The sequence below is a fragment of the Patulibacter sp. genome (assembly GCF_030655195.1).
Lineage (GTDB): Bacteria > Actinomycetota > Thermoleophilia > Solirubrobacterales > Solirubrobacteraceae > Patulibacter.
The window spans coordinates 1-45,017 of sequence record NZ_JAURWA010000182.1 but is presented as its reverse complement, the minus strand read 5'-3'; the positions used below and the strand labels follow the sequence as shown (position 1 = coordinate 45,017).

The window sequence follows — 45,017 nt, the reverse complement described above, 5'->3', positions numbered from 1 at the left end:
GTCCCGCGGCGCGCCGGGCGCGCCGGTGGTCGCGGGTCCGCGCTTGGGGCGGCGCTCCCAGCGGTCGGGGCGGCCGGACCCGCGCTTGGGCAGCTCGGAGTCGCTCATCGGGCGACCCGTCCGCGGTGGTGCTCGGCGTGGGCGACGCGGCTCATCGGCAGGTCGCCCCGTGGAGGTCGTCGGCGGCGGCGCGCGTCATCGGCCGGCCTTTCCTCGGAGGTAGTCGGCGTAGGTCATGGTGCCCTTCCCGGGCGGTTGGACCTCGAGCAGCTCGAGGGTGCCGTCCTCCGCGACCCGCGTGCGGCGGACCCCGAGGTACGTGTCGTCGTCCTGCAGCAGGCGGGCGCCGATGTGGGGCGCCAGCGCCCGGACGTGGTCGTGCCGGGTCCGAGCGGGGGCGGCGGGGTCCAGGTCGCGGTCGGCGGCGACGATCTTCTCGGCGTACGTGATGCCCTCGTCGGGCTGCGGGGTCGCGCTGAGCGTCCCCGCGGCGACCTCGTCGAGCGCCCGCAGCAGCAGCGTCGAGCCGAGCTCGACGAGCCGCGGGGCGACGTCGCCGTACGTGTCGTCGGGGCCGATCGGGATCCGCTCCTGCAGCTGGACCGGGCCGGCGTCGAGCTCCTCTACGAGCTCCATGATCGACACCCCGGTCTCGCGGTCCCCGGCCATGATCGCCCGCTCGACCGGGGCGGCGCCGCGCCAGCGCGGGAGCAGCGACGGGTGCACGTTGAGGATCGGGTAGGCCGACAGGAGCGGCTCGCGGACGATCGCGCCGTAGGCGCAGACGATCAGCGCGTCGGGCTCGTCCGCCGCGATCCGGGCGACGACCTCGTCGTCGATGCGGTCGGGCTGCAGCAGCGGCAGGTCGAGCTCGCGCGCGGCGTCGGCGACCGGCGGTGCGGTGAGCCTGCGCCCGCGGCCCGCCGGGCGGTCGGGGCGCGTGAGGACGAGCGACGGGGCACGCCCGGCGGCGACGAGGCGACGCAGCACGTCGGCGGCGAACCAGCTCGTGCCGAGGAAGGCGGTGCGGACGGGGGCGGCGCCGGTGTCGGCCGGGGCGGGCGGGTCGGCGCTCATGCGCCGGCGGTCGCGGCCGCGCGCAGCTCGCGCAGCGCCCGCTTGCGCTGGTCGCGCGAGGTGCGGTCGAGGATCAGGACGCCGTCGAGGTGGTCCATCTCGTGCTGGATGATCCGGGCCTCGAACCCCGAGGCCTCCACGGTGATGTCCTCGCCCTCCTCGTCCTGGGCGGCGACGCGCAGGAACACGGAGCGCTCGACGTCGACGAGGATCCCGGGCAGCGACAGGCAGCCCTCCTGGCCGACCTCGGACTCCGCGCCGCGCCACTCGATGCGGGGGTTGACCAGCCGGCGGACGGGGCCGTCGCCGCCGTCGACCGCGTAGACCAGCACGCGGTGGAGGGTGCCGACCTGGTTGGCGGCGAGCCCGACGCCGTGGGCGGCGTGCATGAGCTGCCCCATCGTGTCGAGCTCGCGGCGCAGCTGCTCGTCGAAGATCTCGACGTCGCGCGCCTTGCCCTTGAGCACGGGATCGCCCCACTGGCGGATCGCCTCCATCGCGGCGCGGCGACGGGCGGCGGCCTCGTGCTCCTCGGGGGTCAGGGACCGCCCCGGTCCCTCCTGGATCTCCACGTCGGCCATCGACCGTCCAGGGTATCGCGGGTCCCGCGGCGGACGGCGGACGGCGCGGTCCGTCCGCGGACGGTGCGAACATACGTTCGTGGTCGGCGTCCGGGCCATCCTCCACGCAGACCTGGACGCCTTCTACGCGTCGGTCGAGCAGCGCGACGACGTCGCGCTGCGCGGCCGGCCCGTGGTCGTCGGCGGCGGCGTGGTCCTCGCCGCCAGCTACGAGGCGCGCGCCCACGGGGTGCGGGGCGGCATGGGCGGCGGGCAGGCGGCACGGCTCTGCCCCGCCGCCGTCGTCGTCGCCCCGCGGTGGGACGCCTACGTCGAGGCGAGCGCCCGGGTGAGGGCGATCATGGAGGAGGCCGCGCCCGAGGTCGAGCCGGTCTCGATCGACGAGGCGTACCTCGACGTGACGGGGCTGGACCGCATCGGCCGCACGCCCGCGGGGGTCGGGGCGTGGCTGCGCCGCGTCGTCCGCCGCGAGGTCGGCCTGCCGCTGACCGTCGGCGGGGCCAGCACCCGGATGCTCGCCAAGATCGCCTGCGGCGCCGCCAAGCCCGACGGCCTGCGGGTGCTGGCCCCGGAGGACGAGCTCGCGTTCCTGCGCGCCCGGTCCGTCGGCGCGGTCCCCGGGATCGGCCCGGCGACGATGGAGCGCCTGCAGGCCTTCGGCATCGCGACGGTCGGAGATCTGGCGGGGTTGCCGGAGGAGACCCTGATCGCGTGGTTCGGGGCGCACGCCGGCGGCTGGTTCCACCGGATCGCCCACAACCGCGACGGCACGCCCGTGCGGCGCGGGCGGGCGCGGCGCTCGTTCGGCGCCCAGGCCGCGCTCGGCCGCGGGCCGCACGCCCCCGCGATCGTCGACGCCCGGCTGCTCGGCCTCGCGGACCGCGTCACCCGCCGGATGCGCGAGAAGGGCCGGGCCGGACGGACGATCACCCTGCGGGTCCGGTTCGGCGACTACGATGCGATCACCCGGTCCCGCACCCTGCCGCTGCGGACCGCGGAGTCGGCCGTCGTGCTGGCCACGGCGCGCGACCTGCTCGCCGGCCTGCGCCGCGAGGTCGCCGCGCGGGGCCTGACGCTCGTCGGGGTCGCCGTCTCGGGCCTGGAGGCCGACGACGCACCGCTGCAGCTGGCCCTGCCGCTCGACGAGGACGACGACGGCACGTGGCCCGCCGACCCGGAGGACGATCCGCGGGCGGTCGACGCGGCGCTGGACGCGGTCCGCGCGCGCTTCGGCACGGACGCGCTGACCCGGGGCGCGCTCCTCCGGGCGGGTGCGGCGCCGCCGGCGTGGCTCGGGCCGGCCGACCTGGTCGAGGCGGCGGACGGCGCGGGCTGAGCAGGACGACTCCGCTGCGGCGGGCCAGGGCGGAGGGCAGACGGGGCGGGCTGCGCAGGACGACTCCGCGGGCCAGGGCGGAGGGCGAAGCGGAGGGGCGGGCCCTCGCGATCCTGCCGCCTGTCCTTCAGTTCCTCGTCAGCAGGCCCGCGTAGCCTTGCGCCTGCACGTCGGCGTCCTCGATCCCGAGCAGCTCCCGCAGCTCCGCCACCTTCGCGGCGCACTCCTCCTCGTCGCCCGCGGGACCGACGACGGCCTCGAGCTCCACGAACGTCCCGAGGCCGTCGACGTCGTCGAGGTGGATCCGGACGCCCTGCCGGAGCAGGAGGCCGCGGGTCTTCAGGACCTCGACCGTGACCCCGAGGCGCTCGTCGAGCGTCGCCCGGACGGTGGCCGGGTCGTCGACCGGCAGCAGGTCGTAGGCGCTGCCGCGGGCGGTCGCCTCGTCGGTGCGCTCGTAGTGGACGAGCTCGGCCGTCAGGTCGTGCTCGCCGGCGTACCCGGGCCACGGCTCGCGGCGCTCCTCGCGCAGCTTCAGCCGCCCGTGCGGGGCGGCGAAGTACGTGTCGCGCTGGTGCAGGACCGCGGTGGGCACCGCGCCGGCGGCGAGCGCCCGGCGCTCGGTCTCCTCGACGTCGCCGCACCGCGCCTTCAGCTCGACGTTGCGGCCGGTCGTCGGGGCGGGGCGGTCGTCGGAGGGCATCGGTCCAGGGTGCCACGGCGCCGTGTGCCCCGCCCCACCCCTCGGGCGACCTCAGCGCGGGTCGACCTCGATCGCCAGCACCACGCCGCGGTGGGCGTTGTCGTCGACCACCGCGGCGACGGCGTCGCGGACCGCCGCGACCGTCGCGGCGCGCGAGACCGCCTTGACCAGCAGCTGGCGCCGGAAGCGCGCCTGCCTGCGGAAGAGCGGGACGGGGCCCATCGTGTCGGCCGGCATCCGCAGGACGAGGTCGTCGGCGGCGGCCTGGACGCGCCGCTCGTCCTCGTGCTCGCAGACCACGCGCACGATCGTCGAGAACGGCGGGTAGCCGTGGAGCCGACGGCGCTCGATCTCCTCGACCACGAACCCGTGGGCGTCGTGGCGGGCGGCGAAGCGCAGCGACGGGTCGTCCGGCGACCGCGTCTGGACCAGGACGCGCGCCGGGGCGTCCGAGCCGCCGCCGCGGCCGGCCCGACCGGCGAGCTGGGCGACGAGCTGGAACGTGCGCTCCTGGCTGCGGAAGTCCGGGAACCGCAGGGTCGCGTCGGCGTCGACGACGACGCCGAGCTCGACGCCGGGGAAGTCGTGGCCCTTGGCGATCATCTGGGTGCCGACGAGGATCCCGTGATCCGCGGCGCCGAACGCCTCGAGCACCGACGAGCGGTCGCGGACGTCGGCGTCCAGGCGGTAGACGTGGCCGGGCAGGTCCTCCGCCAGCTGCTCCGTGCCGAGGCCGTGCTGGCCGACCGAGACCGAGCTGCACGAGACGCACCGCTCCGGGGGCCGTTCCTGGTGGCCGCAGTGGTGGCAGCGCAGGACGCCCGAGGTGCGCCCGGTGCGCTCGGACCGCCCGCCGTGAAGGACGAGCGAGACGTCGCAGTTGGGGCACTCCCACGTGTGGCCGCAGTCCGCGCACTCCATCCAGGTCGCCCAGCCCCGCCGGTTGAGCAGGACGATCGCCTTGCGGGCGTCGGCGATCGCGCGGTGGACGTCGGGATGGAGCGCACCGCGGGTGGCCCGGACGTCGATCAGCCGGACGTGGGGCATCTCGCCGCCGTCGGCGCGCCGCGGCAGGCCGATCCGTCGCAGGGACGCCCACGACTCCGGACGCGGGGTCGCGGAGCCGGCCAGCAGGACGGCCCCGGAGTCCCCGGCGCGCCAGGCGGCGACGCGCCGGGCGTCGTAGCGCGGGTCGCCGTCGTGCTTGTACGCCGGGTCGTGCTCCTCGTCGACGATGACGAGACCCAGGTCGGAGACGGGGGCGAAGACCGTCGACATCGGCCCGACGCAGACCCGCGCCTCGCCCGACCGCAGGCGCCACCACTCGTCGCGCCGCTCGCCCTTGGACAGCCCGGAGTGCAGGACGGCGACGGTCTCCCCCAGCCGCCGGCGGAACCGCTGCACCGTCTGCGGGGTCAGCGCGATCTCGGGGACCAGCACGAGCACGGTCCGCCCGGCGGCGACCACCCGCTCCGCGGCCTGCAGGTAGACCTCGGTCTTGCCGGAGCCGGTGACGCCGTGCAGCAGGAGCCGGCGCTCGCGGACCGGCAGGTCGGGGTCGGCGAGCACCCCGGCGATGCGTTCGACGGCGAGCGCCTGGTCGGGGTTCAGGAGCGGCGCCGTGCGCCCGTCGCCGTGGAGCGCCCCGATCGACGCGTGATCGGGCCGGCGGCCGTGCGCGCGGGCCTCGATCGTCACCAGGCCGCGGGCCTCGAGCCGCCGGAGCGCCGGGAGGTCGTCGCCCGTCCAGCCCGGCAGGCGGTCGAGCAGGGCGCGCTGGTTGGCGTTGAGGCGGACGCCGGCCCAGGGGTCGGTCGGCGGTGCCGGAGGGCCGTCGGTGGCCGAGCCCTCCCCGGAGGACGGGACGTCGCCCGGGGTCGACCCGCCGCCGGTGCCCTGCGGGCCCGCGGCCGACGGGTGGACCGGCTCCGCCCAGAACCGCGTGCGCTCCCCCACGCCCTCCGGCGGCAGGAGCAGCTCGAGGCAGCGGGCGCGCGTCGAGACGATGTCGTCCGCCATCCACAGCGCCAGGCGGACGAGCTGCGGCGGGAGCGAGACGTCCGAGACCGCCGTCGGGGCCTTCAGGCGGTGCGCGGAGTCCTCCGCCAGCCCGGTCACCACGCCCCGCAGCCGCTGCCGGCCGAACGGGACGTCCACCACCGCGCCGATGTCGCACCCCTCGGGGCGGGCGTAGTCGAACGGGCCACGGACGCCGCGGGCCGAGACCAGCGGCTCGACCTGGATGACGCGCGGACCGAACACCTCGGGGGATGGTCGCAGGAGGTCGGCGCGGGACGGCGGGCGGCGGGTGTTCCGGCACGGACGGGGGCCGGGGCGGCCCCGGACGCCACCCGCCCGCGGCGGGCCGGCGGCCGACGGCGGACGTTCGGGCGATCCCCGGGGCGTCCACCGTTCACCCGACTCCGTCGACCGCCCTGTCCGCCGGTATCGTCGCGGGCATGGACCTGAACGACGACGAGACCCAGATCTTCTCCACGAGCCCCTCGTGGCGCAGCCAGTTCGGCAAGCACGTGGCGGTCGTCGTCGGCGCGATCCTGGTCGGCGTGGTCGTCGGGTTGATCGCCGAGATCGGGATCGGCATCGCCGCGGGCGTCGTCATCGCCCTGGTCGCCGTCGGCCTGCTCTGGGCGGAGCGCTCCAGGACGACGTACATGGTCACGAGCCAGCGGATCCAGGTCCGGGAGGGCTTCCTCTCGAAGGAGGTCCAGCAGACCCGCCTGGACCGGATCCAGAACGTCACGCTCGACCAGTCCGTCGCCGACCGCCTGCTCCGCATCGGCACGGTCGACTACGACACCGCCGGCGACGACGGCTCGCGCTTCCGCATGACCGGCGTGGCCAACCCCGACGCCCTCGTCCGGCTCGTGGACCGGACCCAGCGCAGCGCCTTCGACTCCGAGCGCGACCGCACCGCCCGCGCCGAGGCCGAGGCCGACGCCCGGGTCCGCGGCCGCACGTCGCCGCGCGAGGGCGGCTCGGGGGACCAGGGCCAGGGCATCTGACCGAGCGGGGGCGTTCGCGCCTCCCCTCAGTCCTCGTCGAGCCGCGCGGACCCCGCCTCCCAGAGCGCCTGGGCGACGGCGATCGGCACCCGCGCGGTGCGAAGCCCGCGGATCTCGGCCGCGGTGAGCTGCAGCAGCGCGACGGCCGGGGCCTCGGACCCGCCGGGGCGGTCGGCTCCCGGGGGACCGCCGGCGGACGACTCCGCCCCGTCGGGGAGCCACGCGACCACCGCGACCGCGTCGTCCGGCAGGTCCTCGTCGCGCAGGACGAGCGGGCCCTCGCGGCGGAGGTGCAGGACGACGAGCCCGGACGCCCGGACGCTCGACCGCAGGGCGGCCGCCTCGTCCGGCGCGACCTCTCCGCCACGCCCGGCGGACCGCCGGAGCAGCTCGTCGAGCTCGCCGCCGTCGGCGGTCAGGACCTGGGACGTCGGATCCTCCCGCCGCTCCGGGTCGTCTCCGCCGACCGGGGCGGCCCTCGTCCTCGCCCCGCCTCGCGCGTCCGCGGCGTCGCCCGCGACCGCACCGCCCAGCGCGTCGAGGATCCGCCGGAGCCACCCGGTCGCGCGCTGGTCCGTCATGGGTCGTCGGTCATCGATCGTCGCGAACGTCCCGGACGTCGAGGACCACCGTCCCGGCCACCCTCGGACGCCGGCGGCCCGCGGCGCTCAGCCGGCGTGCTCCCGGGCCCAGCGGACGATCGACCCGCTCCCGGACACGGTCTCGCCGCCGGGCAGCACGAGGACGGGGAGCTTCTCCTGCCCGCTGACCCGCTCCAGGTCGCCCCGGGTGCCCGCGGCCCCGATGCCGAAGGGCCGACCCTTGCCGTAGACGATCTTGTCGTGCGCGATGCCGGCGCCCTCCAGCGCGGCGTGGGCCTTCGCGCACGGGTGCAGGCGGGGCATCTTCGCGTCGATGTGACAGACGTAGAGGGTCGGCGTGGTGACGTCGGAGGTGACGAGGGTGTCGGCCATGGGTGCGCTCCTGCTCGGGTCGCCCGATCCTCCCACGGGGGGCGACGCCCGACCAGGGCGCTCGTCGCGGCGACGCGTTCCGGGTAGCTGCACCGGGACCGCGCGACCGCGCGACCGTCCTCGAAGAGCAGGAGTCCCCCATGCCCAGCACCCCCGTCGTCGCGTTCCTCGGCACCGGCACCATGGGCGCCCCGATGGTGTCGAACCTGTTGCGGGCCGGCCTGACCGTCCGCGTCTGGAACCGGACCGCCGAGAAGGCCCGCCCGCTGGCCGACGAGGGCGCCGAGCTCGCCGCCGACCCGGCCGACGCCGTCCGCGGCGCCGACGTCGTCGTGACGATGCTCGACGCCGCCGACGCCGTCCGGCAGACGATCGCCGCCGCCGCACCGGGCCTGTCGACCGAGCAGGTCTGGATCCAGGCCAGCACCGTCGGCGTGGCCGGGACGCAGGGCCTGATCGAGCTGGCCGGTGACCTGGGCCCGCGCTTCGTCGACGCCCCCGTCCTCGGCACCCTGGGTCCGGCGCAGGACGGCACGCTCGTGATCCTCGCCAGCGGCGCCGACGACGCGATCGACGTCGCCCAGCCGGTGTTCGACGCCGTCGGCTCGCGGACGATGCGGGTGGGCGCCGCCGGGGCGGGGACGCGGCTGAAGCTCGTCGCCAACTCGTGGGTCCTCGCCGTCACCGCCGCCACGGCCGAGGCGTTCGCGCTCGCCCAAGGGCTCGACCTGGACCCGCGGCTCTTCGTCGAGGCCGTCTCCGGCGGTCCGCTCGACCTGCCGTACCTCCACGTGAAGGGGCAGTCGATGCTCGACGACGCCTACCCGACCGCGTTCTCGGTCAAGAACGCGCTGAAGGACGCCCGCCTCGTCGGCGACGCCGCAGGAGAGGCCGGCGTGCGCAACGGCATCGCCGCCGTCGCCGCGGAGCACCTCGACCGCGCCGCGCAGGCGGGACACGGGGAGGACGACATGGCCGCGCTCTTCAAGGGCGTCACGCACGACTGAGGCGCGCGGCGCGGGGCCCTCGTACCGGGCGGAGGTGGCGTCGGGCCCCTGGCGGGGGCGTCGGGCGGGGGGCGACGGGCTCCGGCGGCGCGCCCGTCGGCGCCGTCGCCTCACGCCATGAGGGCGGCCGCCGCGCCGGCCGCGACCGCGAACGGCGCGTCGACGGCCCGCATCCCCGCCGCGACCGTCGCCCCCTCGTGGAGCAGCATCAGCCCGGCGCCCAGGGTGCTCGGGTCCGCGGCGCCCGAGGCGGCGGCCAGACCCGTGAACAGGTCGAGCATCCAGCGCTTCTGCTCGACCATCACCGTGAAGGCGGGGTGGGCGGGGTCGTCGATCTCGGCGTGGGCGTTGACCATCGCGCAGCCGTGCGACCCCCGCTCGCTCGACCACTGCCCGGCCGCGGCGAAGACCGCGGCGACCCGCTCCCGCGGGTCGTCCCCCGCTCCGTCCAGGCGACCCTGCAGGACCTCGCGCCACTGCCGGTCGCGCTCGGCGAGGTACTCGGCGACGAGACGCTCCTTCGAGCCGAAGCGGTCGTAGAGCGTCTTCTTCGTCACGCCCGCACGCTCGGCCACGGCGTCGACCCCGACGGCGTGGATGCCCCGGGCGTAGAAGAGCTCGGACGCCGCCCGGAGCACCGCGCGCGCCTTCGGGGTCCACGTGATCGTCTCGGCCATGGGTCGAGCATAGAGCACCGAGTACACCGATCGGTATAGTCGCCGGGATGGCAAGTAGACCGATCGGTATACCTTGGCCGCGGATCGTTGCGGCGCGCCCCTCCCGGAGCACCTGGATCACCGTCGGTCTCGGCGTGCTGTTCGTCGTCTCCTGGTCCTCGGGGTTCATCGGGGCGAAGCTCGGTGCCGGTCAGGCGCCCACCGCGACGGTGCTCATGTGGCGGTTCGTCCCGCTCGCCGTCGTCCTGGTCCCGCTCGCCCTGCGGCGGGCCGGGCGCGGTCTGCGCGGACACCCGCGGGCCGAGGTCCGGCGCCACGTCCTGGTCGGCCTGCTCTCGCAGTCGGGGTACCTGCTCACGGTCTACGGCGCGATCGGCCTGGGCGTCAGCACCGGCACGACGGCCCTCGTCGACGGCGTGCAGCCCCTGGTCGCGGCGGCCCTGGTGGGCCCCCTCCTGGGTCTCGTCGTCGGTCGTCGCGGGTGGGCGGGCCTGGCGCTCGGCCTCACGGGCGTGGTCCTCGTCACGTGGTCCGACGCGACGTCCCCGGCGAGCACCGCGCCGTTCTGGGCCTACCTCGTGCCGTTCACCGGCATGCTGGGCCTCGTCGCCTCGACGTTCCTCGAACGCCGGTCCCGGATCCGGACCCCGCCGATGACCGCGCTGGCGATCCACTGCTCGACCTCCGCCGTCGTCTTCACCGGCCTGGCGCTGGCGACCGGGACGGCGGTGCCGCCGTCGTCGGGCGACTTCTGGCTCGCGACGGCGTGGCTGGTGCTGCTGCCGACCTTCGGGGGCTACGGGCTCTACTGGCTGCTCGTCGAGCGGGTCGGCGTGACGTCGGTCAACGGCCTGCTGTTCCTGATCGCCCCCGTGACCGCGGTCTGGGGTGCGGCGATGTTCGGCGAGCCGCTGACCGTGGTGACGGTGGCCGGCCTCGGCCTGGCCCTCGCGGCGGCGCTGGTGGTGGGCCGGGAGGCGCCTCGCGGCGCCGGGTCCGGCGTTCAGCCGTAGAGCCGCCGCCCGTACGCCGGTCCGTAGTAGGCCTCGAGCTCCTCCATCCGCTCCTCGGGCCGCTCGAGGGCCTTGGCGATCGCGGCCCGCGACGGCACGGTCGCCTCGGGGCCCCAGGTCTCCGGGTCCCACAGCTTCGCCCGCAGGAACGCCTTCGCGCAGTGGTGGAAGACCTCGTCGACCTCGACGACGAGCGCCAGCGCCGGCCGGTGGGGCCCGACGACGAGGTCGTCGAACCACGGGGCGTCCCGGACGACGTGGGCCCGTCCGTTCACCCGCAGCGTGTCGCCCCGCCCGGGGATCAGGAAGTTCAGGCCGACGTGCGGGTTCTCCAGCACGTTGCGCAGCCCGTCCGCGCGACGGTTCCCGGGCCGCTCGGGCAGCGCGATCGTCGTGTCGTCGAGGACGTGGACGAGCCTCCCGGCGGGGTCGCCCTTCGGCGAGACGTCGCAGCGCCCCTCGGCGTCCGCGGTCCCCACCAGGCAGAAGGGCGAGGCGGCCAGCCACCGCCGGTCGAGCTCGTGCAGCGTGGACCGCGCCTTGTCGCGGACCCGCGGCAGCGGCTCACCGACGATCGAGCGGAGCTCGTCGAGCGTCTCGATGCGCCTGCCGTCCATGCCCCCATGGTCGCAGCTGCCCGGAACGACGACGGGCGCCGCAAGCGGCGCCCGTCGGTCCTGCGAGGTGCGGTGGGCTAGAGGCCGGCGGCGGCCTTCAGCTCGTCGACCTTGTCGAGCTTCTCCCACGTGAAGTCCGGGTCCTCGCGACCGAAGTGGCCGTAGGCGGCCGTCTTCTGGAAGATCGGGCGGAACAGGTTCAGGTGGCGGCGGTAGGCCAGCGGGCGGAGGTCGAAGACCTCGCGCACGGCCTTCTCGATCTTCGAGCGCTCGATCTTCTCCGTGCCGAACGTCTCGACGAGGATCGAGATCGGCTGCGCGACGCCGATGGCGTACGAGACCTGGATCTCGGCGCGGTCGGCCAGACCGGCCGCGACGACGTTCTTGGCGACCCAGCGCGTCGCGTACGCGGCGGAGCGGTCGACCTTGGAGGAGTCCTTGCCCGAGAACGCTCCGCCGCCGTGGCGGGCGGAGCCGCCGTAGGTGTCGACGATGATCTTGCGGCCGGTCAGGCCGGTGTCGCCGACCGGGCCGCCGATGACGAAGCGGCCGGTCGGGTTGACCAGGAACTCGTCGATCAGCGTGTTCTCGTCGTACAGGTCGCCCGGCAGGACGTGCTTGACGACGTGCTCCCAGAGGTCGGACTTGATCTGCTTCTGGTCGAGCACGTCCTCGGTGTGCTGCGTCGAGATCAGGAGCTTGTCGATCGAGACCGGCTTGCCGTCGCGGTAGCGGACGGAGACCTGGGTCTTGGCGTCGGGGCGCAGGTAGTCCAGCTCGCCGGACTTGCGCACGGCGGCCAGGCGCTCGGCCAGGCGGTGCGCGTTCTGGATCGCGACCGGCATGTACTCCGGCGTCTCGTTCGTCGCGTAGCCGAAGATGATGCCCTGGTCGCCGGCACCCTCGAGGTCGAACTCGTCGCCGGAGCCGCCCTTGTGCTCCGTCGCGTCGTCGACGCCCTGCGCGATGTCCGCGGACTGCGGGTCGATCGCGTTCAGGACGGCGCACGAGTCGTACGAGAAGCCCAGGTCGCCGTGCGTGTAGCCGATCTTCTTGATCGTGTCGCGGGCGACCTGCTGCACGTCGATGTACGCGTCCGTGCGGATCTCGCCCGAGACGACCACGAGGCCGGTGTTGACCAGCACCTCGCAGGCCACACGCGCCTTCTCGACGTTGGAATCGCTCGCGAGGACCGCGTCCAGGACACCGTCCGAGATCTGGTCGGCGACCTTGTCGGGGTGACCCTCGGAGACGGACTCCGAGGTGAACAGGTACTCGTTATCGGCGTACTGGCTCATGGGATCCTGAGGTCGACGTCAAAGGTTGCTTCCCGGCCCTCCGTGCGGGACCGCATCCGTGCCGAGGTGACCCGGCGCAGACCGTCCAGCAGGGCACGGTCCGCGGCACGCGCGCTCCCGGCCGGAGGGGCCGCGACGCGCACGAGCTGCGAGAAGTCGAGAAAGCCTATCGACATGGGCCGATTTCGGCTTTCGCCGCCTCCGCGGTCCCAGTCGACGCGATCGGTCAGTCGCGGACCGGGCCCGAGGACCGCCTCGGCGGCGGCCCGCGAGGTGTAGACCACGATCCGGTCGCCGTCGACGAGGTAGCCCGCGCCCCCGCCGCCCGGCAGCCGCAGCGACCAGGAGCGGCGGCCCGCCACCCGGCGGACCGTGAACCGCCGGTCGCCGAGGGCCCGCGCCAGACGGGGACGCAGGCGTGCCAGGGCGGCCGCGGCGCGGCGGCCGTCGGTCACCGGCACGACGACGGTGACCGCCAGGCCGCGCGCCGCCGTCCCCGTCGCGACGCCCCCGGTGGGCGCGGGCCCCGGGGTGAGGACGACCTCGGACGGCACGCGCAACGCACCGACGACGTCCCGGCGCACCGCCCCGCCGATGGCGACGTCGATCCGGTCGACGACGGCCGAGAGCAGCGCCGCGAGGTCCTTCGGCGTCTCGCCGCGCGTCGCCGCGATGACGTCCAGGACGCGGGAGGCGGTCGCGAGCGGGTCCGTCGTCAGGAGGGTGCCCACCGCCGACGCCGGCGCGGCGACCGGGGTGTCCGCCGCGAACGCGCGCCCGGCGCCGGACGTCGTGTCCAGGCGCGCGACCACCCGGGCGCCGTCGCCCGTCGGGACGATCCCGAGCGCGACGCCCCCCAGGTCGGGGCGGTCCAGCGCCGCGGCGAGCGCGGCGGCCCCGTCCCCCCGCGTGGCGAGCACCCGGCGGACGCCGTCGGGGGTCATCCACGCGGTGATCAGCCGATCGTCGGGGAGCCCGGAGACCATGCGTCGCTGCAGGGGATCGGCGGCCAGCGAGCCGCGGGCGCGCGGGGCGCCGAGCAGGCGGCGCGCCCGCCGCACGAGGGCGGCGGGGCCGACGGCGACGAAGCGGCCCAGCCGCTGGGAGGTGCGCCCGCCGCACCGCCGCACGGGGCCGGCGTCGGTCCGGGTCCCGCCGCGGCCGAGCAGCACGAGCGGCGCGGCCGGCCCGCCCGCCCGGGTGCGCAGCAGCGCGACGGTCACGTCGCGCGTCCGCACCGTGATCGGCGGGCACCCCTCGGGCACCAGCTGGGCCCGCAGCCGGCCGAGCAGCGCGGTGCCGCCGGGCAGGTCGTCCAGTCGGCGGAGCGCGTCGTCGACGGGGGCACGGGTCTGGTCGGCGACGACCTGGACGGTGATCAGCGCGTCGTCGGGGACCAGGCGCAGCGACGCGCCGGAGGGCCGGAACGGCGGGGCGTCGTCGGCGCGCAGCAGCAGCACGCCGAGGACGGTGAGCAGGACCGCGAGGGTCGCGGCGACGACGAGGCGTCGCAGCGACGGCCGTCGGGGCGTCCGCGGCACGGGTCGGACCGGCCGTCGCGCTCAGCCGGCGGCTGTCGCGACGCCCGCCATCTCAGTCGTCGTCGAGCGACGCGTCGCCCGCGTCGATCCACGGCAGGTGGTCGATCGCGGGGTCGATCGGGAACTCCTCGACCTCCGCCAGCTCCTCGTCCGGCACGACGTCCTCGTCGTCCAGGACCTCCTCCTCGATGATCCGGCGCTGGCGGCCCGGCGTCATCGAGACCTCGCTGCGGCGGGCACGGCGCTCGTTGAAGTCGATGATCACGGGCACGCCGTCGAAGCCGAAGCGCGCGCGCAGCCGGTTCTCGACGAAGTAGGCGTAGGACCGCACGACGCGGGCGCGGTCGTTGACCGAGATCGCGAAGCGCGGCGGCTCCTCCCCCACCTGCGTGATGTAGAGCATCTTCAGGCGGTTGCCGCGGACGGCCGGCGGCTGCTTGGCCTCGACGACCTCGGCGAGGAAGCGGTTGAGCTGCGAGGTCGGGATCCGGCCCTTGCGGCGGTCGCCCAGGGCGATCGCCTCCTCGATGACCCGGTTGATGTTGCGGCCGGTCTTCGCGCTGGCGGTGAGGACACGCGGGCGCAGGCGGAGCTTCTGCTGGACGTGCCCGCGCTCGTGCGCCAGATCGTCGTCGGTCATGTTGTGCTCGTCCCACTTGTTGAGCACGATGAGCGTCGAGCAGCCGGCGCGCATGGCCAGGTCGGCGATGCGGAAGTCCTGGGCGGTGACGCCGTCGGCGGCGTCGCAGACGACGATCGCCACGTCGGCGCGGTCGACCGCCCGCTGCGAGCGGAGCGTCGTGTAGTACTCGACGGACTCCGAGACCTTCGACTGGCGGCGCATGCCGGCGGTGTCGACGATGATCAGGTCGCGGCCGTCGATCTGGATCGGCAGGTCGATGGCGTCGCGCGTGGTGCCGGCGACGTTGGAGACGATCGTCCGCTCGTCGCCGACGAGGCGGTTGAACATCGTCGACTTGCCGACGTTCGGGCGGCCGATGATCGCGAGGCGGAGGACGTCGTCCGCGCCGGGATCGCCGTCGCCGTCGGGCAGCGCCTCGACGACCTTGTCGAGCAGGTCGCCGGTGCCCAGGCCCTGCGCGGCGGAGACGGGCATCGGCTCGCCGAGGCCGAGGCCGTAGAACTCCGACGCCGCCGGGATGTCCTTGCCGACGTCGATCTTGTTGGCCGCGACGATCTTCGGGCCCTTCCAGCGCCGGAGGATGTCGGCGAGCTCGGCGTCGCCGGGGCGCAGTCCGGACTTCGCGTCGACGACCATCACGACGACGTCGGCGGTGAGCAGCGACGCGCGGACCTGATCGAGGATGGCCGCGGCCATCGGGTCGGGGTCCAGGGCGTCGACGCCGCCGGTGTCGACGAGCTCGAAGGTCCGGCCGTTCCACTCGGCCTCGACGTGCTTGCGGTCGCGGGTGATCCCGGAGCGCTCGTGCACGACGGCCTCGCGCCGACCGGTAAGCCGGTTGACGAGCGAGGACTTGCCGACGTTGGGGAAGCCGACGATGGCGACCTGTCTCATGATGCGGGGTCCTTCGGGGTGGTCGCGGGCCCGCGGACGTCGTCCACGAGCTCGGCGATCCGGGTGACGACCTCGTCGAACGAGAGGCCGGTGGTGTCGACGAGGACCGCGTCGTCGGCCTGCCGCAGGGGCGAGGCCTCCCGGGTGCGGTCGCGCTCGTCGCGCTCGCGCAGGTCCGCGAGCTCCTCCTGCAGGGTGCGGCCGGTCTGCGCCGCGCGGCGGCCGGCCCGCTCCTCGTCGGAGGCGGTGAGGAAGACCTTCAGCTCGGCGTCGGGCCGCACGACGGTGCCGATGTCGCGGCCCTCGGCGACCCAGTCGCCGCGCCGGGTCAACGCGCGCTGGCGCTCCACGAGGTTCTCGCGGACGGCGGGGTCCGTGGCGACCTCGGAGGCGCGCTGGCTGACGGCCGGGGTGCGGATGACGTCCGTCGCGTCCATGTCGTCGAGGAACACGCGCGTGCCCTCGAAGTCGATCGCGAGCTCCTCCACCGGCCGCGTGCGGTCGGCGGACTCGTCCTGCACGCGGGCCAGCGCCACGCAGCGGTACATGGCGCCGGTGTCGAGGTACGTGAAGCCGAGATGGGCGGCGACGGCACGCGCCACGGTGGACTTGCCGGCCCCCACGGGGCCGTCGATCGCGACGAGCATCGGCCCGAGGATAGAGCGGTCGGAGACCGCACCGCGCGGCCCCTCCGCGGCACGGGGGCCCGGGCCGGGTGGGGTTCGAACCCCTCCGTGCGCGGGGTCACGTCGCCGACGGGGGCGCGGGCCGGGCCGCCCGTCGCGCTACAACAGTGGGCCGTGCGCGCCCTCCGTCCACTCCGCGACCGGGACTTCCGGCTCCTCTGGTCCGGCCTCGCCGTGTCGCTGGTCGGCGACGGCGTCTGGCTCGTCGCGCTGGCCTGGCAGGTCATCGAGCTGGGCGGCGGACCGCTGCAGCTGTCGCTCGTGACCACCCTCTTCGGGGTCGGTCTGGTCACGTGCATCCTGTTCGCCGGGGTCGTCGCCGACCGCGTGCCGCGCCGGCGGATCATGGTCACCGCGGACGTCGCCCGCGGCGTCAGCACCCTGGCCCTCGGCGCCCTCGCGCTGACGGGGACCCTCGAGCTCTGGCACCTCGCCGTCGGCGCCGTGGTGATCGGCTCGGCCGAGGCGTTCTTCGTCCCGGCGTTCACGGCGCTCGTCCCGCAGCTCGTGCCGCCCGACCAGCTGCTCGCGTCCAACGGGCTCGAGGGCGTCATCCGCCCGCTGGCGCTGCAGTCCGCCGGCCCGGCGCTCGGCGGGCTGCTCGTCGCCGTCGCCAGTCCCGGTGCGGCGATGCTGCTGAACGCGGCGACCTACGCGATCTCGGTGGCGTGCCTGATGGCGATGCGCTCCGTCCCGCTCCCGGGCGACGCGGTCAAGGCGGCGAGCGGGATCCGCCCCGTCCTGGCCGAGATGGCGGAGGGTGCGCGCTACGTCCGCTCGCAGCGCTGGCTCTGGGGCACGCTCGTCTTCGCGATGGTCACGATCCTCTTCCTGCTCGGGCCGATCGAGGTGCTGCTGCCGTTCCTCGTGCGCGACGAGACCGGCGGCGGATCGGCGGAGTACGGCCTGCTCCTGGCCGCCTACGGGATCGCGTCGGCGACGGGGGCGCTGATCGTCTCGTCGCGCCCGTTCCCGCGCCGGTACCTCACCGCGATCCTGCTGCTGTGGGGTCTCGGCACCGCGCCGCTGGCGATCCTCGGGTTCCTCGACCACCTGTGGGCGATGGCCGTCGTCCTCGTCGTCGTCGGCCTGCTCGACTCGGGCGGCCAGGTGATCTGGGGCACGCTCCTGCAACGGCGCGTCCCGCCGCGCCTGCAGGGCCGCATCGCCAGCCTGGACTGGTTCGTGTCGCTCGCGCTCATGCCGATCTCGATGGCGCTGGCCGGGCCGGCCGGCGAGCTCTTCGGCGTGACCGCCGTGTTCGTCGCCACCGGCGTCGTCGCGGCGGTGGCGGGCGTGGGGTTCCTCTTCGGCCTGGGACTCCGGCGCGACGAGCTGGAGCACCCGCTGATCGACGAGCCCGCCGCGGCCTGAGCCGTTCCGACGGCGGCGCCCGGTCGCCCGGATCGGCGGCCGGGACGGCGGGTCCGGCGGGTGCGGTCGCCGAGCCGGGGGGGGCGCGGCCCGGTCGGCGTCAGGCGCAGTGCGCCGCGATCGCCGCGGCGGTCTCGGCCGGGCGGTCCTCGACGACGAAGTGCGACGCGTCCAGGGCGTGGCCGCGGACGTCGTCGCACCACGGGCGCCAGGCGTCGACGACGTCCCCGTAGAGGATCGGCAGCGCGCCCCGGGCGCCCCAGAGCGCGAGCGTCGGGCAGGCGATGCGCCGGCCCGCGGCGCGGTCGTCGGCGTCGTGGGCGCGGTCGACCGTCGCACCCGCCCGGTAGTCCTCGCAGATCGCGGTGCGGAAGCCGGGGTCGTCGAGCTGGGCGCGGTAGGCGGCGACGACGTCGGGCGGGTACCGGACGGGATCGGTCGGATCGATGCCGATCCGGGTGACGTGGGCGTCCCAGAACGCGTCGGGCGCTCCGCCGATCAGGTCCTCCGGGAGCGGCGCGGGCTGGGCGAGGAAGCCCCAGTGCCAGTAGGCGATCGCCAGCCGGTCGTCGGCGCGCTCCCAGACCTCCAGGGTCGGGACGACGTCCAGGACGCAGAGGCGGGTGACCCGGTCGGGCAGGTCGAGCGCCATCCGGTAGGCCACCCGCGCGCCGCGGTCGTGCCCGGCGACGGCGAAGCGCTCGTGGCCCAGCGAGGTCATGGCGTCGGCCAGCGCCTCGCCCCACGCGCGCTTGCCGTACGGGGCGTGGTCGTCCTGCACCGCCGGGCGGTACGACGCGCCGTAGCCGGGCAGGTCGCAGGCGACGACGGTGAACCGCTCCGCCAGCCGCGGCGCGACCGCGTGCCACATGAGGTGGGTCTCGGGGTAGCCGTGGAGCAGCAGGAGCGGCGGCCCCTCGCCGCCGACCGCCGCGCGGACCGTCCCGTGGCGGGTCGGCAGATCGCGGACGTCGAGGCCGGGGATGCTCGGGGACATGGGCGGCCCCTACCCCGCCCTCAGGTCCCCGCGCGGCGCTGCAGGTGTGCGACGTGGTCGGCGAAGCCGGGGTACGACACCTCGGCGGCCTCCATGCCCTTGACGGTCACGCCCTCGCGGGAGGCGAGTCCGGCGACGGCGCCGAGCATCGCCAGGCGGTGGTCGCCGTGCGCCTCGATCGTCCCGCCGCGGATCCCGGTGCCGCCCTGCACGACGAAGCCGTCGTCGGTCGCCTCGATGTCGGCGCCCAGGCCGCGCAGGCCGTCGACGACGGTCGCGATCCGGTCGGACTCCTTGTGCTTGAGCTCCTCGGCGCCGCGGACGATCGTCTCGCCCTCGGCGAAGCAGCCCAGGAGCGCCACGAGCGGCAGCTCGTCGATCACCAGCGGGACCTCCTCCGCCTCGACCGTCGTCCCGCGCAGCGGGCCGTGGGCGACGTCGAGGTCGGCCACGGGCTCCTCGCCGGGGACGATGCCGTCCTGCCGCCGCTCCCGCTCGCCGAGGACCACGGCGCCCATCCGCTCGAGCACGTCGAGGATGCCGACGCGGGTCCAGTTGACGTTGACGCCCTCGACCAGCAGGCGCGAGCCCTTCACGAGGACGCCGGCGACGATCGGGAACGCCGCGGACGAGATGTCGCCGGGCACGTGGATGTCGTCGACGGTCAGCTCGTCGACGTGGCCGACGGTGATGCGGTCGCCGTCGCGCCAGAGCGGGACGCCCAGGCGCGAGAGCAGCCGCTCGGTGTGGTCGCGCGAGGCGACGGGCTCGACGACGGTGGTCTCGCCGTGGGCGAGCATGCCGGCGAGCAGCACGCAGCTCTTGACCTGCGCGGAGGCGACGGGCAGCTCGTACGTGATGCCGTGCAGCTGGGTGCCGTGGACGGTGAACGGCGGCAGTCGGCCGTCGGTGGCCTCGATGTTCGCGCCCATCAGGCGCAGCGGCTCGGCGATGCGGTCCACGGGACGGCGGCGGATCGAGGCGTCGCCGTCGAAGCGGAACGAGCGGCCGTCCTGGCCGGCGAGCCAGCCGGGGAGCAGGCGCATCAGGGTCCCGGCGTTGCCGACGTCGATCGTCTCGCCGTGCGCGTCGGGGGTCCGCAGGCCGACGCCCCGGAGCGTGACGCGGGTGTCCTCACGGGTGACGAGCGCGCCCAGGGTGCTCATCGCCTGCAGGGTCGAGAGCGTGTCCTCGCCGGTCAGGTAGTTCGTCACGACGACCGGCTCGGAGGCCATCGTGCCGACCATCGCCGCGCGGTGGCTGATCGACTTGTCGGCGGGCGGCGTCAGCCGGCCCTTGAGCGGCCCCGAGGGGTCGAAGCGGACGTCCATCCGGTGGTGGTCCTTCGCTGGTGCGGTGGGGGCGGGCGTCTGGCGGGGCGCTCCGGCCCCACCCGGTGGACCGTGATCCTACGGACCGCCCCCGGGTGCCCGCGTGGCGCGGACCCGGGAGCGGTCGGCCCGGTCGGGTCAGGCGGGGACCGTGACCGGTGCGGGGACCCGGCCGGCGAGGGCCGCCGCGGCCTCGACCCGGCGCAGGTAGGCACCGAACTCGTCGGCCCGCAGCTGCTGCGGGCCGTCGCAGACGGCCTCCTCGGGCGCCGGGTGCGTCTCGACGATGATCCCGTCGGCCCCGGCGGCGGCGGCGGCCATCGACAGCGGCAGGACCAGGTCGCGCCGGCCCGCCGCGTGCGACGGATCGACGACGACCGGCAGGTGCGTCAGCTCCTTGAGCACCGGCACGGCCGCGATGTCGAGCGTGAACCGGGTCGTCGTCTCGAACGTCCGGATCCCGCGCTCGCAGAGGATGACGTTCGGGTTGCCCTCCTTCAGGACGTACTCCGACGCCATCAGGAGCTCCTCGATCGTCGCCGCCAGCCCGCGCTTGATCAGCGTCGCGACACCGCTGCGCCCGATCTCGGTGAGCAGCGGGTAGTTCTGCATGTTCCGCGCGCCGACCTGGATCACGTCGGCCACCTCGCAGACGGCCTCGACGTCGCGGACGTCCATCAGCTCGGTGACGATCGGCAGACCGGTCTCCTCCTTGACCGCCCGGAGGATGCCGAGCCCCTCGCGGCCGAGGCCCTGGAAGCTGTAGGGCGACGAGCGCGGCTTGTACGCCCCCGCACGGAAGAACTGGACGCCGACGTCGCGCATCGTGCGCGCCGTCGACATCGTCTGCTCGTAGGACTCGACGGTGCACGGGCCCGCGATCGTGGCGAACGCGCCGCCGCCGATCGTGCGCCCGGCGATCTCGAGCGTCGACTCGGGGTCGGGCCCGAACTCGCGCGAGGCGAGCTTGTAGGGCTTCGTGATCGGGACGACGCGGTCCACGCCCGGTGCCGTCGCCAGCGACGCGAGCCGCTCGCGCTGCGTCCCGTCGACGCCGACGGCCCCGATCACGGTGCGCTCGGCGCCCGTGCTGACGTGGGCCCGGGCCCCGCCCTCCTCGACGCGCGAGATCGCGGTGTCGATCTCCTCCTGCGTCGCATCGGCCTTCATGACGATCATCATCTGCTGCTCCTCGCGAGCGTCCTGACGAGCTGGTGTCGACGGTACGCCCGCCGTCTCCGGTGGGTTGTCTGTGCGCCGTCCCGTCGGCGGGGTGAGGTCCTGCCGGCACCCGGTCGCGCGCTCCCCCACGGGAGAGGGGCGGGGACGCGTCCCCGGGCTCAGGAGGACACGACGACCGAGGGCCTAGCGAAATCGCCAGGAGCGCCACGCGTACGAGTCCGGGGAGGACGCGTCGGGGCGCGGGGCGACGACCGGGGAATACTCGGCTGCGGAAGGCAGGGCTCGAGGGGCGGTCGTCGACATCGACCCGGCAACCGTAGCGCACCGGCGCGGCGGGATCGACGGGCGGGTGGCGCCCGTCGGGTCGGCCGCCGGGGACGGGGCCCGGCGGGCGGGGACGGGCGTCGGACGTGGCACCGTGCCGCTACCGTCCTCGCGATGCGGCTGCTGATCGTCGAGGACGAGGCCAAGCTCGCGGCGCTGCTCTCGCGCGGGCTCCGCGAGTCCGGGCACGCCGTCGACCTGGCCGACACCGGCGAGGAGGCGCTGTGGCGGGCGGGCTCCGCCTCCTACGACGCGATCGTCCTGGACGTCGGCCTGCCGACGATCGACGGCTTCGAGACGTGCCGCCGGCTCCGCGCCGACGGGGTGCGCACGCCGGTGATGATGCTGACCGCACGGGGCGAGGTCGAGGACCGGATCGCCGGCCTGGACGGCGGCGCGGACGACTACCTCGTCAAGCCGTTCGACTTCGGCGAGCTGGAGGCCCGGCTGCGCGCGCTCGTCCGGCGGGGGCCGGTCGCCCTGGCGGTCGTCCTGCGGGCGGGCCCGCTGCGGCTGGACCCCGCCGCGCGTCGCGCGTGGCACGGCGACGACGAGCTCGACCTGTCCCAGAAGGAGTTCGCGCTGCTGGAGGCGATGATGCGCCGGGCCGGGGAGGCGCTCGACCGCCGGGCGCTGCTCGAGGCGGCGTGGGACGACGCGTACGACCCGCGCTCCAACGTCGTCGACGTCTACGTCGGCTACCTGCGCCAGAAGGTCGACCGGCCGTTCGGCACCGCGCTGATCGCGACGGTGCGCGGGGTCGGCTACCGGCTCGACGCCCGGGACCCCGGCGCCGCGGGCGACGCGGCACCGGGCGACGCGCCCGGCGTCCCGGGTCCCAGCGACGGTGCGGGCCGCGGCCACCGACCGGGCGCCGGCCGGGAGGGACGGGGCACGTGATCGGCCGGCTCTCCGTCCGGCTGCGGGTCGTGATCGCCTCGACGCTGGCGATGGCGGTCGTGCTCGTGGGCCTCGGCGCGTTCCTGCGGGTCGAGGTCACGCGGGCGCTCGACGCGGGGCTGGAGCGGACCCTCGACGGGCGGCTGGCGGACGTCGCCGGGTCGCTCGCCGCCGGGCGGTCCGCAGCGGAGACCGTGCCGACCGGCGAGGCGGACGAGGACGCCGTCGTGGTCCAGGTGCTCGACCGCTCCGGGCGGGTCCTGGCCGCCAGCCCCGGCCTCGCCCCCACGCCGCTCCTGACCACCGCGGAGCTGTCCCGCGCCGCCGCCGACGACCTCTCCGTCGACCGTCGCGACGTCGCCGTGCGCGACGACGACGGTGACACGGACGCCTTCGCCGCACGGCTGCGCGCCCGCCCCGTCGACGACGACCGCGCCGACCTGCCGATCGTCGTGGCGGCCACGGGCAGCGAGGACCGGGACGCCACCGTCCGCTCGCTCGACACCGCGCTGCTCGTCGGTGTCCCCGTCGCGCTCCTCCTGTCCGGCCTGCTCGGGTGGGCGCTGGCTGCCGGGGCGCTGCGGCCCGTCGAGGCGATGCGGCGGCGCGCCGCGCGGATCGAGGGCCCGTCGGACGAGCGGCTTCCGGTGCCGCCGACCCGCGACGAGATCGCGCGCCTGGGCCACACCCTGAACGAGCTGCTGGACCGGCAGGCGGAGGGGTTCCGGCGCGAGCGGGCGTTCGCCGCCGACGCGAGCCACGAGCTGCGCACCCCGCTGACGATCCTGCGCACCGAGCTGGACCTCGCCGGCCGGGGCGGGCGCGACGCGGACGAGCTGCGCGCCGCGCTGGCCTCCGCGTCGGAGGAGACCCGCCGGCTCGAGCGGCTGGCCGAGGACCTGCTCGTGCTCGCCCGCGCCGAGGCGAAGGACCGGGACGAGCGGGAGGCCGTCCGGACGCGGCCGCTCCTGGAGGGCGTGCGCGACCGCTTCTCCGGCGCGTTCGCGGCCGAGGGCCGCACGGTCGACGTGCTCGACGCGCACGGCGCGCCGACCGACGTCCCGGGCCGCCGCGGCGAGCTGGACCGGGCGCTCTCCGGACTGCTCGAGAACGCCCTGCGCCACGGCGGGGGTGACGTCGAGCTGCGGACCGACGCGCCCGCCGACGGCCTCGTGCGGCTGCACGTCCTGGACCGCGGTCCCGGCGTGCCGGCCGACCTGCGCGGCCGGATCTTCGACCGCTTCGTCACCGGTGCCGGCGACCGGCACGAGCGACGCGGCACCGGGCTGGGCCTGTCGATCGTCGCCGCCGTCGCCGAGGCCCACGGCGGCACGGCGGGGGTCGACGAACGCCCGGGGGGTGGCGCGGACGCCTGGATCTCGGTGGCGGTCGTGGATTGACCGGGCGCGGCCCGGACGGGCCGGTGCCGGCCACGTGCCGCGGGGCGCTCTCATCGAACGCTCATGCACGCCTCCCTAGGTTCCTCCCCACCAGCCACCCCGGTCGTCCGCAGCGCGGAGCCGGCCGGGGCGGACCACCCACCCGAGGAGCAGCCATGACCCGCACCCGCACCGCCCTGATCGCCGTCTCGCTCGCCGCCGCCACCGCGGCCGGCGGCGTCGCGATCGCCGGCGCCGACGACCGCGCCGCCGACACCGGGCAGGCCGTCCTGACGGCCCCGGCCGACGCGGCCACCGGCTCCCCCGCCCCGGTCTCGCGCACCCGGGCCGGCGACGACGGCCTGACCCACGCCCAGGCGACGAAGGCCCGGCGCGCGGCGCTGAGGCAGGTCCCCGGTCGCGCCGTGCAGATCGAGCGCGACGCCGACGACGGCGCCGTGACCTACGACGTCAAGGTCCTCACCCGCGGCGGCCGGGCGCGCGAGGTCCACCTCGACAGCGCCTTCCGCGTGGCCCGCACCACCCGCGAGGACCGCGACGGCCTGACCTACGCGTCCGCCGGCAGGGCCGGCAGCGCGGCGACGAAGCGGGTGAAGGGCCTCGTCACCGGGATCGACACGGAGGACGACGGCCGGGTCCGCTACGAGGTCGAGGTCCTGACCGCCGGCTCGACCGAGCGCGTCGTCCGCCTGTCCTCGTCCTTCGGCGTCGTCACCGGCCAGACCGGCGACGACGACGGCGACGACGACTGATCCGGTCCGCGGCGGGCCTCAGGCCCGCTGCGCCCCCGACACCCCGTCGACGACGGGCGCCCGCACCAGCCGCGCGCGCAGCGCCGTGGTCACGTGCCGGCGCTGGGCGACCTCGTCGCGGTCGTCGTCGGGGTCCTCGTCCAGCACGCGGCCGTAGGGGCCGGGCTCCCAGCGCTGCAGGTCCTCACCGCGACCGATCGCCCGGATCGCGCGGTCGCGGACGTCGGTCTCGAGGACCCGGCCGTGCAGCTGCAGGGCGGCCAGCGCGATCCAGAACGAGGCCGCCAGGGACGGCGAGCCCGCGACCTCGTCGACCCAGTCCTCGACCAGGCGTCGCGTGGCCCGGGCGGGGCTGGTCCCGCCCGCCAGCGCGGCCTCCCAGTCGCCGCGCACGTCCGCGGCCAGGTCGTCGTCGTCGAAGAGGCCGGAGTACCAGGAGTCCATGGTGGGCCGACCGTAGGCCGCGAGCGCCGCCGCGATGCGAACGTTCGGTGACCGTCGACCGCCGGGGCGGGTCCCGCTCCGCCACCGGCGGCCCCCGCCGTCCTCGACACCTCGCGTGGGACGGCACGGCGTCCGCCCTCGCGGGTCCCCCCCCCCGCCCGGCGTCAGGCCGGCGCGACCACCGGCTCCTCGCCCGCCCCGGCCGGGCGCCGCTGCGCGAGCGCCTGGGCGGCCCGCGCGTCGGACTCGAAGAAGTGGGTGATCAGGCCCTCGACGAGCGCCAGCCGCACCCCGGGCGCCTCGACGCCGAGCGCCGCGAACCCCTCGGGGTCGAGGATCAGCAGGTCGGTCCGGTGCTCCGCGACGACGTCGGCGGCGTGCGTCCGGCCGGCGACGAGCGCCAGCTCGCCGAAGCTCATGCCGGCGGCGAGCGTCGCGACGCGACGGGGGCGGCCGTCGGGACCGTCCACGCTGACGGTCACCCGCCCCGAGAGCAGCAGGTGGATCCCGGCGGGCTCGTCGCCGCGCCGGACGAGGACCTCGCCCTCCTCGGCGGTGTGGGCGCGCAGGTGCGGCCGCAGGAGCTCGAGCCCGTCGGCGGAGAGGGCCGCGGTGAGCGGGTGGGCCTCCAGCGTCATCCGCTCGATCCGGCAGCTCGGCGTCCCGTGGCGGGCGAGCAGCTCGTCCTCGCACCACTCGACCGCGCCGTCGAGGCCGCCGTGGCGTGGCGGCCAGGAGTCCTCGCCGTGCTCCTCCTCGGGCAGCACCCCGTCGGGGTCGACGATCGCGACCTCGCAGCCGGATTCGCGCAGGCGGCGGCGCGCCTCGGCGAGCATCCGCCGCGCGACGCCGGCGACGTCGTCGACCCGTCGCAGGTCCAGGACGAGGAGCTCGAGGTCGTCGCTGCGGCGGGCGATCTCGCGGACCACCGTCTCCGCGCCGGCGAAGTGCAGATCGCCGTGCAGGGCGTAGATGCGGGCGCGACGGCCGTGCTCGCGCAGGACCTCCTCCTCGTCCTCCGTCCGGCGACGCCGCGACGGCCGGTCGAGCAGGTCCCACGACGCGCGCACGGCGGAGCGGGCGCTGCGGGAGACGTGGAGGAAGTGCAGCTCGAGCTCGCGCGAGAGCTTGCGGCAGGCCTCGACGCCCCGGACGCTGTTGCCGTGGTCGTCCAGCCGCGGCGAGAACACGGCGACGCCGATCTGGCCGGGGAGGACCGCCAGGACCCCGCCGCCGACGCCGCTCTTGGCGGGCATGCCGACGCCCGAGACCCAGTCGCCGGCGCCGTCGTACATGCCGCAGGTCGTCATGACCGACAGGACCCGCTCGACGAGGTGCGGGGCGAGCACCTGCACCCCGGTCCGCGGGTGGGTCCCGTTGTTGGCCAGCGTGGCCGCCATCAGCGCCAGGTCGCGGGCGTCGACGAGCAGCGAGCACTGCCGGAAGTAGCGGTCGACGACCGGCTCGGGATCGTCCTCGAGGATCGCGACGGTGCGCAGCATGTGGCCGATGGCGCGGTTGCGGTGACCGGTGCGCAGCTCGGAGCGGTAGATCTGCTCGTCGAGCTCCAGGTCGCGCCCCGCCCACGCCGAGTAGGCGGCGCGGACGCGGTCGAAGGACTCCTCGGCCGTGGCGCCGGCCACGAGCGACGCGGCGGTGATCGCGCCGGCGTTGATCATCGGGTTGCGCGGCCGGCCCGAGACGGGGTCGAGGCTGATCTCGTTGAACGCGTCGCCGGAGGGCTCGACGCCGACCTTCGCGTCGACCGCCGCGGTCCCGCGGTCGGCCAGCGCCAGGCCGTAGGTGAAGGGCTTGGAGATCGACTGGATCGTGAACGGGACGCGCGAGTCGCCGGCCTCGTAGAGGTAGCCGTCGGCGCTGGCGACGCAGATCCCGAAGCGGTCGGGATCGGCCGCGGCGAGCTCGGGGATGTAGTCCGCGACCGCCCCGGAGCGGTCGGCCCCGCAGTCGGCGAGGATGGAGTCGACGTAGTCCTGGACGACGGAGCGCACCGCCCGAACCTAGTGCAGCGACGCGACGTCTCCGCGGGCGCGGGGCGCACGTGCCCCGCCCCGGCGGTCCCGGCCCCGGCGGACCGCTCAGGCGAGCGCGCCGCGGAGCTCGCGCAGGAAGCGCTCGTTCTCCTCCGGCGTGCCGTACGTGACGCGCAGGGCGCCGGGACGGCCGAGGGCGCCGCCGGAGCGCACGAGCACGCCCGCGTCGCGGAGCTGCCCGATGACGCGCGTCTCGACGGCCGACCGCTCGTCGTCGGAGGCGTCGTCCCCCGCGGGCAGGTCGAACCACGAGAAGTTCGCCTCGGACGCGGCGGGCTCGATGCCCAGGCCGCGCAGGCCCTGGGCCAGCACGGCGCGCGACTCGCGGGCCTGCGCGATGCGGGCCTGCGTGGCACCGGGGTGGCGCAGCGCCTCGGTGGCGGCCGCGGCGGCGGCGACGTTGACGACGAACGGCTGGCGCACGCGCTCGACGGCGGCGACGAGCTCGGGCGAGCTGCAGAGGCCGTAGCCGACGCGCAGGCCGGCCAGCCCGTAGAGCTTGGAGAACGTGCGCAGGAGCATCAGGTGCGGGTGCTCCTGCAGCAGGGGGATCGAGTCCTCGGGCCGGTACTGCTCGGCGAACTCGATGTACGCCTCGTCGAGCAGCACGACGACGTCCTCGGGGACCTTCGCCAGGAACGCGCGGATCTCGTCGAGGCCGACGGCGGTCGACGTCGGGTTGTTCGGGTTGCAGACGATGACCAGGCGCGTGCGGTCCGTGATCGCGGCGGCCAGCGCGTCGAGGTCGTGCCGGTGGTCGCCGTCGAGCGGCACACGGACCGCGGTGGCGCCGGAGGCGGCCTCGAGGTGCGGGTAGACCGAGAACGCGGGCCACGCGTAGACGAGCTCCGAGTCCGGGTCCAGCAGCGCCTCGCCGAGGGCCAGGAGGACCTCGCAGGACCCGTTGCCCACCGCGATCAGGGACGCGTCCACGCCGGAGTGCTCCGCCAGCGCCTCGCGCAGCGGCCCGTACGAGGGGTCCGGGTAGCGGTTGGTCGCGCCGAGCGCGGCGGCCGCGGCGGCCACGACCTCGGGCAGCGGCGGGTCGGGGCACTCGTTCGACGCCAGCAGCGCCACCCCGTCGGGCAGGCTGTACCCGCCCGCGGCGGGGTAGTGCGGGATCTTCGCGGCGCGGTCGGTGATCTTCAGGGGCACGACGCCATGGTCCCACGTCGCTCCCACGGGCCGCGGCGAGGCGGGCCGGACGGTCGACCGCCCGTGACCGGGGGTTCGACCCCGCGACGTCGCGGGCGGGACGGCACGCGGTCCACGGCGGGCGGGCGGGGGCTGCGCCGCGGGCCGTGGGAGGCGCGGGAGATCCCCCGGCCTTCGTTAGGCTCGGGAGATGGCCGAGACCCCCACGTCGGCCCCTGCCGCGCCCTCAGACGCCGCCGCACCGACGACCGCGGCGACCACCGAGCTCCGGCGCGAGGCCGGTCGCCGGCGGACGTTCGCGATCATCTCCCACCCCGACGCCGGCAAGACCACGCTGACGGAGAAGCTCCTGCTCTACGGCGGTGCCGTCCACGAGGCCGGCGCGGTCAAGGCGCGGGCCGGAGGACGCAACGCGACGTCGGACTGGATGCAGATCGAGCGCGAGCGCGGGATCTCCGTCAGCTCCACGGTGCTGCGGTTCGTCGTGGGCGACGTGGTCGTCAACCTGCTCGACACGCCCGGCCACCAGGACTTCTCCGAGGACACCCTGCGGGTGCTCGCCGCGGCGGACTGCGCGGTGATGGTGATCGACGCCGCCAAGGGCATCGAGCAGCAGACCAAGCGGCTCTTCCAGGTGGCCCGCGCCCGCCGGATCCCGATCATCACGTTCGTCAACAAGTGCGACCGCCCGGGCGTCAGCGCGCTGCAGCTGCTGGACCACATCGAGAAGGAGCTGGGCCTGCGGGCCACGCCGGTGACCTGGCCGGTCGGCGAGGGGCAGGACTTCTGCGGCGTGATCGACCGGCGCGACGACACGTTCCACCGCTTCACGCGCACCGCCCGCGGCTCGTCGATCGTCGACGACGAGGTCGTGCCGGCCGACGGCGCCGGCCTCGACGACGATCCCCGGTGGGCTGCAGCGCGCGAGGAGGTCGACCTGCTCGACGCCGTGGAGGCCGACCACGACCCCGAGGCGTTCGCGGCGGGCAGCTCGACGCCGCTGTTCTTCGGCTCGGCGGTCTGGAACTTCGGGGTCGACGCGCTGCTGCAGGCGCTGCAGGAGATCGCGCCGGCGCCCACCCCTCGGCCGACGACGGACGACGTCCCCCGTCCGCTCGAGGCGACCTTCTCCGGGTTCGTCTGCAAGGTGCAGGCCAACACCGATCCGCGGCACCGCGACCGGATCGCCTACGTCCGCATCTGCTCGGGGCGCTTCGAGCGCGGGCTGAAGGTGCAGAACAGCCGGAACGGCCGACCGTTCACGATGCACCACGCCCACGCGGTGTTCGCCCGCGAGCGCCAGGACCTCCCGGAGGCCTGGCCCGGCGACGTGATCGGCGTCGTCGGCGCGCTGGACCTCCGCGTCGGGGACACCCTGCACGCCGGGTCGGCCGTCGTGGCGTTCCCGCCGATCCCGACCATCCCGCCCGAGCGCTTCGCCGCGGCCGTCAACCGCGACGCCCGGCGGCACAAGCAGTTCCGCAGCGGCCTCCAGCAGCTCGACGAGGAGGGCGTCGTCCGTCTGCTCCAGCGCGGCGGCGTCCAGGACCCCCGGCCCGTCCTGGGCGGGGTCGGCGCGCTGCAGTTCGAGGTCGCGGTGCAGCGGATGAAGGACGAGTTCGGCTGCGAGATCCGGCTGGACCCGCTGCCGTGGACCGAGGCGCGGCTGATCGACCCGGAGGACGTGCCGACGGTCGAGGGCGACGGGGCCGGCGTCGCCCTCAGCGGGGCGGACGGCGCGGTCTTCGCCGCCTTCCCGGACGGCTTCCAGCTGCGCCGCTTCGCGTCCCGCCACCCCGACGTCGAGCTGCGGGAGCTCGTGAACACCGCCTCGGGCGTCCCCGCCTAGCCTTTTTATTGGGCGGAGTCGAGGTCCTTGCGCAGGGCCTTCGCCCGGCCGAGGTAGACGTGCTGGGCGCGGTGCTCCTCGTCCGTGCGCTGGTAGTGGGCCATCACGCGGATGATCTTCGGCAGCGCGCCGGGGACGTCGATCTCGACCGCGCACATCAGCGGCACCTGGTCGAAGCCCATCTGCCGCGCCGCGGCGGCGGGGAACGCGGCCTTCAGGTCGGGCGTGGCCGTGAAGATGCAGGAGACCATGTCGTCGGGCTCCAGCCCGTTGCGGTCCAGGAGCTCGTGCATCAGCTCGGTGGTCCGGGCCAGGATCTCGTCCGCGTCGTCGTCTTCGACGGAGATGGCCCCGCGGAGGGCGTGCAGCCGCATCGGGTTGATGATCGCACCGCGGGGACGCGGGCGATCCGACGGTCGCCCGGGACGGCCGACGCGCCGCGGGTCGCCGTCGCCGTCCGGCGACCTCAGCGGGCGTGGGCCTGCTTGGGCACGGCCCGCAGCGCGGCGACCTCGGAGGCCTCCAGCGCGCGCCACTCCCCCGGCTTCAGGCGTCCCACGTCGAGCGGCCCGAGCTTGACGCGCCGCAGCGAGAGGACGGGGTGGTCGACCGCGTCGAGCATCCGGCGGACCTGGCGCTTGCGGCCCTCGCGCAGCGTGATCCGCAGCAGCTTGGGGTTGAGCAGCTCGACGCCGGCGGGCAGGGTCGGCCCGTCCTCGAGCTGCACGCCGGCACGCAACGCCTCGACGGTCTCGGGACCGACCGGGCCCCCGGAGACCTCGGCGATGTAGACCTTCTCGACCTCGTAGCGCGGGTGCGTCAGCAGGTCGGCCAGGTCGCCGTCGTCGGTCAGGAGGATCAGGCCGGTGGTCTCCGCGTCGAGGCGGCCGACGGGGTAGAGCCGGCGCCCGTCGGCGGGGACGAGCTCGACGACGGTCGGTCGCCGGTGCGTGTCGTGCGCGGTGGAGACGACGCCCGCGGGCTTGTTGACGGCGAAGACGACGGTCTCGGAGACGGGCCGCACGGAGCGCCCGTCGACGCGGACGTCGTCCTCGTCGGTGACGTCGCGGGCGGGGTCGGCGACGATGCGGCCGTCGACGGTCACGCGGCCGGAGTAGATGATCTCCTCCGAGGCGCGGCGCGAGGCGACGCCCGCGTGGGCGAGGAACTTCTGCAGGCGCACGTCAGGTGCCTTCCGGTCGGCCCGGGCCGCCGGGCCCGGTCTGGTGGTCCCGCGCGTCCATGGTCGGGAGAGGATGGCAGGTGCCGCGCCCTCCCCAGCACGGTCGTCCCGGGCCGGACCCGGCGCCCGCCCCCGGCCGCCCTGCCGCGCCCGTCGTCCGGCGGCTCACCCGGCGGTGCCCCGGAGCTCCCGGCGCGCCGAGCGCGCGCGCTCCCGGATCAGGTCGAGCTCGTCGTCGGGGATCTTCGCGAGCGACCGCAGCGGCATGGCGATCCGGTGGTTGCCCTGCAGGTCCTCGCGGTGGCGGTCCAGGAAGTCCCAGTAGAGGGCGGTCAGCGGGCAGGCGTCCTCCCCCGTGCGCTTCTTCGGGTCGAAGCGGCACGACGGGCAGTGCTGCGACATCCGGTTGACATAATTCCCGCCGGCGGCGTAGGGCTTGGTCATCATCTCCCCGCCGTCCGCGTAGAGGGCCATCCCGGCGGCGTTGGGCGCCATGACCCACTCGGCCCCGTCGACGAAGCCCCGGGCGAACCAGCGGACGAGCTCCCACGGGCGGATCCCCGACGTCAGGCCGATCGTCCCGAGCACCATCAGGCGCTCGATGTGGTGCGCGTAGCCGGTCTCCCGCACGGACCGCACGGTCTCGTCGAGGCAGCGCCAGCCGGAGTCGGCCTCGCGGTACGCCTGCGGCAGCGGCTCACGGGCCCGCATCGCGTTGCGCTCGGGCCACTGCGTCGCGCGCAGCCAGTACATCCCCCACACGTACTCGCGCCAGCCGACGATCTGCCGGACGAAGCCCTCGACCGACTGCAGTGGCGCGTCGTCCCGCAGGTACGCGCGCTCCGCCGCACGGACCGCCCGCATCGGGTCCAGCACGCCGAGGTTCATGGGGACGCTGAGGTTGGAGTGGAAGAGCGTGCGCTCGCCGTCGACCATCGCGTCCTGCCACGGCCCGAAGCCGGCCAGCCGGCCCTGCACGAACGACCGCAGCGCCGACGTCGCCTCCTCCGGCGTCACGGCGAAGCCGCGGGGTGCGTCGTCGCCCCAGAAGTCGATGCCGGTCGCGTCGAGGTCGCGGCGGACCTCCTCGTCGATCCCGTCCTCCGTCGGCCGCCACGGCGCCGGGGCGTCGAGTCCGCCCTTCGGCGGCGGCCTGCGGTTGTCCGCGTCCAGGTTCCACTTCCCGCCCGCGGGCTCGCCGGCGTCGTCGACGAGCACCTCGAGCCTGCGGCGCTGCTCGCGGTAGAAGTCCTCCATCTTCAGCGTCCTGCGGCCCTCGGCCCAGCGCTCGAACGCCTCGGGGCTCGTGAGGAACTGCGGTGCAGCGGTCAGCTCCACGCCGCGCTCCTGCAGCGCCTGCAGCATCGCCCACGACGAGGGGTAGGCGCAGACGACGTCGCCCTCGATCGCGTCGACGCCGTCGAGCAGCCGGTCCTCGGTGCGCTCCTCCACCTCGACCCGGCCGTCCTCGCGCAGCTCCGCCGCGAGGTGCCGCATCCCCGAGAGCACGAGGTGGGCGCGCTGGCGGTGCAGGCCGGGGCGCGCCAGCAGCGCGCGGGAGGTGACAAGGACGACCCGGTCGACGCCCTCGAGCGCCGGGTTGTCGCGCGAGAGCTGGTCGCCGAGGACGAGGGCGGTGCGGGTCACACGGGGTCACTACCCGTCGATCGCCCTGGCGACGACCGGCCGGGCGCGGCAGGATGGGCGCCGAGCGCCGCCCGCGATGAGTTCGCGCCTCCACGGGCGTCCCGGCTTGCACGACCCGCGACCCGCCGTCCGGCGGCCGCCCCATCCTTCCCGGAGCCCCACATGCGCCAGATCATCGTCACCGCCTTCGTCTCCGCCGACGGCGTCATGGAGGCACCCGGCGGCGAGGCCGGCTACCGCAACTCGGGCTGGACGTTCAAGGACGTGCCGTTCGACCCCGCCGCGTTCGAGATCAAGGGCCGCGAGCAGGAGGAGGCCGGCGGCCTACTGCTGGGCCGCACGAGCTACGAGGCGTTTGCCCCGGTGTGGCCGACGATGGACGACTTCGCCCGCTACAACGCGCTGCCGCGCTGGGTCGTCTCGACGACGCTGGAGCAGGACGACGACCGCTGGCCGGCGACCGTCCTGCGCTCGACGGACGAGGTCGCCGCGCTGCGGCAGGAGGACGGTGCGCCCCTCCTGGTCCACGGCAGCGCGACCCTCGGTGCGAGCCTCGCCGACGAGGGCCTGGTCGACCGCTACCACCTGCTCGTGTTCCCGCTGCTGCTGGGCGCCGGCAGGCGTCTCTTCAGCGAGGCGGACAAGGACGCCACGAAGCTCGAGCTCGTCGAGAGCGAGGCCTACGGCAACGGCGTGCAGAAGCAGGTCTGGGACGTCGTGCGCTGAGTCCGGGAGAGACGGCGAGGCGCGGACGGGCGGTCTCGGCGCCACAGGTGCAGCCGACCTGCCGCGGGAGCGGGACCGACCCACCGCTCTCCACATCCAATGTATAGCGCACACGAACCGCTCATGAGGTCCTGACGGCGCCCCCATACTCGCCCGTCGATGCCGAGGATCAGCGCCGACGGGAGTGACGGAATGCAGGGGAACGGGAGCGACGGGATGGACGCCGACGTGATCGTCGTGGGGGGTGGCCCGGTGGGCCTGATGCTCGCCGGGGAGCTGCGGCTGGCGGGCGTCCGGCCGCTCGTGCTCGAGCGGCACGCGGAGGTCGGGCACTCCCCCAACGCCAACGGGCTGGGCGGGCAGATCGTCGAGCTCCTGCGGTACCGCGGCCTGCTGCACCGCTTCGCGGCGGTGGCGCTGGACCCGGACCCCGAGATCCCGGGCTACCCGTTCGGGGGCATGCACCTGGACCTCTCGCGGCTGAGCGATCCCCCGCTGAAGGGCCTGCGGCTGCAGCACCCGTCGGTCGATCGCCTGCTCGCCGAGCGCGCGGTCGAGCTCGGCGCCGAGATCCGCCACGGTCACCGGGTCGTCGGGGTCGAGCAGGACGACCACGCGGTGACCGCCCGGGTCGAGGGCCCGGACGGGACCCGCTCCGTCACGGCGCGGTTTCTCGTCGGCTGCGACGGCGCCCACTCGCGGGTCCGCGGGATGGCCGGGATCGCCTTCCCCGGCGTGACCTACCCGGACGTCCACCGCCTCGCCGAGGTCGCCCTGCACCCGTCGGTGACGGTGCACGAGAACGGAGACCTCGACGTCCCGGGGCACGGGTCGGTCGAGGCGGGCTTCACGCGCGGCGAGCACGGGGTCTTCGCGATGGGCTCGACCGGCCCGGGGTCGCTGATGGTCCAGACGATCGAGGACGAGGAGGGCCCCGCGGACGACGAGTCGCCGATGACGATGGCCGAGCTCGGCGCGAGCATCCGGCGCGTGCGCGGGGTGGACCTGCCGCTCGGGGAGCCCCGCCGCCTGTCGCGGTACCGGCACGAGGCCCGCCAGGCCGAGACCTACCGCGCCGGTCGCGTCCTCCTCGCCGGCGACGCCGCGCACGTGCTCCCGGCGACCGGGATCGCGCGCAGCGTCGGGATGCTCGACGCGGTGAACCTGGCCTGGAAGCTCGGCGCCGAGGTGCGGGGCCGCGCACCCGCCGGCCTCCTGGACAGCTACCACCGCGAGCGCCGGCACGCCGGGGCCCGCGCGATGCTGCAGAGCCAGGCCCAGGTCGCCCTCCGCCGCGGCCTCGACGGGGCGGCCGACGCGCTGCGCGAGCTCTTCCAGGAGCTGCTGCAGGACGAGGCGCCCTCGCGTCGGTTGGCGGCGATGGTCTCGGGCTCCGACGTCCGCTACCCGCCGCCCGGCCCCGGCCCCGGCCCCGGCCCCGGCGTCGGCGTCGGGGAGGGAGGCCGGCGGCACGAGCTGGCCGGGAGGTTCGTCCCGGACCTCGTCCTCCGCGGCGCAGACGGCACCACGACCAGCGTCGCGGAGCTCCTGCGACGCGCCCGGCCGGTCCTCCTGGTCCTCGCCGACCGCCCGGAGCTGCACGACGCCGTGGCCGGGTGGCGCGGCCGGGTCGAGGTCCACGCGGCGACGACCGACGACCGCCCCGCCGACGCCCTGCTGGTCCGCCCGGACGCCCACGTCGCCTGGGCGGCGGCGGTCGGCGAGCCCGGTACGACCGCGGTGCCGACGCTGCGGGAATCGCTCGCGACGTGGTTCGGCGCGGGGTGAGCGCACCTCGACGGGCGGGCGGGCCCGAGGGCCCGTCCCGTCGCCGAGCCGGCGGACCGCCTCCCTTCGCGGGTCAGTCCCAGCGCTGCAGCTCGAGGATGTTGCCCTCCGGGTCCCGCGCGTAGACCACCCGCAGTCGCCCCTTGCCGGGGACCTCCGTCTCGGCGACCGTACCCAGCGAGGAGCCGCCCGCGGCCAGCAGCTGCGCGAGCGTCTCGTCGACGTCGTCGACGAGGAACGCGAGGTGCCCGAAGCCGAGGCGGTCGGCGGTCGGGTGGGACTGCTCGACGGTCTCGTCGTACTGGAAGACCTCGAGCGTCGGTCCGTCGGGACCGTGCCCGGGCAGCAGCAGGTGCTGCCCTCGCAGGTGTGCTCCCCCGAGCCCCGTCGACTCGTCCAGCCAGGCGCCGCCGAGGTCCCGCTCCGTCCCGGACGGCGTGCAGCCGAAGACCTCGACGTAGAACGCGGCGAGGCGACGCCAGTCGCGGGCGACGAGGTTCGTGTGGCGGTAGACGGGGGCCATGGGACGGACCATAGCCCGGCGATCCCGGTCCGCCGTACCCGGCGCCGGTCCCTCAGACCAGGTGGGCCGTCGCCACCACCGTGGCGAACTCGCCGTCCAGGTTCGTCGCCGTCGCGGCGGCGAGCTCGTCGGCGGTCATCGTGCCGCCGTCCGGCCGTCGGCGGTCGAACGTGTGGGTCGCGTCGAGGACGAACAGCACGCGGTGGCCGAGGTTGCCGCCCACCCGCGCCGTCGTCTCGCAGCAGTGGTTGGTGGTGATCCCGCAGACCACGATGCCGTCGAGGTCCCGACCGCGCAGCCACGCGTCGAGGTCCGGGGTGCCGTGGAAGCTCGAGTTCACGCTCTTGCGCACGACCAGGTCGTGGTCGACGGCGAGGAGGTCCTGGAACGCGTTCCCGGGCCGGTCGGGGTGCAGCGGCGAGTCCGGGTCGGCGGAGTCGTGGCGGACGAGGACGATCGGGCGTCCCCCCGTCGCCCAGGCGTCGAGCAGCCGGGCGATGTTCGACTCGCACGAGGGGGTGTTGCGCGGGCCCCAGTACGCCGCGTCGTCGAACCCGCGCTGGACGTCGACCACGACGAGGGCCAGCCGGTCGAGGTCGGGGAGCTCCGGGGTGGCGAGGTCCATGTACCGAGTCTGGCGGGTCGGGCCCGCGGCGGGACGCTCGCCTCACCGACCGGGCCGCGCCCCCGTCGGCCGGGGCACCCCGAGGTGCTCGGCCAGCGCCCACGCCGCCTGTCGTCCCGCGCGGTTGGCCCCGACGGTGGACTGGGAGGGGCCGAAGCCGATCAGGTGCACGCGTGGCTCGTCCGCGACCCGGGTGCCGCGCATCTCGATGCCCCCGCGGTCGTTCCGGAGGCCGAGCGGGTCGAGGTGGGGCAGGTGGGCCTTGAAGCCCGTGGCCCAGAGGAGGACGTCGACCGGGGTGAGCGTCCCGTCGGGCTCCCGGACGCCGTCCGGCTCGATCGACGCGAACATCGGCCGCCGGTGCAGCACGCCGCGTTCGCGGGCGGCCAGGGCGGAGGCGGACCAGATCTGGCCGGTGTAGGAGACGACGCTGCCCGTCGGGTCGCCCGCCTCGACGTCGGCGGTGACCCGCTCGATGATCATCCGGCCCTCGACCTCGGGCCGGAACTCGCCGTCGCGGAAGACCGGCTCCCGCCGCGTGTACCAGAGGACGGTCGCCACCCGGGAGACCTCCTCGAGCAGCTGGATCGCCGAGATCCCGCCGCCGACGATCGCCACCCGCCGGCCGGCGAGCTCGTCCGCGGACACGTAGTCCCGGGTGTGCAGCTGCCGGCCGCGGAAGGTGTCCCGGCCGGGGTACGCGGGCAGGACCGGGGTGTTCCAGGTGCCGGTGGCGTTGATCACCGCCCGGGTCCGCCACCGCCCCGCATCGGTGGTGACGAGGAGGTCGCCGTCGGGGTCCGCGTCGGCGCGCGTGACCGCGGTGACGGTCACCGGGCGGCGGATCGGCAGGTGCTCCGCCCGTTCGAACGCCGCGAAGTACTCCGGCACGGCGTCGCGGCTGGGCGCGTCCGGGTCGATCGGCGGCTTCGGGAACCGCGGCAGGTCGAAGATGCCGTTGACCGTGCGCATCGTCAGGGAGGCCCACCGGTGCCGCCACGCGCCGCCCGGTCCGTCCTCGGCGTCCAGCACGACGAAGGTCGCGTCCGGCGCTGCGGGGGCGGCACCGGTGGCGTCCACCGGGTCTCCGGCCCCCGGGACGGCCGCGAACCCCCGCCGCACGAGGTGGTGGCCGGCGGAGAGGCCCGCCTGCCCCGCACCGACGACGACCACGGTCGCCCGCCGGCACGCCTGGTCCTCCGTCGCGTCGCGCACGTCCCCCAGTGTCCCGCGGCGGTCCGACGGCGTCGATCAGGACCCGTCGTGCCGCCCGGGTCGGTGCTCAGACCCCGAGCCGCGCCCTGACCTCCGCCGACCACTCGACGTACTCCACGACGGCCCCGAACGGCATGCGGACCGTGGCGTTCCGGCCCGTCTCCTGGGCCGCCGGCCCCCGCAGGACCTCGGCGCCGAGACCCCGGGCGCGGTCGAGCGCGACGTCGAGATCGTCGACGACCGAGGTGACCTGGGTCTCCCGGAAGCCCGCGAGCACCTCCTCGGGGCCGGCCAGCACGAGGACGTCGCCAACGAGCGCGAGCTCCAGACCGGAGGCGTGCGAGAAGCGCAGCCGCGGCTCGGGCGCGCCGGCGTCGGTGAAGAGCCCGAGCGCCGGCTCGAGGTCCGAGACGTAGACGCGGGCGAAGGTGGCGAGCGTTCCCACCCGCGGAACGCTAGCCGTCCCCGTCCGCGCGCCGGCCGTGGGCGGCATCAGGCCGCAGCAGCCCCTGCCGGACGCGCGCCGCCTGCCGGGTGAGGTGGTGGCGCTCGGCCAGGTTCGACGCCGCGGCGGCCGCGTCGGCGTAGAGCCCCGCCGCGGTCGGCAGGTCACCGGCGCGCTCGTGCAGGTGGGCCGACGCGGCGGTTCGTCGCGGGACGGACGGGTCCACCCCGGCCAGCGCCGCGAGGCCGGCCCGGGCCCCGTCCGCCTCCCCCACCGCGACCGCGCGGTTGAGCGCGACGACGGGACTGCCCGTGAGGGCCAGCAGCTCGTCGTACCAGGCGACGATCTGCACCCAGTCGGTCTCGTCGGCGCGCGGGGCGTCGGCGTGCAGGGCCGCGATCGCGGCCTGGACCTGGAACTCGCCGTGGCGGTCGCGGGCGAGCGCGCCCTGCAGGATCGCGACGCCCTCCGCGATCAGGTCCGTGTCCCAGCGACCGCGGTCCTGCTCGGCGAGCGGGACGAGGCTGCCGTCCGGCCGCGTCCGCGCGGGTCGGCGCGCGTGGTGCAGCAGCATCAGGGCCAGGAGGCCCGCGGTCTCCTCGTCGTCGGTGAGCCCCGCGAGCTGCCGCGCCAGCCGGATCGCCTCCGCGGCGAGGTCGACGTCGCCGGAGTACCCCTCGTTGAAGACGAGGTAGAGCACGCGCAGGACCGTGCCCAGGTCGCCCGGCCGGTCGAACCGCGCGTCGGCGACCGTGCGCCTGGCGCGGCTGATCCGCTGCGCCATCGTCGCCTCGGGCACGAGGTAGGCGTCGGCGATCTGCCTCGTGGTCAGCCCGCCGACGGCGCGCAGGGTCAGCGCGACCGCCGAGGCCGGCGAGAGCGACGGGTGGGCGCCGAGGAAGAAGACCTCCAGCGTGTCGTCGACGTCCACCGTCGGGCCGGGCGGCGGCTCCAGCTCGACCCGCTCCTCGCGGTCCCGGCGCGCGGACTCCGCGCGGTGGGCGTCGAGGAATCGTCGCCACGCGACGGTCACCAGCCAGCCCTTCGGGTCGTCCGGACGCCCGTCGGCCCAGGTCGTCGCGGCCTGGACCAGCGCCTCCTGCACGGCGTCCTCGGCGGTCGCGAAGTCCACCCCGCGGCGCACGAGAACACCGATCACCGCGGGGGTGAGGTCCCGCAGGAGCAGCTCGTCCATCGCCCCGACCCGGTCGGTCGGCGGGTCAGTCGGTGTGGCAGGTCGAGGCCGGGGGCTGCTGCAGGAACGGCCGCAGCTCGAGCCACTCGTGGATCGGCTCGCCGTTCGCGCCGGGCGCCGCGGAGAGCTCGCCGGCCAGCTCGACCGCGCGGTCGTGGGAGTCGACGTCGATGATCATCCAGCCGGCGATCAGGTCCTTCGTCTCCGCGAACGGCCCGTCGGTGATCGGCGGCCTGCCCCCGCCCTGGGACCGGACGAACGTGCCGTCCGGCGAGAGCGCGTCGCCGCTGACGTACTCGCCGGTCTCCTCCAGCCGGGCGGCGAAGTCGCGCATGTACCGGATGTGCGCATCGACCTCCTCCGGCGTCCACTCCGCCATCGGGACGTCGTTGACGGCGGCGGGGGCACCGCGGTAGTGCTTGAGGAGCAGGAACTTCGGCATGGTGGTTCTCCTTGTCGTGGTGCGGCGGGGATCACCGCATCTGCCCCTGGGACGGAGCCACCGGGCGGTTCTCGACATCCTCGCCGAAACCCGTTCCCACGACCACCCGAGGACCGGCGCCCTGCGCCTGCCATCATCGCCCTGTGGATCTGAACCTCCTCCGCAGCACCCTCGAGGAGCTCGGCCAGCCCAAGTTCCGCTTCGACCAGGTGTGGAAGTGGACCGCCGAGGGCGCCCGTGGCTACCACGAGATGTCGAACCTGCCGGCGAAGCTCCGCGAGGACCTGACCGAGAAGGTCCCGTTCTCGACCCTCTCCGAGGTCACCCGCGCGACCGCCTCGGACGGCACGGTGAAGCTGCTCCTGAACACGAAGGACGGCCGGCCGATCGAGACCGTCCTCATGCGCTACAAGGACGGCCGCCGGTCGATCTGCGTCTCGTCGCAGTCCGGCTGCCCGCTGACCTGCACGTTCTGCGCGACCGGCGCGATGAAGTTCGGCCGCAACCTGACGGCCTGGGAGATCCTCGACCAGGCCCTGCACCTGCGCCGCATCGACGAGCTGAACCACTGCGTCTTCATGGGCATGGGCGAGCCGATGATGAACCTCGACGCCGTGCTCGAGGTCTGCCGCCGCCTCCCCGACCTCGGGATCACCAACCGCCGCACCGGCATCTCGACGGTCGGCTGGGTCCCCGGGATCGACAAGCTCACCGAGAGCGACGTCCCCGTGCGCCTGGCGTGGTCGCTGCACTCCGCCGACTCGCAGCTGCGCAGCGACATCATGCCCGTCAACGACCGCTACTCCCTCGCGGACGTCAAGGCCGCGTGCGACCGCTTCTACGAGAAGCGCCGCAAGATGGTCTTCGTCGAATACATCATGCTCGGCGGGGTCAACGACTCGGTCGAGCAGGCCAAGCTCCTGGCCGACCTGCTGGAGCCGTGGAAGTACAAGATCAACCTGATCCCGTACAACCCGACCGACTCGATCTACGACGGCTCCGAGCGCGACCAGATGGAGCGCTTCCGCCAGGTCCTCGAGGACGAGGGCTTCAACGCGACGATCCGCCTCATCCGCGGGCGCGACATCGACGCGGCGTGCGGCCAGCTGGCCGCGAAGGCCGCCGCGTAACACACGGGCCGGGGCCCGCACCCCGTGCGGGTGGACCGTGTACCGCCGTCGCCCGAGGTGCTTTCGGCCCGAGACACACGGGCCGGGGCCCGCACCCCCTCCTTCAGCCCGTCGCCCGCAGGTAGGCGAGCACCGCTAGGACGCGACGGTGGTCGCCCTGCGAGACCGGCAGGTCGAGCTTCTGGAACAGGCTGGTGACGTGCTTCTCGACCGCGCCGCCGGTGACCACGAGCGCCTCGGCGATCGCCGCGTTCGTGCGGCCCTCGGCCATCAGGGCGAGCACCTCGCGCTCGCGCGGGGTCAGGCGCTCGAGCGCCGGGTCGCTCCGCGCGTCGCGGCCACGGACGAGCTCGGCCACGACCTCGCGGTCCAGCGCCGTGCCGCCGCCGGCCACGCGCCGCACGGCGTCCATGAACGCGCGGACGTCGCCGACGCGCTCCTTGAGCATGTAGCCGATCCCGCCGCTGCCGGCGGAGGACAGGAGCTCGGCGGTGTAGACCGGCTCGACGTACTGCGACAGGACGAGGACGGCGAGCGGCGGATGGATCTCGCGTGCCTCGATCGCCGCCCGGAGCCCCTCGTCGGAGAACGACGGCGGCAGACGGACGTCGACGATCGCCAGGTCGGGGCGGTGGCCGCGCACGATCCGCAGCAGCCCCTCGGCGTCCTCGGCCTGGGCGACGACCTCGACGCCGTGCTCGCGCAGGAGCGCGACGATCCCCTCCCGCAGGAGCGCGTGGTCCTCGACGATCACGACGCGCACGGCAGCTCCGCCCTGACGGTGGTCCCGGTGCCCGCGGCGCTCGTGACGAGCAGCCGCCCGTCGAGCGCCTCGACGCGGTGACGGAGCCCCGTCAGGCCCGACCCGGCCGGGTCCGCGCCACCGGGACCGTCGTCGGCGACCAGGACGACGAGGGCCCCGTCCTCCTCGCGCAGCGTCACGCGGACCGCGGCGCCCGGCACGTGCTTGCTCGCGTTCGTCAGCGCCTCGGCGATCACGAAGTACGCCGCGGACTCGACGACCGGTGCGGCGCGGGCACCGAGGACCGCGTCCACCTCGACCGGCGAGGCGGAGCGCCGGCCCAGCGCGTCGGCCGCGGCGGCGAGGCCGCGGTCGGCGAGCACGGGCGGCGCGATGCCCCGGGCGAGGTCGCGCAGCTCACCGATCGCCGCGGACGCCTCGTCGCGGGCGCGCCGGACGAGCGCCAGGGTCGCCTCGTCCCCGGAGTCCTCGAGACGCGCCTCGGCACGGCCGAGCTGCATCGTCAGGGCCACGAGGCGGACCTGCGCGCCGTCGTGGAGGTCGCGCTCGATGCGGCGCAGCTGGTGCGCCTGCACGTCCAGCGCGCCGCTGCGGGTCCGCGTCAGGACGTCGACCCGCTCGACGAGCTCGCTGGAGCTCGCCCACGGCAGCCTCCTGCGGTGCACGATCGCCGAGAGCGTCGCCGCGACGACCGCGTAGCCGGTCAGGGACCACCGCGGATAGAAGGTGCCGGCGCCGGCCAGCAGCCAGACGAGCACGTCGACGACCGCCAGCGCCGCGAGGGACGCCATCGTCACGCGGTAGGCCTTGCCCGGGCGCGACGGCGTGAGCGCCGCCCAGCGCACGAGCAGGTGCACGGCCACCGAGATCGCGAGCCCGAGCCAGACCCAGCGCGGCCAGAAGTAGTCGCCTGACGTGGCGGCCCACGTCGCCGTCGCGGCGGCGCCGGCGACGACGGACAGGGCGACGTGCAGGCCGAAGGCGGCATCGGGCTGACCGTCGGCCTCGACGGGAACGGGGCCCGGGGGCGTGACTGCGGCTCTGGGCTCGGCGGACATCGGCGCGGCGCGCGGCCGGACCACGACCGCCTCGACGCCCATCGTCCCACGTGCGTGCGGCGCGGCGCGGGCGGCGGCCCCGGGTGGGGGTCCCAAGAGGTGGCACGTTCCCTCGGAAGGTGGCGCACGAACACCAGAACGGATCGTTCACCGATGCTCCCGCGCAGGCACCACGGGCGTCTGTGTGCGCTGCTACCGTCGGCCGCCATGGCCCTCCCCCAGCCGTCCGCCCACGCCTCACCCTCGGCGCCGCCGGGAGGCGCCGGTGTCGTCGTCGAGGACCTCTCGAAGCGCTACGGCGACGTCGAGGCGGTCCGCGGGATCAGCTTCGACGCCCGTCCGGGCGAGGTCTTCGGCCTGCTCGGCCACAACGGCGCCGGCAAGACGACGACGATCCGCATGCTGACCGGTCGCACCCCGCCCAGCGGCGGCAGCGCGACCGTCGGCGGGCACGACATCGTCGCCGACCGCGAGGCCGCGCGTGGTCTGCTGAACCTCGTCTTCGAGGACCAGAACCTCTACGAGCGCCTGAGCGGCCGGGACAACCTCAAGCTCTTCGCCGACCTCTACGGCGCCCCGGCCGGACGCACCGACGAGCTGCTCGAGCGGGTCGGCATCGCCGGCGCCGCCGGCCGGAAGGTCAAGACGTACTCGACCGGCATGAAGCAGCGCCTGGTGCTCGCCCGCGGCCTGATCAACGACCCGCAGGTGCTGTTCCTCGACGAGCCCACCCGCGGTCTGGACCCGATGTCCGCCCGCAACCTGCGCTCGATCGTCCGCGACCTCAGCGACCAGGGCACCACGATCGTGCTGACCACGCACGACATGGTCGAGGCGGACGAGCTCTGCCACCGCGTGGCCTTCCTCTCGGAGGGCCGCATCATCGCCCTGGACACCCCGCAGGAGCTGAAGCTCCACGTCGGGGGCCGGACCGGGGCATCGCGGTCCGCGCGCGTGCTCCTCGACGACCGGACGGTGCACACCGTGGTCCTCGACGACCCGGAGCAGGACGAGCGCCTGTCCGCCTGGCTGCGCGAGGGTCGGGTGCTCACCGTGCACAGCGACGAGCCGTCGCTGGCCGACGTCTTCGTCGCGCTGGCCGGGCGGAGCCTCGACGAGGACGAGTCCACCCGGACGGAGGCGGCGTCGTGAACCTCTCCCGGGTCTGGGCCATCCTGCGCAAGGACCTCCTCGACGCGATCCGCGACGGGCGGGTCCTGGCCATCATCATCGTGCCCCTGGCGCTGGGCATCGTCTACTCGATGATCTATCCCGACCAGGAGCCGCGGCCGAAGGCCGACGTGGTCGTGGTCGGCAGCGCGAGCAACACCGACGCGAAGCGGCTGTCGGTCGCCCTCCCCCGCGACGTCGGCCGGGCCCTGGACCTGACGGTCCGCGTCGAGCCAGACGAGGCGACGGCGCGCGACGCGGTCGCCGAGGACGACGCCGACGTCGCGGTCGTGGTCCCCGAGGGCCTGATCGCCGACGCCGAGGCGGGCCGGGCACCGCCGCTGCAGGTCCTCGTCGGCCCCGACGCCTCGCCGACCGCGCGGGCCGTGGTCGACCTGCTGCCCACGTCCGTGGGCAAGCTCGCCGACCGGGCCCCCGCCGCCCAGGTGGCGGTGCGCGACGTCGCCCCGACCTCGCCCTCCGCGATCGACGAGCTCGGGCTGAGCAACTACTTCGTGCTCGCGGCCGTCGTGATGACCGTCGGCTTCATCGGCCTGCTGGCGACCCCGATCGTGCTGGCCGAGGAGATCGAGAAGCGGACGATCGAGGCGCTGCTGCTCGCCGCCCGCGGGCCCGAGGTCCTGGCGGCCAAGTCGCTCGTGGGGGTGATCTACTCGGTGGCGGCGACCGCCATCCTGCTCGCGGTGACCGGGGTCCCGATCGAACGACCGCTGCTGTTCGTGGTCGGCACGCTGGGCATGGTCGTCTCGATCGTCGGGTTCGGCCTCTGCCTCGCCTACCTGTTCCGGGCCGCGGACAAGCTGAACACCTGGGGCTGGGTCATCGTCATGCCGGCCATCGCCCCGGCGTTCATCGTCGGCGTCGACCCGCCCGGCTGGCTCGACGCGATCGTCCAGGCCGTGCCCACCGGTCAGGGCATGCGGCTGATGGTCGACGGCGCGCTGCCGACCGACGTCTTCGGCGGCCTGGGGCTCGCGCTCGTCGTGTTCGCCGTGTGGGGCCTGGGCGGCCTGCTGGTGCTGTCGCGGCTGCTGCAGCGGCGCGGCAGCTGAGGCCCGGTGGGCGGGTCCGCGCGGTCGCGCGGGCCCGCCCACCGGTCGTGGCGCGACGTGTGACGATCCTGTTGCCGGAATGACAACAGCAGTGTCCTTCAGGGCCACGGTCCGCTATCGTCGGCATCGAGCGCGTCGGACCCTCCGACCTGCCGGACGCCGAGAAGACGGCGAGCACGCTGGTCCGCGCCGCGATGACCCG

The 45,017-nt window shown here is 75.3% G+C and carries 43 protein-coding genes; 14 read left to right on the top strand and 29 right to left on the bottom strand.

Annotated elements, in window-relative coordinates:
- Positions 1-195 precede the first annotated feature (195 nt).
- Positions 196-1,077, bottom strand: coding sequence for a methionyl-tRNA formyltransferase (locus Q7T67_RS19860; protein WP_304794042.1), 882 nt, complete (start codon positions 1,075-1,077; stop codon positions 196-198).
- The gene (gene def / locus Q7T67_RS19855) at positions 1,074-1,658 is read right to left on the bottom strand and encodes a peptide deformylase (protein ID WP_304794039.1); all 585 of its coding nucleotides are present in this window, start codon (positions 1,656-1,658) and stop codon (positions 1,074-1,076) included. Before def ends, Q7T67_RS19860 begins: the two co-directional genes overlap by 4 nt.
- Positions 1,659-1,737: 79 nt before the next feature.
- Here def and dinB point away from each other — a divergent pair, with 79 nt between their 5' ends.
- Positions 1,738-2,994, top strand: coding sequence for a DNA polymerase IV (gene dinB, locus Q7T67_RS19850; RefSeq protein ID WP_304794036.1), 1,257 nt, complete (start codon positions 1,738-1,740; stop codon positions 2,992-2,994).
- 127 nt (positions 2,995-3,121) lie between these two features.
- Here dinB and Q7T67_RS19845 read toward each other — a convergent pair whose 3' ends face one another.
- On the bottom strand, positions 3,122-3,697 hold the full coding sequence (locus tag Q7T67_RS19845) for a class IV adenylate cyclase (RefSeq protein WP_304794033.1): 576 nt from the start codon (positions 3,695-3,697) through the stop codon (positions 3,122-3,124).
- Positions 3,698-3,748: 51 nt separating this feature from the next.
- Positions 3,749-5,959 carry a primosomal protein N' gene (priA, locus tag Q7T67_RS19840; RefSeq protein ID WP_304794030.1) on the bottom strand — a complete coding sequence of 737 codons (2,211 nt, stop codon included), beginning with the start codon at positions 5,957-5,959 and terminating at the stop codon, positions 3,749-3,751.
- Positions 5,960-6,156: 197 nt separating this feature from the next.
- On the opposite strand from priA, the gene Q7T67_RS19835 reads away from it, so the two are divergent.
- Positions 6,157-6,720, top strand: a complete 564-nt coding sequence (locus Q7T67_RS19835; protein ID WP_304794027.1) for a PH domain-containing protein — start codon at positions 6,157-6,159, stop codon at positions 6,718-6,720.
- Positions 6,721-6,746: 26 nt separating this feature from the next.
- On the opposite strand, the gene Q7T67_RS19830 is transcribed toward Q7T67_RS19835, so the two are convergent.
- Both Q7T67_RS19830 and Q7T67_RS19825 read right to left on the bottom strand, forming a co-directional pair.
- Entirely contained in the window at positions 6,747-7,301 is a 555-nt protein-coding gene (locus Q7T67_RS19830) for a hypothetical protein (RefSeq protein WP_304794024.1), read from the bottom strand.
- A gap of 87 nt (positions 7,302-7,388) precedes the next feature.
- Entirely contained in the window at positions 7,389-7,694 is a 306-nt protein-coding gene (locus tag Q7T67_RS19825; protein ID WP_304794021.1) for a glutathione S-transferase N-terminal domain-containing protein, read from the bottom strand.
- A gap of 140 nt (positions 7,695-7,834) precedes the next feature.
- Between Q7T67_RS19825 and Q7T67_RS19820 the strand changes: the two genes are divergently transcribed.
- A complete protein-coding gene (locus Q7T67_RS19820; protein WP_304794018.1) occupies positions 7,835-8,701 on the top strand; it encodes an NAD(P)-dependent oxidoreductase in 867 nt (288 codons plus the stop codon).
- 110 nt (positions 8,702-8,811) lie between these two features.
- On the opposite strand, the gene Q7T67_RS19815 is transcribed toward Q7T67_RS19820, so the two are convergent.
- Positions 8,812-9,378, bottom strand: a complete 567-nt coding sequence (locus tag Q7T67_RS19815; RefSeq protein ID WP_304794015.1) for a TetR/AcrR family transcriptional regulator — start codon at positions 9,376-9,378, stop codon at positions 8,812-8,814.
- A gap of 47 nt (positions 9,379-9,425) precedes the next feature.
- Between Q7T67_RS19815 and Q7T67_RS19810 the strand changes: the two genes are divergently transcribed.
- The gene (locus tag Q7T67_RS19810) at positions 9,426-10,391 is read left to right on the top strand and encodes a DMT family transporter (RefSeq protein WP_304794013.1); all 966 of its coding nucleotides are present in this window, start codon (positions 9,426-9,428) and stop codon (positions 10,389-10,391) included.
- On the opposite strand, the gene Q7T67_RS19805 is transcribed toward Q7T67_RS19810, so the two are convergent.
- The 5 genes from Q7T67_RS19805 to cmk form a co-directional block, all read right to left on the bottom strand.
- On the bottom strand, positions 10,382-11,008 hold the full coding sequence (locus Q7T67_RS19805) for a pyridoxamine 5'-phosphate oxidase family protein (RefSeq protein WP_304794010.1): 627 nt from the start codon (positions 11,006-11,008) through the stop codon (positions 10,382-10,384). The genes Q7T67_RS19810 and Q7T67_RS19805 overlap by 10 nt on opposite strands.
- Positions 11,009-11,085: 77 nt before the next feature.
- Positions 11,086-12,306, bottom strand: coding sequence for a methionine adenosyltransferase (gene metK / locus Q7T67_RS19800; protein ID WP_304794005.1), 1,221 nt, complete (start codon positions 12,304-12,306; stop codon positions 11,086-11,088).
- The gene (locus tag Q7T67_RS19795) at positions 12,303-13,847 is read right to left on the bottom strand and encodes a hypothetical protein (RefSeq protein WP_304794002.1); all 1,545 of its coding nucleotides are present in this window, start codon (positions 13,845-13,847) and stop codon (positions 12,303-12,305) included. The genes metK and Q7T67_RS19795 overlap by 4 nt, the downstream gene beginning before the upstream one ends.
- A 52-nt stretch (positions 13,848-13,899) precedes the next feature.
- Positions 13,900-15,384, bottom strand: coding sequence for a ribosome biogenesis GTPase Der (gene der, locus Q7T67_RS19790; protein WP_304793999.1), 1,485 nt, complete (start codon positions 15,382-15,384; stop codon positions 13,900-13,902).
- A complete protein-coding gene (cmk, locus tag Q7T67_RS19785; RefSeq protein WP_304793996.1) occupies positions 15,381-16,031 on the bottom strand; it encodes a (d)CMP kinase in 651 nt (216 codons plus the stop codon). Before cmk ends, der begins: the two co-directional genes overlap by 4 nt.
- Before the next feature lie 153 nt (positions 16,032-16,184).
- Here cmk and Q7T67_RS19780 point away from each other — a divergent pair, with 153 nt between their 5' ends.
- On the top strand, positions 16,185-17,444 hold the full coding sequence (locus Q7T67_RS19780) for an MFS transporter (protein WP_304793993.1): 1,260 nt from the start codon (positions 16,185-16,187) through the stop codon (positions 17,442-17,444).
- Between the two features lie 100 nt (positions 17,445-17,544).
- On the opposite strand, the gene Q7T67_RS19775 is transcribed toward Q7T67_RS19780, so the two are convergent.
- The 3 genes from Q7T67_RS19775 to aroF all read right to left on the bottom strand — a co-directional run bounded on the left by Q7T67_RS19775 (position 17,545) and on the right by aroF (position 20,954).
- Positions 17,545-18,441, bottom strand: coding sequence for an alpha/beta fold hydrolase (locus tag Q7T67_RS19775; protein ID WP_304793990.1), 897 nt, complete (start codon positions 18,439-18,441; stop codon positions 17,545-17,547).
- A 20-nt stretch (positions 18,442-18,461) separates the two neighbouring features.
- On the bottom strand, positions 18,462-19,772 hold the full coding sequence (gene aroA / locus Q7T67_RS19770) for a 3-phosphoshikimate 1-carboxyvinyltransferase (protein ID WP_304793988.1): 1,311 nt from the start codon (positions 19,770-19,772) through the stop codon (positions 18,462-18,464).
- 138 nt (positions 19,773-19,910) lie between these two features.
- On the bottom strand, positions 19,911-20,954 hold the full coding sequence (gene aroF / locus Q7T67_RS19765; protein ID WP_304793986.1) for a 3-deoxy-7-phosphoheptulonate synthase: 1,044 nt from the start codon (positions 20,952-20,954) through the stop codon (positions 19,911-19,913).
- Positions 20,955-21,392: 438 nt separating this feature from the next.
- Here aroF and Q7T67_RS19760 point away from each other — a divergent pair, with 438 nt between their 5' ends.
- The 3 genes from Q7T67_RS19760 to Q7T67_RS19750 all read left to right on the top strand — a co-directional run bounded on the left by Q7T67_RS19760 (position 21,393) and on the right by Q7T67_RS19750 (position 24,330).
- A complete protein-coding gene (locus Q7T67_RS19760) occupies positions 21,393-22,178 on the top strand; it encodes a response regulator transcription factor (RefSeq protein ID WP_304793983.1) in 786 nt (261 codons plus the stop codon).
- Positions 22,175-23,578, top strand: a complete 1,404-nt coding sequence (locus tag Q7T67_RS19755; protein ID WP_304793981.1) for an ATP-binding protein — start codon at positions 22,175-22,177, stop codon at positions 23,576-23,578. The genes Q7T67_RS19760 and Q7T67_RS19755 overlap by 4 nt, the downstream gene beginning before the upstream one ends.
- Positions 23,579-23,733: 155 nt before the next feature.
- Complete coding sequence (locus tag Q7T67_RS19750; protein ID WP_304793978.1) at positions 23,734-24,330, top strand: PepSY domain-containing protein; 597 nt, start codon at positions 23,734-23,736, stop codon at positions 24,328-24,330.
- Between the two features lie 18 nt (positions 24,331-24,348).
- On the opposite strand, the gene Q7T67_RS19745 is transcribed toward Q7T67_RS19750, so the two are convergent.
- The 3 genes from Q7T67_RS19745 to hisC all read right to left on the bottom strand — a co-directional run bounded on the left by Q7T67_RS19745 (position 24,349) and on the right by hisC (position 27,983).
- Positions 24,349-24,774, bottom strand: a complete 426-nt coding sequence (locus Q7T67_RS19745) for a hypothetical protein (RefSeq protein WP_304793976.1) — start codon at positions 24,772-24,774, stop codon at positions 24,349-24,351.
- Positions 24,775-24,938: 164 nt separating this feature from the next.
- Positions 24,939-26,786, bottom strand: coding sequence for a glutaminase A (glsA, locus tag Q7T67_RS19740; RefSeq protein WP_304793973.1), 1,848 nt, complete (start codon positions 26,784-26,786; stop codon positions 24,939-24,941).
- Between the two features lie 87 nt (positions 26,787-26,873).
- The gene (hisC, locus tag Q7T67_RS19735; RefSeq protein ID WP_304793970.1) at positions 26,874-27,983 is read right to left on the bottom strand and encodes a histidinol-phosphate transaminase; all 1,110 of its coding nucleotides are present in this window, start codon (positions 27,981-27,983) and stop codon (positions 26,874-26,876) included.
- 190 nt (positions 27,984-28,173) lie between these two features.
- On the opposite strand from hisC, the gene Q7T67_RS19730 reads away from it, so the two are divergent.
- Entirely contained in the window at positions 28,174-29,832 is a 1,659-nt protein-coding gene (locus Q7T67_RS19730; protein ID WP_304793967.1) for a peptide chain release factor 3, read from the top strand.
- Positions 29,833-29,837: 5 nt separating this feature from the next.
- On the opposite strand, the gene aroH is transcribed toward Q7T67_RS19730, so the two are convergent.
- The 3 genes from aroH to Q7T67_RS19715 form a co-directional block, all read right to left on the bottom strand.
- Complete coding sequence (gene aroH, locus Q7T67_RS19725) at positions 29,838-30,206, bottom strand: chorismate mutase (protein WP_304793964.1); 369 nt, start codon at positions 30,204-30,206, stop codon at positions 29,838-29,840.
- 92 nt (positions 30,207-30,298) lie between these two features.
- On the bottom strand, positions 30,299-31,015 hold the full coding sequence (locus Q7T67_RS19720; protein WP_304793961.1) for a pseudouridine synthase: 717 nt from the start codon (positions 31,013-31,015) through the stop codon (positions 30,299-30,301).
- Between the two features lie 165 nt (positions 31,016-31,180).
- A complete protein-coding gene (locus Q7T67_RS19715) occupies positions 31,181-32,662 on the bottom strand; it encodes a cryptochrome/photolyase family protein (RefSeq protein WP_304793960.1) in 1,482 nt (493 codons plus the stop codon).
- Between the two features lie 162 nt (positions 32,663-32,824).
- Here Q7T67_RS19715 and Q7T67_RS19710 point away from each other — a divergent pair, with 162 nt between their 5' ends.
- Together Q7T67_RS19710 and Q7T67_RS19705 are read left to right on the top strand one after the other, a co-directional pair.
- Entirely contained in the window at positions 32,825-33,388 is a 564-nt protein-coding gene (locus Q7T67_RS19710; RefSeq protein WP_304793957.1) for a dihydrofolate reductase family protein, read from the top strand.
- 216 nt (positions 33,389-33,604) lie between these two features.
- Positions 33,605-35,176, top strand: a complete 1,572-nt coding sequence (locus Q7T67_RS19705) for an FAD-dependent monooxygenase (RefSeq protein ID WP_304793954.1) — start codon at positions 33,605-33,607, stop codon at positions 35,174-35,176.
- Positions 35,177-35,249: 73 nt separating this feature from the next.
- Here the strand turns inward: Q7T67_RS19705 and Q7T67_RS19700 are convergent, their stop codons facing one another.
- From Q7T67_RS19700 to Q7T67_RS19675, 6 genes are all read right to left on the bottom strand, one after another.
- Entirely contained in the window at positions 35,250-35,699 is a 450-nt protein-coding gene (locus Q7T67_RS19700; protein ID WP_304793951.1) for a VOC family protein, read from the bottom strand.
- A gap of 52 nt (positions 35,700-35,751) precedes the next feature.
- Entirely contained in the window at positions 35,752-36,324 is a 573-nt protein-coding gene (locus tag Q7T67_RS19695; RefSeq protein ID WP_304793949.1) for a cysteine hydrolase family protein, read from the bottom strand.
- A gap of 42 nt (positions 36,325-36,366) precedes the next feature.
- Entirely contained in the window at positions 36,367-37,539 is a 1,173-nt protein-coding gene (locus tag Q7T67_RS19690; RefSeq protein ID WP_304793946.1) for an NAD(P)-binding domain-containing protein, read from the bottom strand.
- Positions 37,540-37,606: 67 nt separating this feature from the next.
- On the bottom strand, positions 37,607-37,984 hold the full coding sequence (locus Q7T67_RS19685) for a hypothetical protein (protein ID WP_304793944.1): 378 nt from the start codon (positions 37,982-37,984) through the stop codon (positions 37,607-37,609).
- Positions 37,985-37,994: 10 nt separating this feature from the next.
- The gene (locus tag Q7T67_RS19680; protein WP_304793941.1) at positions 37,995-39,179 is read right to left on the bottom strand and encodes an RNA polymerase sigma factor; all 1,185 of its coding nucleotides are present in this window, start codon (positions 39,177-39,179) and stop codon (positions 37,995-37,997) included.
- 25 nt (positions 39,180-39,204) lie between these two features.
- Entirely contained in the window at positions 39,205-39,621 is a 417-nt protein-coding gene (locus Q7T67_RS19675; RefSeq protein WP_304793938.1) for a YciI family protein, read from the bottom strand.
- A 143-nt stretch (positions 39,622-39,764) separates the two neighbouring features.
- On the opposite strand from Q7T67_RS19675, the gene rlmN reads away from it, so the two are divergent.
- Positions 39,765-40,751, top strand: a complete 987-nt coding sequence (rlmN, locus tag Q7T67_RS19670) for a 23S rRNA (adenine(2503)-C(2))-methyltransferase RlmN (RefSeq protein ID WP_304793935.1) — start codon at positions 39,765-39,767, stop codon at positions 40,749-40,751.
- Positions 40,752-40,854: 103 nt separating this feature from the next.
- On the opposite strand, the gene Q7T67_RS19665 is transcribed toward rlmN, so the two are convergent.
- Positions 40,855-41,514: a response regulator transcription factor gene (locus Q7T67_RS19665; protein WP_304793932.1), complete on the bottom strand. Its 660-nt coding sequence runs from the start codon at positions 41,512-41,514 to the stop codon at positions 40,855-40,857.
- Entirely contained in the window at positions 41,502-42,614 is a 1,113-nt protein-coding gene (locus Q7T67_RS19660) for a sensor histidine kinase (protein ID WP_304793930.1), read from the bottom strand. The genes Q7T67_RS19665 and Q7T67_RS19660 overlap by 13 nt, the downstream gene beginning before the upstream one ends.
- A 165-nt stretch (positions 42,615-42,779) precedes the next feature.
- Between Q7T67_RS19660 and Q7T67_RS19655 the strand changes: the two genes are divergently transcribed.
- Both Q7T67_RS19655 and Q7T67_RS19650 read left to right on the top strand, forming a co-directional pair.
- Entirely contained in the window at positions 42,780-43,724 is a 945-nt protein-coding gene (locus Q7T67_RS19655; RefSeq protein WP_304793927.1) for an ABC transporter ATP-binding protein, read from the top strand.
- On the top strand, positions 43,721-44,815 hold the full coding sequence (locus Q7T67_RS19650) for an ABC transporter permease (RefSeq protein ID WP_304793924.1): 1,095 nt from the start codon (positions 43,721-43,723) through the stop codon (positions 44,813-44,815). Before Q7T67_RS19655 ends, Q7T67_RS19650 begins: the two co-directional genes overlap by 4 nt.
- Positions 44,816-45,017: the final 202 nt, after the last annotated feature.

Coding starts and splice junctions, on each gene's coding strand:
- Q7T67_RS19860 (WP_304794042.1), bottom strand. CDS start 1,077: ATGAGCGCCGACCCGCCCGCCCCGGCCGACACCGGCGCCGCCCCCGTC.
- def (WP_304794039.1), bottom strand. CDS start 1,658: ATGGCCGACGTGGAGATCCAGGAGGGACCGGGGCGGTCCCTGACCCCC.
- Q7T67_RS19845 (WP_304794033.1), bottom strand. CDS start 3,697: ATGCCCTCCGACGACCGCCCCGCCCCGACGACCGGCCGCAACGTCGAG.
- Q7T67_RS19835 (WP_304794027.1), top strand. CDS start 6,157: ATGGACCTGAACGACGACGAGACCCAGATCTTCTCCACGAGCCCCTCG.
- Q7T67_RS19830 (WP_304794024.1), bottom strand. CDS start 7,301: ATGACGGACCAGCGCGCGACCGGGTGGCTCCGGCGGATCCTCGACGCG.
- Q7T67_RS19825 (WP_304794021.1), bottom strand. CDS start 7,694: ATGGCCGACACCCTCGTCACCTCCGACGTCACCACGCCGACCCTCTAC.
- Q7T67_RS19820 (WP_304794018.1), top strand. CDS start 7,835: ATGCCCAGCACCCCCGTCGTCGCGTTCCTCGGCACCGGCACCATGGGC.
- Q7T67_RS19815 (WP_304794015.1), bottom strand. CDS start 9,378: ATGGCCGAGACGATCACGTGGACCCCGAAGGCGCGCGCGGTGCTCCGG.
- Q7T67_RS19810 (WP_304794013.1), top strand. CDS start 9,426: ATGGCAAGTAGACCGATCGGTATACCTTGGCCGCGGATCGTTGCGGCG.
- Q7T67_RS19805 (WP_304794010.1), bottom strand. CDS start 11,008: ATGGACGGCAGGCGCATCGAGACGCTCGACGAGCTCCGCTCGATCGTC.
- metK (WP_304794005.1), bottom strand. CDS start 12,306: ATGAGCCAGTACGCCGATAACGAGTACCTGTTCACCTCGGAGTCCGTC.
- der (WP_304793999.1), bottom strand. CDS start 15,384: ATGAGACAGGTCGCCATCGTCGGCTTCCCCAACGTCGGCAAGTCCTCG.
- cmk (WP_304793996.1), bottom strand. CDS start 16,031: ATGCTCGTCGCGATCGACGGCCCCGTGGGGGCCGGCAAGTCCACCGTG.
- Q7T67_RS19775 (WP_304793990.1), bottom strand. CDS start 18,441: ATGTCCCCGAGCATCCCCGGCCTCGACGTCCGCGATCTGCCGACCCGC.
- aroA (WP_304793988.1), bottom strand. CDS start 19,772: ATGGACGTCCGCTTCGACCCCTCGGGGCCGCTCAAGGGCCGGCTGACG.
- aroF (WP_304793986.1), bottom strand. CDS start 20,954: ATGATGATCGTCATGAAGGCCGATGCGACGCAGGAGGAGATCGACACC.
- Q7T67_RS19760 (WP_304793983.1), top strand. CDS start 21,393: ATGCGGCTGCTGATCGTCGAGGACGAGGCCAAGCTCGCGGCGCTGCTC.
- Q7T67_RS19750 (WP_304793978.1), top strand. CDS start 23,734: ATGACCCGCACCCGCACCGCCCTGATCGCCGTCTCGCTCGCCGCCGCC.
- Q7T67_RS19745 (WP_304793976.1), bottom strand. CDS start 24,774: ATGGACTCCTGGTACTCCGGCCTCTTCGACGACGACGACCTGGCCGCG.
- Q7T67_RS19730 (WP_304793967.1), top strand. CDS start 28,174: ATGGCCGAGACCCCCACGTCGGCCCCTGCCGCGCCCTCAGACGCCGCC.
- aroH (WP_304793964.1), bottom strand. CDS start 30,206: ATGCGGCTGCACGCCCTCCGCGGGGCCATCTCCGTCGAAGACGACGAC.
- Q7T67_RS19710 (WP_304793957.1), top strand. CDS start 32,825: ATGCGCCAGATCATCGTCACCGCCTTCGTCTCCGCCGACGGCGTCATG.
- Q7T67_RS19705 (WP_304793954.1), top strand. CDS start 33,605: ATGGACGCCGACGTGATCGTCGTGGGGGGTGGCCCGGTGGGCCTGATG.
- Q7T67_RS19700 (WP_304793951.1), bottom strand. CDS start 35,699: ATGGCCCCCGTCTACCGCCACACGAACCTCGTCGCCCGCGACTGGCGT.
- Q7T67_RS19695 (WP_304793949.1), bottom strand. CDS start 36,324: ATGGACCTCGCCACCCCGGAGCTCCCCGACCTCGACCGGCTGGCCCTC.
- Q7T67_RS19680 (WP_304793941.1), bottom strand. CDS start 39,179: ATGGACGAGCTGCTCCTGCGGGACCTCACCCCCGCGGTGATCGGTGTT.
- Q7T67_RS19675 (WP_304793938.1), bottom strand. CDS start 39,621: ATGCCGAAGTTCCTGCTCCTCAAGCACTACCGCGGTGCCCCCGCCGCC.
- Q7T67_RS19660 (WP_304793930.1), bottom strand. CDS start 42,614: ATGGGCGTCGAGGCGGTCGTGGTCCGGCCGCGCGCCGCGCCGATGTCC.
- Q7T67_RS19655 (WP_304793927.1), top strand. CDS start 42,780: ATGGCCCTCCCCCAGCCGTCCGCCCACGCCTCACCCTCGGCGCCGCCG.